Annotated in this window: 50 protein-coding genes and 1 pseudogene; 31 read left to right on the plus strand and 20 right to left on the minus strand. The window is 57.3% G+C overall.

The genetic code is table 11. The annotated features are described in order from the left end of the window. The first annotated feature begins 307 nt into the window (after window positions 1–307). Together BGN91_RS12265 and BGN91_RS12270 are read left to right on the plus strand one after the other, a co-directional pair. Entirely contained in the window at window positions 308–607 is a 300-nt protein-coding gene (locus BGN91_RS12265) for a helix-turn-helix domain-containing protein (protein ID WP_292613525.1), read from the plus strand. A 67-nt stretch (window positions 608–674) separates the two neighbouring features. Beyond that, the gene (locus BGN91_RS12270; RefSeq protein WP_292613527.1) at window positions 675–821 is read left to right on the plus strand and encodes a hypothetical protein; all 147 of its coding nucleotides are present in this window, start codon (window positions 675–677) and stop codon (window positions 819–821) included. A 332-nt stretch (window positions 822–1,153) separates the two neighbouring features. Here BGN91_RS12270 and BGN91_RS12275 read toward each other — a convergent pair whose 3' ends face one another. Beyond that, window positions 1,154–1,459 carry a hypothetical protein gene (locus BGN91_RS12275; RefSeq protein WP_292613529.1) on the minus strand — a complete coding sequence of 102 codons (306 nt, stop codon included), beginning with the start codon at window positions 1,457–1,459 and terminating at the stop codon, window positions 1,154–1,156. 133 nt (window positions 1,460–1,592) lie between these two features. Continuing rightward, the gene (locus BGN91_RS12280; protein ID WP_292613531.1) at window positions 1,593–1,838 is read right to left on the minus strand and encodes a hypothetical protein; all 246 of its coding nucleotides are present in this window, start codon (window positions 1,836–1,838) and stop codon (window positions 1,593–1,595) included. Window positions 1,839–2,210: 372 nt separating this feature from the next. Here BGN91_RS12280 and BGN91_RS12285 point away from each other — a divergent pair, with 372 nt between their 5' ends. After that, the gene (locus BGN91_RS12285) at window positions 2,211–3,836 is read left to right on the plus strand and encodes a peptidoglycan-binding protein (RefSeq protein ID WP_292613533.1); all 1,626 of its coding nucleotides are present in this window, start codon (window positions 2,211–2,213) and stop codon (window positions 3,834–3,836) included. Between the two features lie 273 nt (window positions 3,837–4,109). After that, a complete protein-coding gene (locus BGN91_RS12290) occupies window positions 4,110–4,358 on the plus strand; it encodes a hypothetical protein (protein ID WP_292613535.1) in 249 nt (82 codons plus the stop codon). Window positions 4,359–5,013: 655 nt separating this feature from the next. On the opposite strand, the gene BGN91_RS12295 is transcribed toward BGN91_RS12290, so the two are convergent. Next, window positions 5,014–5,148 (minus strand): DnaJ domain-containing protein, encoded by a 135-nt coding sequence (locus BGN91_RS12295; RefSeq protein WP_292613537.1) that lies wholly within the window; start codon window positions 5,146–5,148, stop codon window positions 5,014–5,016. A gap of 695 nt (window positions 5,149–5,843) precedes the next feature. On the opposite strand from BGN91_RS12295, the gene BGN91_RS12300 reads away from it, so the two are divergent. From BGN91_RS12300 to BGN91_RS12310, 3 genes are read left to right on the plus strand one after another with little or no spacing between them, the layout of a single operon-like run. Then, a complete protein-coding gene (locus BGN91_RS12300; protein ID WP_292613539.1) occupies window positions 5,844–7,196 on the plus strand; it encodes an HlyD family efflux transporter periplasmic adaptor subunit in 1,353 nt (450 codons plus the stop codon). Then, entirely contained in the window at window positions 7,151–8,419 is a 1,269-nt protein-coding gene (locus tag BGN91_RS12305; protein WP_292613541.1) for a hypothetical protein, read from the plus strand. Before BGN91_RS12300 ends, BGN91_RS12305 begins: the two co-directional genes overlap by 46 nt. Beyond that, window positions 8,419–10,398, plus strand: coding sequence for a glycosyltransferase (locus tag BGN91_RS12310; protein WP_292613661.1), 1,980 nt, complete (start codon window positions 8,419–8,421; stop codon window positions 10,396–10,398). Before BGN91_RS12305 ends, BGN91_RS12310 begins: the two co-directional genes overlap by 1 nt. Before the next feature lie 98 nt (window positions 10,399–10,496). On the opposite strand, the gene BGN91_RS12315 is transcribed toward BGN91_RS12310, so the two are convergent. Continuing rightward, on the minus strand, window positions 10,497–10,682 hold the full coding sequence (locus tag BGN91_RS12315; protein WP_292613543.1) for a hypothetical protein: 186 nt from the start codon (window positions 10,680–10,682) through the stop codon (window positions 10,497–10,499). A 656-nt stretch (window positions 10,683–11,338) separates the two neighbouring features. On the opposite strand from BGN91_RS12315, the gene BGN91_RS12320 reads away from it, so the two are divergent. The 3 genes from BGN91_RS12320 (at window position 11,339) to BGN91_RS12330 (ending at window position 13,460) form a co-directional block, all read left to right on the plus strand. Further along, a complete protein-coding gene (locus BGN91_RS12320; RefSeq protein WP_292613545.1) occupies window positions 11,339–11,833 on the plus strand; it encodes a hypothetical protein in 495 nt (164 codons plus the stop codon). 848 nt (window positions 11,834–12,681) lie between these two features. Continuing rightward, complete coding sequence (locus tag BGN91_RS12325; RefSeq protein WP_366408528.1) at window positions 12,682–12,897, plus strand: XRE family transcriptional regulator; 216 nt, start codon at window positions 12,682–12,684, stop codon at window positions 12,895–12,897. 206 nt (window positions 12,898–13,103) lie between these two features. Further along, entirely contained in the window at window positions 13,104–13,460 is a 357-nt protein-coding gene (locus tag BGN91_RS12330; protein ID WP_292613547.1) for a PRC-barrel domain-containing protein, read from the plus strand. Between the two features lie 396 nt (window positions 13,461–13,856). Here the strand turns inward: BGN91_RS12330 and BGN91_RS12335 are convergent, their stop codons facing one another. Both BGN91_RS12335 and BGN91_RS12340 read right to left on the minus strand, forming a co-directional pair. Continuing rightward, entirely contained in the window at window positions 13,857–14,681 is an 825-nt protein-coding gene (locus tag BGN91_RS12335) for a glycosyltransferase (RefSeq protein WP_366408529.1), read from the minus strand. Between the two features lie 767 nt (window positions 14,682–15,448). Continuing rightward, window positions 15,449–15,631, minus strand: a complete 183-nt coding sequence (locus tag BGN91_RS12340; protein ID WP_292613549.1) for a hypothetical protein — start codon at window positions 15,629–15,631, stop codon at window positions 15,449–15,451. A 161-nt stretch (window positions 15,632–15,792) separates the two neighbouring features. On the opposite strand from BGN91_RS12340, the gene BGN91_RS12345 reads away from it, so the two are divergent. Then, window positions 15,793–15,969: a hypothetical protein gene (locus tag BGN91_RS12345; protein WP_292613552.1), complete on the plus strand. Its 177-nt coding sequence runs from the start codon at window positions 15,793–15,795 to the stop codon at window positions 15,967–15,969. Between the two features lie 544 nt (window positions 15,970–16,513). On the opposite strand, the gene terL is transcribed toward BGN91_RS12345, so the two are convergent. The 5 genes from terL to BGN91_RS12370 all read right to left on the minus strand — a co-directional run bounded on the left by terL (window position 16,514) and on the right by BGN91_RS12370 (window position 22,406). Further along, window positions 16,514–17,947, minus strand: a complete 1,434-nt coding sequence (gene terL / locus BGN91_RS12350) for a phage terminase large subunit (RefSeq protein ID WP_292613554.1) — start codon at window positions 17,945–17,947, stop codon at window positions 16,514–16,516. 1 nt (window position 17,948) lies between these two features. Next, window positions 17,949–18,449, minus strand: coding sequence for a DUF5681 domain-containing protein (locus BGN91_RS12355; protein WP_292613556.1), 501 nt, complete (start codon window positions 18,447–18,449; stop codon window positions 17,949–17,951). After that, the gene (locus BGN91_RS12360) at window positions 18,442–19,782 is read right to left on the minus strand and encodes a DNA methyltransferase (protein ID WP_292613558.1); all 1,341 of its coding nucleotides are present in this window, start codon (window positions 19,780–19,782) and stop codon (window positions 18,442–18,444) included. The genes BGN91_RS12355 and BGN91_RS12360 overlap by 8 nt, the downstream gene beginning before the upstream one ends. 108 nt (window positions 19,783–19,890) lie before the next feature. Beyond that, the gene (locus BGN91_RS12365; RefSeq protein ID WP_292613560.1) at window positions 19,891–20,385 is read right to left on the minus strand and encodes a hypothetical protein; all 495 of its coding nucleotides are present in this window, start codon (window positions 20,383–20,385) and stop codon (window positions 19,891–19,893) included. A gap of 1,457 nt (window positions 20,386–21,842) precedes the next feature. Beyond that, window positions 21,843–22,406 carry a GNAT family N-acetyltransferase gene (locus BGN91_RS12370; RefSeq protein WP_366408531.1) on the minus strand — a complete coding sequence of 188 codons (564 nt, stop codon included), beginning with the start codon at window positions 22,404–22,406 and terminating at the stop codon, window positions 21,843–21,845. Between the two features lie 108 nt (window positions 22,407–22,514). On the opposite strand from BGN91_RS12370, the gene BGN91_RS12375 reads away from it, so the two are divergent. The 5 genes from BGN91_RS12375 to fabI all read left to right on the plus strand — a co-directional run bounded on the left by BGN91_RS12375 (window position 22,515) and on the right by fabI (window position 28,898). Continuing rightward, a complete protein-coding gene (locus tag BGN91_RS12375) occupies window positions 22,515–23,597 on the plus strand; it encodes an AI-2E family transporter (protein ID WP_292613562.1) in 1,083 nt (360 codons plus the stop codon). Window positions 23,598–23,704: 107 nt separating this feature from the next. Then, window positions 23,705–25,894 carry a DUF3141 domain-containing protein gene (locus BGN91_RS12380; protein ID WP_292613564.1) on the plus strand — a complete coding sequence of 730 codons (2,190 nt, stop codon included), beginning with the start codon at window positions 23,705–23,707 and terminating at the stop codon, window positions 25,892–25,894. Window positions 25,895–25,930: 36 nt separating this feature from the next. After that, on the plus strand, window positions 25,931–26,893 hold the full coding sequence (locus tag BGN91_RS12385) for a phosphate acetyltransferase (RefSeq protein ID WP_292613566.1): 963 nt from the start codon (window positions 25,931–25,933) through the stop codon (window positions 26,891–26,893). 5 nt (window positions 26,894–26,898) lie between these two features. After that, window positions 26,899–28,113 carry an acetate kinase gene (locus tag BGN91_RS12390; protein WP_292613568.1) on the plus strand — a complete coding sequence of 405 codons (1,215 nt, stop codon included), beginning with the start codon at window positions 26,899–26,901 and terminating at the stop codon, window positions 28,111–28,113. After that, a complete protein-coding gene (fabI, locus tag BGN91_RS12395; RefSeq protein WP_292613667.1) occupies window positions 28,110–28,898 on the plus strand; it encodes an enoyl-ACP reductase FabI in 789 nt (262 codons plus the stop codon). Before BGN91_RS12390 ends, fabI begins: the two co-directional genes overlap by 4 nt. Window positions 28,899–28,997: 99 nt before the next feature. Here the strand turns inward: fabI and BGN91_RS12400 are convergent, their stop codons facing one another. Further along, the gene (locus BGN91_RS12400) at window positions 28,998–29,681 is read right to left on the minus strand and encodes a helix-turn-helix domain-containing protein (RefSeq protein WP_292613570.1); all 684 of its coding nucleotides are present in this window, start codon (window positions 29,679–29,681) and stop codon (window positions 28,998–29,000) included. A gap of 304 nt (window positions 29,682–29,985) precedes the next feature. Between BGN91_RS12400 and BGN91_RS12405 the strand changes: the two genes are divergently transcribed. Next, window positions 29,986–30,618 carry a response regulator gene (locus tag BGN91_RS12405; RefSeq protein ID WP_292613572.1) on the plus strand — a complete coding sequence of 211 codons (633 nt, stop codon included), beginning with the start codon at window positions 29,986–29,988 and terminating at the stop codon, window positions 30,616–30,618. 334 nt (window positions 30,619–30,952) lie between these two features. On the opposite strand, the gene BGN91_RS12410 is transcribed toward BGN91_RS12405, so the two are convergent. After that, a complete protein-coding gene (locus BGN91_RS12410) occupies window positions 30,953–31,108 on the minus strand; it encodes a hypothetical protein (RefSeq protein WP_292613574.1) in 156 nt (51 codons plus the stop codon). Window positions 31,109–31,242: 134 nt separating this feature from the next. Here BGN91_RS12410 and BGN91_RS12415 point away from each other — a divergent pair, with 134 nt between their 5' ends. Next, the gene (locus BGN91_RS12415; protein ID WP_292613576.1) at window positions 31,243–32,973 is read left to right on the plus strand and encodes a SulP family inorganic anion transporter; all 1,731 of its coding nucleotides are present in this window, start codon (window positions 31,243–31,245) and stop codon (window positions 32,971–32,973) included. A gap of 271 nt (window positions 32,974–33,244) precedes the next feature. Continuing rightward, window positions 33,245–33,679 carry a hypothetical protein gene (locus BGN91_RS12420; protein WP_292613578.1) on the plus strand — a complete coding sequence of 145 codons (435 nt, stop codon included), beginning with the start codon at window positions 33,245–33,247 and terminating at the stop codon, window positions 33,677–33,679. Between the two features lie 40 nt (window positions 33,680–33,719). Here the strand turns inward: BGN91_RS12420 and ppk2 are convergent, their stop codons facing one another. Further along, the gene (gene ppk2, locus BGN91_RS12425) at window positions 33,720–34,520 is read right to left on the minus strand and encodes a polyphosphate kinase 2 (RefSeq protein WP_292613580.1); all 801 of its coding nucleotides are present in this window, start codon (window positions 34,518–34,520) and stop codon (window positions 33,720–33,722) included. A 42-nt stretch (window positions 34,521–34,562) separates the two neighbouring features. After that, a complete protein-coding gene (locus BGN91_RS12430) occupies window positions 34,563–35,018 on the minus strand; it encodes a hypothetical protein (protein ID WP_292613582.1) in 456 nt (151 codons plus the stop codon). A 115-nt stretch (window positions 35,019–35,133) separates the two neighbouring features. On the opposite strand from BGN91_RS12430, the pseudogene BGN91_RS12435 reads away from it, so the two are divergent. From BGN91_RS12435 to BGN91_RS12470, 8 genes and pseudogenes are all read left to right on the plus strand, one after another. Further along, window positions 35,134–35,721, plus strand: a pseudogene (locus BGN91_RS12435) (HlyD family secretion protein); the annotation flags it as partial. A 20-nt stretch (window positions 35,722–35,741) separates the two neighbouring features. Next, on the plus strand, window positions 35,742–36,161 hold the full coding sequence (locus BGN91_RS12440; RefSeq protein ID WP_292613584.1) for a hypothetical protein: 420 nt from the start codon (window positions 35,742–35,744) through the stop codon (window positions 36,159–36,161). 308 nt (window positions 36,162–36,469) lie between these two features. Then, entirely contained in the window at window positions 36,470–38,362 is a 1,893-nt protein-coding gene (locus BGN91_RS12445) for an ATP-binding protein (protein ID WP_292613586.1), read from the plus strand. A gap of 121 nt (window positions 38,363–38,483) precedes the next feature. Beyond that, window positions 38,484–40,124 (plus strand): DUF3300 domain-containing protein, encoded by a 1,641-nt coding sequence (locus BGN91_RS12450; RefSeq protein WP_292613669.1) that lies wholly within the window; start codon window positions 38,484–38,486, stop codon window positions 40,122–40,124. After that, entirely contained in the window at window positions 40,121–41,050 is a 930-nt protein-coding gene (locus BGN91_RS12455; RefSeq protein WP_292613588.1) for a DUF2950 domain-containing protein, read from the plus strand. Before BGN91_RS12450 ends, BGN91_RS12455 begins: the two co-directional genes overlap by 4 nt. A 269-nt stretch (window positions 41,051–41,319) precedes the next feature. After that, window positions 41,320–43,590 (plus strand): formate C-acetyltransferase, encoded by a 2,271-nt coding sequence (gene pflB / locus BGN91_RS12460; protein WP_292613590.1) that lies wholly within the window; start codon window positions 41,320–41,322, stop codon window positions 43,588–43,590. A 13-nt stretch (window positions 43,591–43,603) separates the two neighbouring features. Further along, complete coding sequence (gene pflA / locus BGN91_RS12465) at window positions 43,604–44,431, plus strand: pyruvate formate-lyase-activating protein (protein WP_292613592.1); 828 nt, start codon at window positions 43,604–43,606, stop codon at window positions 44,429–44,431. A 28-nt stretch (window positions 44,432–44,459) separates the two neighbouring features. Further along, window positions 44,460–46,061, plus strand: coding sequence for a TrkA C-terminal domain-containing protein (locus tag BGN91_RS12470; RefSeq protein WP_292613594.1), 1,602 nt, complete (start codon window positions 44,460–44,462; stop codon window positions 46,059–46,061). A gap of 968 nt (window positions 46,062–47,029) precedes the next feature. Here the strand turns inward: BGN91_RS12470 and BGN91_RS12475 are convergent. The 4 genes from BGN91_RS12475 to BGN91_RS12490 all read right to left on the minus strand — a co-directional run bounded on the left by BGN91_RS12475 (window position 47,030) and on the right by BGN91_RS12490 (window position 50,480). Further along, window positions 47,030–47,422, minus strand: coding sequence for a response regulator (locus tag BGN91_RS12475; RefSeq protein ID WP_292613596.1), 393 nt, complete (start codon window positions 47,420–47,422; stop codon window positions 47,030–47,032). A gap of 67 nt (window positions 47,423–47,489) precedes the next feature. Continuing rightward, window positions 47,490–48,104 carry a response regulator FixJ gene (gene fixJ / locus BGN91_RS12480; protein WP_292613598.1) on the minus strand — a complete coding sequence of 205 codons (615 nt, stop codon included), beginning with the start codon at window positions 48,102–48,104 and terminating at the stop codon, window positions 47,490–47,492. Then, window positions 48,094–49,596, minus strand: coding sequence for a sensor protein FixL (gene fixL, locus BGN91_RS12485; RefSeq protein WP_292613671.1), 1,503 nt, complete (start codon window positions 49,594–49,596; stop codon window positions 48,094–48,096). The genes fixJ and fixL overlap by 11 nt, the downstream gene beginning before the upstream one ends. Window positions 49,597–49,718: 122 nt before the next feature. Beyond that, entirely contained in the window at window positions 49,719–50,480 is a 762-nt protein-coding gene (locus BGN91_RS12490; protein ID WP_292613600.1) for a CBS domain-containing protein, read from the minus strand. A 252-nt stretch (window positions 50,481–50,732) separates the two neighbouring features. On the opposite strand from BGN91_RS12490, the gene BGN91_RS12495 reads away from it, so the two are divergent. The 4 genes from BGN91_RS12495 to BGN91_RS12510 all read left to right on the plus strand — a co-directional run bounded on the left by BGN91_RS12495 (window position 50,733) and on the right by BGN91_RS12510 (window position 55,592). After that, window positions 50,733–51,569: a universal stress protein gene (locus BGN91_RS12495; protein WP_292613673.1), complete on the plus strand. Its 837-nt coding sequence runs from the start codon at window positions 50,733–50,735 to the stop codon at window positions 51,567–51,569. 280 nt (window positions 51,570–51,849) lie between these two features. Further along, a complete protein-coding gene (locus BGN91_RS12500; protein ID WP_292613602.1) occupies window positions 51,850–52,320 on the plus strand; it encodes an Hsp20/alpha crystallin family protein in 471 nt (156 codons plus the stop codon). Window positions 52,321–52,398: 78 nt separating this feature from the next. Continuing rightward, window positions 52,399–52,839, plus strand: a complete 441-nt coding sequence (locus BGN91_RS12505) for a CBS domain-containing protein (RefSeq protein WP_292613675.1) — start codon at window positions 52,399–52,401, stop codon at window positions 52,837–52,839. A 59-nt stretch (window positions 52,840–52,898) separates the two neighbouring features. Beyond that, complete coding sequence (locus BGN91_RS12510) at window positions 52,899–55,592, plus strand: bifunctional acetate--CoA ligase family protein/GNAT family N-acetyltransferase (protein WP_292613603.1); 2,694 nt, start codon at window positions 52,899–52,901, stop codon at window positions 55,590–55,592. 25 nt (window positions 55,593–55,617) lie between these two features. Here the strand turns inward: BGN91_RS12510 and BGN91_RS12515 are convergent. Continuing rightward, the coding region (locus tag BGN91_RS12515) for a hypothetical protein (protein WP_292613604.1) at window positions 55,618–55,916 on the minus strand (299 nt) is incomplete at its 5' end.

Below are 55,916 nucleotides of genomic sequence, written 5' to 3' on the forward strand. Positions count from 1 at the left end.
CTCGTCTGCCTCCCGCGATTGCTGAAGCAAGCGGTCTGATCGAGCCGCAATCGAGCCGGCAGAACCGCAACGAACCCTGAAAAGGATCGCGACCTCAACCGATCAGCGATCCATCGTGCCGGAAACCAATGCCCTGCTCTTTGCAAACTGCGATCAGGCCTTCTTCAACAGCCTGTTAATCTAGACGTGCGAAAACGCCGCAATCAGAATTAATAACTTGTTAACCAGCTTGGCTTGAAATGGCTGTGGGCTGATCTCGAAGGTTCCCGCTCCTATCACTGAGTGGGACAGTAGTGGATTACGAATCATGCCTCCTGAGTCTGCATGTACACCACTTCAAACGCGTACGCCCTCAAAGCAACTGGTGTCTCAGTTGATTGGCGCGACCGTCAGCGAAGTTGAGCGAGAACTGGTGTTGCAGACGATCATTCATTGCAACGGCAATCGGACTCGCGCCGCACGCATGCTCGGGGTGTCTATCCGTACGATCAGGAACAAGCTCCGCGAATATTCGGCTGCGGCGGAAACCTATCCGCGCCAGTTGACAAGCAGAGCGCCCCGCACTTCGGGAGCGAAGAAGCCCTCTTCTGAAGCCGCATTTCAATGAAAGGGCCACACGAAAACCGTGCGGCCCTTATCATTCCGCAGCGCACATCCGACGCGAGGTCGACGCGATGGGCAAAAAACTCGGTCCGGAGTTCGGCCAGGGTGAGCGCCGCGAAATCGCCAGAACTATCGACGAGATTGCCAAACGCATTCGCCAGTATCTCGGAATTACGCTTCTGACCCGCCTGCTAACCGGCATTCCCACCGCTTTGTGAGCGTTCACGCACCAGCCCGCAAGCTGATCGTCGTCTTCGAACAGGTGGTTCACTCGTGCGATTGCCCGAAGCAACGATCTGGCGGCTGTACACCTCGGAATTAATGACTCGCTTCATCTGCGGACGCAAAATGCACGGACCAGGTCTTATCGACCTTTTCATTCCGGTCGTTGTCGTCCGGTGGGGAAACGACGATCTCCCTCGTGACGTGTCCGATTCCGTCGAGCACTTCCTTGTAGCGCACAACGGCTGCTTCCGATTGAGCAATGTGAGCTGGGCTTTGAAACCGGTTTCCCGCCAGTGCTGGCGCGTCGTCGGCGCTTCCGCGGCTGCTAGTATGCGGCTAGTGTAGCACCATCCGGACGCGCCAAGCTTCCGGGAGTGACAAAGCTATCGGCGGTGGTCAGCTGCACCGTACCGCAGGCTTTCATCGATTGCATGCCGGTCTCCGCTTCTGCCCTGGTCTTGAAGTCTATTTGCTCGTCGATGGTGTCGGCCTTGGTAGTGGGCCGTCTGTCCACGATCGCGCGTTTCTTCGTCGTAGGATCGCGGACCACGTAGAACTTGGCGGATGCCCCCGTCTGCGCAAACGATCCCGTGGCTAAACACGCAAGCGCGCACAGAGCCAACTTCTTCATGAGTATCCTCCCCCTGCCGTGCCGATCGTTCCTCCTGAGCGCTCATGCTGTGGACGCGGAGTGTGTTAGTAAACGAACGCATGAAAAACGCCCCGCCGAAGCGAACTGGCGGGGCGAAACGGACGCAACGGAATCAATCCTCGTGCTCGTCCGTCGTGCAGACTTTCATGGTCTTCATGCCGGCTTCGGCTTCGGACCGGGTGCCAAAGATGCCATGGTCCACGATGGTTGTCGTAACGGTCGGCTTCTGGTCCACGATGGTGCACCTCTTCGTCGCCGGATCGCGCACAATGTAATATTCTTCGTGAACCGTCGTCGTTTGCGCAAGCGCTGACGTGGCAATACATGCAATGACTGCGCTAAAGGCAAATGTCTTCATCAGGCAGTTCCTCCGTTGAACAACGAAGAACCAAAACGCCGCTTCGCGGCCGTTTGTTCCGTGAGGCATCCGCCTAGCCCGCCGAATCCGTTGAGTGCTCTCGCTATGGGCGGCGTTGCGCCGGTGCGAGTGCGTTACTGGCTAGACTGTTTCTCATTGAATCAGATCACTGCGTAGCACTGGAACTGCTGTTGCCAGTCGAGCGTTTGACGGGCACAGCTGCGGGAAGCAACCGACATTCAATAGCGATCGCAATGGTATCGGAACAATAGCACCCTCGCTCAGTTGCTCAGGGGGGCTCTCGTTTATCAGACCGGTCTATGTGCGCTTCAATGGAGGGAAAGCGCTCGAGCAAACAAGGAGTGACATCGAATGATGAATACAGCAAAGAGCAGGCTTCTGGTCACGACCGCAGCATTGCTTGCCGGTGTGAGCTTTGCGTCGGCGCAAAGCATGAGCGGCGGTGCTAGCGGTGCGGCGAGCGAAACGGGAACGTCGGCGGGCATTCACTCCAAAAGCGGAATGGGTAGCGGCCTTTCTGGTAGTGAGGGCGCTTCTCATCGCGAGGGAATGACACAGGGTCGCAAGTCCGAACCCAGTCAGAGTGGCCGGGCCGAAGGTTCCTCCGCACGCAGCGAACAGCGCGAGGACTCTGGCACCCACGAGCGTAGCCGCGCGGAAGGCCAGCGCGATAGCAGCAAGGGACAGACGGTCGGCCAGGGGCGGTCCGACCGTGACTCCGACCGCGACAATGCGCGCCGTTCGGAGGACTCGAGCAAGGAACAGCGTGGCGCCGGCAAAGAGCGCGCGCAGCACCAGGGCCGAAAGGACAAGGGTCAGACGGTTGGTCAGAGCAAGTCCGAGCGCGACAATGCGCAGCGATCCGAAGATCGCACGCAGGACAAGGGCAAATCCGACGCCAAGGCTGACAGCAAGGCTGATAACAAGTCCAATAGCCAGCAAAACGGATCCGGCATCAAGGGCCAGAGCGCCCAGGACCGGAATTCGAACTCCGGCGTCAATCAGAACGCGGCGCAGGGCGAAACAAACACGCAGGGACATACCCAGAGCCAGACCACTGCCGGCCTTAAGACCCAGAGCGGCAAGAACGTGACAGCACAGCAGCGGACGACGCTACAGACGTCGGTTTTGCACGCCAGCAACGCCCCGCATGTCGACGTGAACTCGATCAATTTTCAGGTTCGTTCCGGCATATCGGTTCCGTCGAGCGTGCACATTGCCTCTGTCTCCACCTATCCAGCGCTGATAGACGTGTTTCCCGCCTATCGTGACGACAGCTTCTTCGTCGTGGAAGACGAGGTCGTGATCGTCGATCGCGATCGCCGTATCGTCGACGTGGTACCGGTAGGTCCGCGAGCGCGCTTCGCCGGCGGCGGTAGCAGCAGTGGGCATGTCGCCGCGGTCGACCTGCCACCGGACGACATTCGCCTCATCCAGCGCGTGTTGATCGATCGTGGTCTCCTGGATGGAGATGCCGACGGTGTGTGGGGTCCGGAAACCCGCGAAGCCCTCACAACGTACCAGCGTCAGCAAGGTATTGCCGTGACCGGCGGCATCGACATGCGCACGGTTTCGTCGCTTGGCGTTTCCGGTCGGCTAAGCCAGCAGGCACGTGAGAGCATCCAGTCGCAGTCTTCGTCGAATGACGCTCAAACCTCAACCGGGGCCAAGACCACTAAGCGTCAGGGGCAGAGCGGTCAGATGAATCAGCCGTCGAACCAGCAGAACGCGACCGGTGAGACACCAAACCAGAATTCTGGCCAGGCGCAGAACCCCGAGGCGCAGAACCCCATGTCTTCGTCTTCGACAACGGGACAAAGCATGCCCAATCGGTCGAACACGACGGGTCAGGCTCACGAACCCTCGCAGAGCGGAAGCTCGTCGACGTCCAATCAGCCGAGTGCGAATCAGAGCACGCCGTCGGGATCATCGTCAGGCTCTCCAGGCCCGGCCCAGCGCAGTGGCCCGAATCACTGATCGATTAGACAAACGGGCCCCGCTTCGGCGGGGTCCCTTTTTTGTGTGCAGACATTTTTTGCTTGTTTGCTCAGTCGAGTTAGGATGCTCTTTCATCATGAAGTCTGCCGCAGCGAGAATGACATTTAACTCGGACCGTTTGATGTTACTCATTAATTCCCATTCGTGAGACGAGCCGTATATTTGCTGCGTCGCATGTGGAGCCCCGAGACACTTCACGCTCCGAAAGACCACCCGAATCGAAATGGCAGCTCTGCACGGTTGAGTGACTGAATGCCTCTTCAATTCCACCGCGTCTTCGACGAGATGCAAATTTGGAGCGCAAACAGCGGCGGCTACTCCTTCACAATTAGCTTCTTCGAAAGTCTTTCCGGTCCCGGTTTTCGCCGCACCTCGGGATACGTGGCATCGTGGTGTCCTCAAGGCCGTGGCCCGATCAAGATCACCGGCTCACCATTTCGGTCTTTCGAAGAGGCCGAAGCCATTTGCGATGCGATGCTGAAAAACCTGGTAAGCGAATAAAAAGGCCGCATCCAAAACGAGCGCTCCCATCTGGTCGTGTTCACGATGAAGCGGCTGCGGATTGATGGAGGCCGTAGGCGCCCAGAGTTCAACTCGAACGAAGCCTTTTCGGGAGTGTTACCGCCGATGGATCGCCGATGGTCGGGACCTAGATCCGCGCACCCAGCACCCCTTCCTTCAGGGTGGAGCGACCGGGGGCCTCGACATGAATATTGTCGTCGTTGCGGTTGAAGCAGCGATGTGGCTCGATTGAAGCTCGACATAGGCATTCCCTGGCGGTCCACCGCCGAGGCCTGCCATTCCCTGCCGGTCCTCGGCACCTTCAGATATTGCCATCTGCAGTGTTTTGCCCTGTGACAGCGCGATTGTTGGTACGGGGCCGTTAGCAAGGTCGACGAGGTCACCCGGGAGAGCACGTATTTGACATCCTGGCTGCGCGCGCGAAATGTGCCCTGCGACCGCCCCCACCGGTCGCAAACGCACACGAGAGAAACTTCCCTAGTTTCTCGTTGCTGGCAAAGCCATCCTGCGTCGCGTGGGAGGCAGCCGTCGGCGAAGTCCCGATAGAACTCCGTCGCTCCGCTCCGCTGGCAGATCTCAACCGGATCGAATCTCCGTCGCGTCTCTTTGTCGTCGAGGAAGTCCTTGGCCGCCGCTAATCTTTGAACTTTCCGCAGCCACCTTGTCGCCCGGATTGCATGATGGGATGGAATTTGCTTGCCAGTTTCTTGAATGCGTCCTTGATCTCTTTGTCGGTCGCAGATCGATTGACGCCGAGGGCTGATCCCATCACGTCACAACATGGGGGGATCGCCGCTCGCCAAAGTCAGTTTACAGCCAATCCAATGGTCGGTTCACCGATAGCTCAGACAGCGACCGTGGGTAGCCGATCGCGCACCGGCTGCACAATCCGAGTCGAAGACATTGCGCCGGATTGTAACGTGCAACCTCTCGGCCTTTCGTTGGGATCCTATGAATGCCGAGCTGAGAGGCAACCGACTGCTCAGGGCTGGAGAGATCTTCGACAGCAGCAAATCGCGCGCAAAAACATCCCGGTTTCCGTCGATGTTCCTTCGACCGATTGTAACATAGGCTTTCCTCGTCCCATCGCGTGGGTACGAAGGCGCGATCGATTTCGGTTGACTCCATCATTTTCAAGGCACCTAGAGGGAGCGTGGACTTTATCGCGTGCGATTGGAACGGTGCGCCAGCCCCATGTGTGTTGTGAAACAAAACTTGAAGATGAGCATTTGATCCAATAGCTGCACACATCGTTAGTTCGAAAATCCGGTGGCGGGCGTTACAGCCGCGACCACGGAACGTTCCACGAGGAAGCGCCCTTTCAAAGCTCCGCAACATTGAAGGGGAAATCAATAAATGTCCGATTCAACGACGAGCCGACCCGGTCGCCTGGCGGCCGGCGGGCGTCATTCCGTGATTCTGCGTGTATCATCTTTAATTGTCGCCGGGATTCTTTCTGCACTCATGGTAACGGCCGTCGTCCCGCCTATCGTTGCGGATCAATCGGACCGGGCTATCATCAACGCGCCGGTCAAACTTCTGACTGCTCCGATCAATGGAGACATTGTTTTATTGTCGGCGACGCCGGGGCGCGGAGTGAACGCCGGCGATGTGCTGGCGCAAATTTCCAATGCCAGGCTCGATCGAACCACCCTCATCATGCTAGAGCAGAAGGCATCCGACGCACGGCAGAAATTGGCGGCGACGCAAGAAAAGCGGGGTTCTGACCTGAATTATCTGACGTCGCTAAGTGCGGAAATCGGGGGCCAGCTGACACAACTGAAAACGCTATTCAAATCGCAGATCGAGGAGTTGCGGGCCCAGGTCGCCGAATCCGATTCACTTGGCGGAGCGAAGAAGGCGCTGGTCGATCGGCAGACCAAATTGGTCGAGCGGAATACCGCGAATATGGACATGTTAAATCCGACGCTGAAGCAGTATTCAGCGGCGCTTCACAAGACAGAGGCCGACAAGGCGAAACTCGGCCAAAAAATCAGCCAACTTGACGCTTTGGAAAGAGGAATCTACGTCGGCGACGAATTGATTCCTATTGCTACCCTTGTTCAGAAGCGGCGCGATATCGATCTCGACGCCAAGCGGCTCGCAATCGAAGAGGCTGAATTGTCCGCGCAGCTCGCCGACCAGCAGGGGCCGATGGATGCGGAACGCGCCCGGCTTGCCAAGTTGGCCGCGGCGGAGGTGCGCGTTCCGGGCAAAGGCATGGTCATGGCGGTTGAAGCCTCCAAGGGACGTCATGTCGGTGCTGGCGACGCGCTGGCCTCGCTGGTCGATTGTGAGCAGCAGTTTGTGGTCGCCATCTTCTCTTACCGTCAGGGCCAGAACCTGGCGGCCGGCACGCATGTCCGGGTTGATGGAGCACCTTTCAAATCCGGCATCATCACCTCGCTATTGCCAAAGACTAGCGACAAGCTCGACGAACGTTACGCGGTGCCGTTTCCGCAAACTGAACGGCGGGAAATGTACGCGATCGTGATGCCGGATCAAAAGGGCGGCGATGGTCTGCGCACGAACTCCACGGAGGCGGATGGGAAGTCCTCGCCTTGCGCGGTTGGTAAATGGGTGACAGTGACGCGGGACAATGGCGCCGTTGTCCCGTCAATGTCAGTCGCCTGGCGTCAGCTCACGGCCTTCGTGACATCGTGGGGATCCGCCAACGCTCAATCGCTCCCTGAGCGCAATCGCAAGGCGGGACACGCCCGTCTCGCGGAGAAATTCCGCGAAGCTTCGCAAGACAGCGTCGCATTGACGAAATGGGAAGACTGGCCGACTCGCACCGAAGCGGTCGTTTCAAAGTGATCCGCCCCGTCGTCATCGGTTTTTGTATTGCGATCGTGTCTGGTTCCGCAGCAAACGGCGATCCAGCCTCCCGCGATAATACCTATTGTGCGGGGCTGAGCCGTGCTGTGGCATCCCAGGCGCATGGTTCGGAGCCGGTCTTTATCCGAAGCTATGAACCCGGAAAGAATGAAGATCATTTGCCCCGTGGACTGGCCACGACTGCATTTGTCTACGATAACGCCTTGGCCACGATCGCCCTAGTGGCATGTGGAAATCTGCCTGCAGCGCGGATGATTGGCGACGCCCTGAGCAACGCGGTTCGCACCGACCGAACATTCCGTGACGGACGCATCCGCAATGCCTATCGTGCCGGCCCGCTCGGCAAAGGCCCGCCTGTGCTTCCGGGCTGGTGGGACAGCGACAAGAAATTATGGGCAGAAGATCCTGCGCAGGATGGCACCGCGACTGGTAACGTCGCCTGGGCTGCGTTGGCGTTGCTGACGCTACATCAGGCGACCGGGAACGCGGCCTATCTCGCCGGTGCCGAGCGGCTGCTCGCGTGGATCACAGACAACACGGCCGCGGAGGCCGAGGGCTTTCGCGGCGGGTTCCACGGCTACGATCCGAGCCAGGTGCGGCTCGACTGGGTATCGACCGAGCACAACGTGGATGTGTACGCGGTGGCCAACTGGCTTTTTCGCCTGACCGGCAATCCGAAATACGCCGAGGCGGCTTCGAAGGCGCGGCGGCTTCTCGACGCTTGCTTTCGCGGCGATCACTTTCTGCTCGGGCGCAACGCCGATGGAAAACCTGCTGACGCCGCGATGCTCGCACTCGACGTTCAGCTCTGGCCATGGATGGCGGCGCCCGATGCGCCAGGCGAGTGGCGGCAGGCTCTTCGATTCGCAGAGATGCATCTGGCTGTACCCGGAGGTTTCGACTTCAATGGAGACCGCGACGGTCTGTGGGTTGAAGGAACCGCGCAGGCGGCGCTGGCCTATCGTATGTCCGGGAATCATGCACGCAGCCGAGAGATTTTGGCCGGGCTACGTTCGGATCGGACGGAATCTGGCCTCCTCAATGCGACGCGCAGCAGCAGGGTGACCACCGGCCTGTCGGTCGACCCCACCGCCACCAACGCCAACTTCTTTTACTATCGAAGGCCCCATCTCGGTGCCACGGCATGGGCCGCGTTGGCGGCGACCGGCTGGAATCCATTCACAGGACGGGAGGCGAACTGATGCTGGAAAGCGTCGCCGACAACGCATCGATTCTGTCGATCGATGTCGGACTGTGGGTCGGGCTGCTGGTCTGTGCTCGCCTGCTCAACCCATCGCGGGCGCTCGATCGGATGATCTTCGGCGCGACAGCCGGATCATTGCTCGTGATCTATATCTTCTGGCGCTGGCACGATACCCTGCCGCGGCTTGCGATGTCCGCACAAAGCCTCTGGCCGCACCTATTCTTTACGCTCGAATTCATCGCGGTCGTCTACACGTTGATGTCGATCGTTATTCTGTTCCGCAGCATCGATCGGTCCGGACAGGCCGATCTAGCGGAGCGCGAGATGCGCGTCCGCAATGCCTATCCCGCGGTCGATGTCTTCATCTGCACCTATGATGAGCCGCTTGAGGTGGTCGAGCGCTCCATCCTGACGGCGCTCGAACTCGATTATCCGGATTTCACCGTCTGGGTGCTCGACGACACGCGCAGAAGCTGGCTTCGCGACTATTGCGGGAAAGCAGGCGCGCGATATATCACGCGGACGGACAACGAGGCGGCGAAGGCCGGCAATCTCAACAACGCCCTCACTTTGACATCCGCCTCGACGAATGCGCCGATCATTCTGGTTTTGGACGCGGACTTCGCGCCGCAGCGGAACTTATTGAAACGAACGGTCGGCTTACTGGGGGAACCGAACGTTGCGATCATTCAGACGCCGCAATTCTACTACAACGGCGATCCGATCCAGCACAATCTACTGGCCACGCAAAGCATGGTCGACGACCAGCGATTCTTCTTTGATGTCTTTCAGCCCGCCAAAGACGCTTGGGGATGCGCATTTTGCGTCGGCACCTCGTTCGTCGTGCGCCGCGATCGTCTGGTTGAGATCGGAGGATTTCCCACTCAAGCGATCTCGGAAGATATCAATCTGACCTACATGATGCTGGCGCATGGCTATCAGACCTGGTGGCTCAATGAGAAACTGAGTTGCGGATTGTCGGCCGAAGGCATTCCCGAGTACATCACCCAGCGCAGCCGCTGGTGTCTCGGCACGATCCAGGTTGCGCTGTTGCGCGAAGGTCCGTTATTCGGCCGGGGGTACTCCGCGATTCAACGGCTGCATTACGTCCATGGGATTCTGAACTGGCTCTGCAAACCGTTTCTGGTTCTGCTTCTGATTGCGCCGATGATGTATTGGTTTGCCGGTCTGCCGGCATTCGAGGCCGACTACCTGGCATTTCTGCGCTACGGCGCGCCCGCCATTCTGGGCCAGACCATCTACATGGCCTGGATTTCGCGGTCGCGCACCCTTCCGTTGTTCACGGAGGCGACACACGCGATCGCCTCATTTGCGATTTCCGCGACTCTAATCAGCGCCGTGTTCAAGCCGTTCGGCCGACCTTTCAAGATTACCGATAAAGGCGGCGACCGATCTTCGCCGAAACTACGGTGGAAGCTAGCACTGACATTCGGCCTGATTGCGTTTGGCTCGGCAGCGAGCATTGCGTTGGCTTTCCTTTCTCCCTATGCGGCTAGCGAAATTTCGTCTTTGGACTACTTCAATCTACTATGGGCCGGCATTTCGATGCTCATTGCATTCATCGCGTTCGTGACGTGTTTCGAATTGCCGCGAGAGGACACGTGTTTTCCGGTCAACGAGGCCGGCGCGCTAGCACTCGCCGGCGATGATCATGCCACTCCCTGCCGCATCACCGCGCTCTCCAGCTTTGCCGTGGAATTAATACGGATGACGGCCCTGCGCCCGCCGGTCGAAGGCGCTCAAGCGTGGCTCTATATGGGCCAACTGGGGTGGGTCGCGATCACCGTCGCGGCTGCGAACAGGAAAAGCGTCCTTGCAAATCTGCATCTGACCTTCGAGCAGCGAAGGCGGCTCGTGACATGGCAGTTCGGATCGCCGCCTGGCAATGTCGCCGAGACCGTGCGCATAACCGGCGCCATCATGGGCCTGGTAAGACGCGGTTTTCGCGGGCGCTAGAGCAAAAACCTGATTGATCAATCGCCGTCAATCACGCTGACGCAGCGCGGCGTCATTCCGTCCACGAGCGGCTGGTTTTTTTTTGGGTGGGATCTGAATCAGGCGGTGTGACCGTCGAAATCACCTACGCTTGGTGTGTTCTTTTTTTGCTGAGGCGTCATCTTCGTAGGGCTGTTCTTGCCAGGAACGCCACGCGGCCCGAGTTGCTCACGCTGAAGATCGTCTTCGGAAAGCGGCGGTTCAACGCCATTCGGCTGCCTATGGTTATCTCTGTTCTCGACCATGCACATGCTCCTGGGTTTTCCGGACTTCGCCTCTTCGTCGTCTTCCTTCCGGGATGGCTGCTGATTTTGCGACGGATCATCCTTCAGCCATTGATGGAAGGTGAACTATCACCGAGTGCATGAGTTCAAAGGTCTTCGGGAATTTCGGTAAGAGTTCGCAGGGCTGAAGTCATTGGCAGGAACGATCCCGATTAGGAGCGCCTGGTTGGGGGTCATTATTTCCGGTTCCTGCCGGGATGAAGGCCCCAGCTCTGGGGACTAGGGAGTTATGAGTGGCCAGTACGGGGTTCGCCTCTGGGCAGGGGCATTGGGAAAACTTGGTCAGAAGCCTTCGTTGCTGTACGCGGGGAGTTGGATGTGCGCGCATCGCCCCTTGTCAAGATCGGTGAAAGGTGCGGCCGCGGGTAGAATTCGGAGAGTGACCCTGCCAGTGCCAAGGAGATCAATAGATAGCGCGCGCCGATTGGCGCCGTGGTCGGCCGGACACACCGGCTGAGCGGGCAGGGGAGCCTTCCCGCAACCTTCCCCATGGCCGCTTAGGGCTCACGCCACCCAGCAGCCAGTGGAGGCCGTTGTGCACGCCTCCACGCCACCACGCGGCCGGGGACGCCCCGGCACCTCGCTGTCAGCGCGTGCTATCGTCGCCCCGCATCAGCATGCCACGACGACCACGCCAGCCGATTGCGCCCGCCGACGCCGCCAAGGGCGAAGCGGCCGAGCTGGCGTTCCGCCAGTGGCTCGACGCGGCGGTGCTGCCGCACATCTATGTCGAACAATCACCCCTGACCGTGCCGGTGCCGTTGCGCGGGCAAATCCAAACGCCCCGATTACATCGTGGGGATCCCAGCGTCGGCATGGTGGCTTTCGACGTGAAGGCGAAAACCATCTATCCGGAGGGGCTGATATTCGACCTCGACGAGGTGCGGAAGCTGCGCAACTTCGCCCGGCTGTTTGACTGCACCGTCTATTTTGCCTGCCTCAATCCCGAGGGCGGCGAGCGCCCCGGCTATTGGGTACGCCTCGACCAGCTCGACGACGTGCCAGCGGTACGGCGCGGCAAGGTGCTGACATTGTGCATCGAGCGAGCGTTGCCGGTGTCGATGGATGAGCCATTCTATGCGGCGTTCGTTCGAGCTGTTGCGTTGAACTGAGGGCGTGCCTTCACACGACGGGCTTTAAACTGCGTTCGGAGCTGCTGCGCTATCTCCGCCCTCCGGGTGACAATCCCTCACGCAATAGCCCGCGCAGGCCGCTAGCGTTCAAGCCCGGCCTGCGGCTCCAGGTGTTCGCCTCGGCACCACAAGGGCAGGGGGCTTGAGCGCGCGCCTTGCGCGGGCAAGAGGCTGGCCATGGCCCTAAGCCGGAATCCGGCCGGGCCGAGTCTTTACAACAACAGGGGGTGGCGTGGTGCTGGGCAGTCGCGTTGTCTGGCCTTGGCGGTCACATGCCAGTCAAGGTGACGCGCCCACAAAAACGGCGCAGAATAAGGAATGGCGCTTCCGTTCTACTCAATCGGCCATTCGGGCCGTCGTCAGCGGGTGTGAAGCCGCCAGTTCAGAGGCGTCTTTACCATCTGCACACTTTGTCGCATTCCGTTGAATTCGGCGGTGCTGTCCCCATATTGAAGTCATGCTCCAGCGATACGATTTCCAAGTTTGACGTGACCGCTCCTTCGCTTGCGAAGGCATAGAGCAGACCCTCCCGTATCCAGAAACGTAACCCGCTACGCTAGCACCAGTCGGTGCCAGCGCGGCGCAAGATTGCGCGAGGTGTGAAGATGATGCTGATAAGTATGGGCAGTGTGCTTCTGGCTTGGGCGGCTTTCATTTGGCTCTACGATCCAGATGGCCTTCGAGAACCTTTACGTCCGACGCTGCGCGAAAGCCGCAAATGAGATATTAGCAGGAGATTGATCGTGATTACGGGATCACAGTGCCGTGCTGCTCGCGCGCTCGTTGAGATTTCAAGGCCGATGCTGGCGAGACGCTCGGAAGTCAGCGTGGACGCCATCGAGCGGTTCGAGAATGTCTCCGGGTCGCTGAAGCGCACCGAAATCCAGGCAATACGAGAAACCCTGGAAAAACTCGGGGCGGTTTTCATCCCGGAAAACGGCTCGGGTTATGGCGTGCGCTTGAAATTCAACAACCTGGAGGCCGCAGAAATCGCGCGCTTCGAATGCGAAGGTGGATTGGTCGCTGATGATCGGGTTCCGTAAAGCGTAAATCACCTTTCACCAACCGGTGCGGCAGATCACGGATGTACTGACTGTCGCCCAGCCCCGCTTGAGATAGCGGGGCACCCATCGGCGGCGGGGTCATGCCATCGTCGCTCAAATCTTCCGAAGCCCTGACTCGCGTCGCGAACCGCAATTCAGCGGGACGCGTTCCGTGGGCGGGTCGTTTACCCAGGAAAGGAGAAGCTATGGCTGTGAAAAGAAAAACCTCGCATCTGCGCCCTAGTAGGAAACTATCTGGGAAGGCTGTCTATGGGGCCAAGGGGGGGAAGATCGGTTCGATCAAGCACGTGTTGGTGGACGAGAAGAAGCGAAAGATTGCCTACGCCGTACTGGGCACCGGCGGATTCTTTGGCGACGCTCACTACATGGTGCCTTGGAAGGTGCTGAGGTACGATGCCGATCGGGGAGCGTACAGCTCCGACATCAGTGAGAACCGGTTGAAAGGTCGCCCGAAGCACGGCGTGGAGACCATATTTGACCTGAACGCTCGATACGCCACGCTCCACCCTCGCAATAACGAGTTCGTGGTGCATCCGGGCTAAGCACTGATTATTGGTACCCGCCGGGACATCCCGGCGGGTTTTGCTGACCCACTGTGACTCTCACCTTCTAGAATATCGCGGGTGTCCTCTATGTCGAACGGTGGACATCAGGGCGCTCAACTCGATATCGTCGCGCAATAGCCCGCGCAGGCCGCTGGCGTTCAAGCCCTGCCTGCGGCTCCAGGTGTTCGCCTCGGCACCACAAGGGCAGGGGGCTTGAGCGCGCGCCTTGTGCGGGCAAGGGGCTGGCCATGACCCTTAGCCGGAATCCGGCCGGGCCGAGTCTTTACAAATGTGCACCAAAGTCCACCTACCGCGTTGCTGCGCATCAGTTCATTGTGGCGTGATGGCAGAGCGCACAAAGGCCCCGAAAAAAGGCGGCTATCTCCATGAAAGCTACGGGACCGAACGGCGATCAGGAAACTGAACCTGGAGAGCAGGCGAGCCTGATGTCAGAACGAGCTTCGCCGGCGTTCGGTCGCTCAACGCCTCGTAATGACGGAGATATTCCTGCGCCATTCGGCGTATGGTGAATCTTTTTTCGAAATGTCTGCGCACTTGACGTTGGTCGAGCTCGGAAAGCCGTGCAATCGCCTGTATAGCCTCTGCTTCCCCGGGCACGACGAAGCCAGTGATGCCTTCATCGAGGACCTCCGGCACCGAGCCGGAGTTGAAGGCAATGACCGGCGTACCGCAGGCCAATGACTCGATCATTACGAGACCAAACTGTTCAGGCCAATCGATCGGAAACTGCAATGCAGCCGCGCCCGCCAGAAACTGCCGTTTTGTTTGATCATTGACCTCGCCGATGAGCTGGATCTGATCGCCATCGATCTGCGGATCAATCTCTTCCTTGAAATATTTCCTTTCCTCTCGCGGCACCTTGGCGGCAATAAGAAGCGGCATTTTGGCGGCGCGCGCGATCCGAATGGCGGCATCCGGTCCTTTTTCCGTCGTCAGCCGACCCAGGAACGCGAGGTAGGAGCCAGCCTCGAAGGAAGGGCTGAACAGCTCGGCGGGCAAGCCATAGTAAATGGTGCCGATCCAGTTGGCCTCACGTAAGGGAGCGCGCTGATTATCTGATATCGAAACGAACGGGGCATTGGGAAAGCGGCAGCGGAAAAGGATACCGCGCGCGTCTACCGAGCGCGCGAGGCGCATCTGCTCAGGCTTAAGCACGATGCCTTTGAGGAGGTGCGTGAGGTAGTCGTGGTCGTTCATAGGCGCGATGAAGCACGTCTGAAGTGTACCACGCGCATATGAGCCGTGCGGAATCGAACCGCAGCCGCTCCGGATAAGTCGACCAGACTATGAAGCATGCCGAATTGCACGGCGCAGGGGGATCGAACTCCTGCTACCCGTTGCGCGCGTTCAAAGATTGGACGGGCGGCGAACCTTCCGGCTCATTATAGGGCCGAGGAAAGCCGTCTCATGCATATGCGGCAGACCGCGTGCCGCTAATTCTGCGCGAGGCGCGCCGTACATTCGGTGCAGTAGCGGAAGCCGACAGGCGCGGTGCCCGCCATCTGCCTGAGTTTGAAGCTTTGGCCCGGCTGGGTGCAGCGGGTCATGCGTCTCAGGATAGCACGTGGACCAAAGCCGTTACCCCTCGCGATGGCCCATCACGCGCCCGTGAGCGGCCGCGTTAGGAACGGTCACAGCGCGGTCAGGTTGTTTGCTCCTGAACAGGCATGGAGCGCGGCTATGGTAATGCCGGAAGACAATCCTCCCCCCAGGAGACCGACCAATTTTCAGCGCATGAACAGCACGACCGGCTGGGCCATCGTGGGCGCCGTAACCCTTATAGTGCTCGCACTCATATTCCTCTCCACCGGGCGCCACACGTCTACGAATACCGGCGAGCATCCGCCGAACACCACGACGCAGCCCGAGCGCAGCACCCGATAAGTTCGCGAGAAAGGCTGCAACCGACGAAAGCCGTCGGCGCCTGCAAGGGGCTGGCGGCTTCCTCGGCACTTAGCTCTGCTCTACGGAACGATGTCGCTTCTGCCCGGGGGCGCATACTTGATGTTCTCGTCGCCGCCCTTCTTGATCTTCTCGTCCATCTCTTTCCGCTTCTCTTCCGTGAGCTGCTCCAGGGTCTTGCCGTGGGTTTCCTTCGGGTCGACCTTCGGCTGTCCGGCCGGCGGGAATTCCGTCTTGCTACCCATGATCGTTGAGAGGCATCATGGGAAACAACCGGCGCCGCCGCGAGGCGTTCCTGCGGGTGCGTCAATTGGAGCCGGCTTCCTGAGGCAAAAAGTTTTGCCCGTTCGCCTGAACTTTGCATCCGCCCATGCATTAGCCCGGCCAAGCAAACAGGGAGAGTTCTATGTCGAACCCGAACGCGAAAGTGGACCACAGCGCGAAGGCGCCGCTGAAATCGGACATGAAAGCGGGCGTGCAGGAAAACCAGCAGCCCGGCGTGAAGATCCCGACGAAGCGCGATGAAGAAAAGCCCAAGGGCACCACTATGGGCGAGGGCAGGGACTCAGGCTCCCACACCTGATTCCCTGAAACATCCCTCATAGAGGCATGATGAGCAGCTCGACGCGCGGGTAGACATGCGCGTCGACCCGTGTCGGGCCATCGAGCACGGGCCCTGCGGGTGGGTATCGAAGGCATAAGGCTCGAAGAACGCTGCAGAATGATCGGATTGGCCAAGAAGTCCTGCCCAATGCATCCACTATTCTGGTTTATCTCGGCTTCGCATCGCGCAAGAGGTAGAACTTCGCTTTAACACTTGCGACCGAAGTCCGCTTGAGGACGCCGAACTGCCCCTCCTATCCGCAGTGAAGCGTGACGGGGATGACGAATCCTTTGGTAGCTAACACGATGAGTCGGCGTCCTGTCTGTGACATATCCAGATAAGCGCGAACCTGAGAGCGGTGTTCGATCGTCACTGGTGTAGGATTGAGCCGACAGGGTGACGAAGGCCGCACTTGAGGCTGGGCTATTTAGCTGGCTGGACGATCGGACGCGCTTAGCGAGCGCAATAGCAACATGAGTGCGCTCACTCACGCGCAGAAGGTTCGGCCGGGCTGCCGGTGCGATTAAATAATGCCGATCGTGCGGCCCGACCGTACAAAACCAAATCCCTCGCGTTGCCACGCCATTCCTTGGATGAGCGCATCGACCTGATCGTCGTGTCGGCCGGGAAAGGCAAGAAGTTCGTTTTCGAAGTCCTCGAGCCATGGAGCATTTTCTGGAAAGAACACGGACCCACCTTCAAATAGATCACTCTGTGAAATCACCCGAGCCCGTTTGTCTCTGTCGGGCCGGAAAGTGACTACATTGATGCGCGATTCTTGCAATGATTGGATGAGGCCATGGCTGATTGGAGAATCCTCAATAAGCAATGTTGAGCCAGGATAGATTTGCTTTTGTTCCATAATTTTGCGCTTGAGTTGATCGAAGGGAAATTTTCCCCGCACAACATCGAGGACATAAAACGTTTCCTCTCGGCAGAGCAGCACGACGCCCACCGAAAAATCTCCGGCTTCAGTTTCGCTAAGTGCGATGTCCCAGCTAATTAGAATACGATCGCGCGGTTCGCGACTCAACTGACCGTATCGCTTGAACCATCTTTTCTTGATGATCCGGCCACCGGGAGGAATAGGAGACTGCTGGTATTGCGCAGAAAATGCATAAGATCCCATGCTTTTCTTGAGATCGCGCAGCACCTCGGCCGGTTCGTGGGCGGGATGAAGCAACTCCCCCTTTCGGCGCGTGTAAATACCACCCGCGCCAAGTTCATAGGAGGCATCCGACTGCGCGATCGCCGGAAGATTTAAGACTTCAAATCCGCCCTGTTCCAAAAGATAACCAACTAGATCTTCTTCGTGAACTCGTTGCATGACAACGACAATGCGGGCGGCCATCTTATCGTCGGGTCGCGTCACCAACGTCGAGCGATACCATTCTATACTGCGAGTGCGGGCTGCTTCCGAATGGGCGTCGTTGGGTTTGAGTGGATCATCAATGATGACGAGGTTACCGCCGCGTCCTGTCAATGTTCCCTCGATCGAGGTCGCGTAGCGCCGTCCGCGTAGCGTGGTATGGATCTCACTATCGGTGTCACGAGAGACCCTCATTGCCGGAAATGTGGCCTGGTAGATCGGGTCACTCACGATCTTGCGAAAATCGTTCGCGTGGGTTTTCGCGAGCGAATCGGAATAGGAAACAGCGACGACCCTTTCTGAGGGATGATGACCAAGAAACCAGGCAGGCAGCGCAACGGAAGCGCAGATGGATTTAAGATTGCGTGGTGGGAGGGTGATAATGAGTCGCTTGATTTGGCCTGACTCTACCTGAGCTAATTTATGAGCCATCGCCTCGATATGCCAATTGGGTCGAAATGGCGTGCCCGGTCGAAGAACTCCAAAGGTAAATTCAATAAAAGCACAGAAATCACGCGCTAGCGTTGCGCGCAGCACAAGTTGGGGAGGGATTTCTGCGCCATTAAAGGCAGTTGATATGTGACTCATATTAGCGCTTTTCATCCACGTCGTTATCGAGCAAATCGACCGGCGCAATCACGCGCTCATCTTTATGTCGTTCGTCGGACGGTCGTTGACGAGCTAAATAGGCGTCCAGGATCTCCTGGTGGGTTGGTGTCAGCGCTTCTTTGAGAGCCTCTGCCTTACCGGTAAGGTCGATGCCCAGCAGCTCAGAAAACATAAAAACGTCACGCCGCGCGTGGCGATCACCCTTGGCGAACTGGTTTGCCAGTTGCTCGAAGCCCAGCGCAAGCTTCGCTAGGGTCACGGGTTGACCGTTACGCATCAGCGAAACCTTTTCGTTTAACGCACCTTCGAAAAGCCTCTTCACATCTGCGAATACGGAATCTTTTCGGGGACGTCCTTTTGGATTAGGCGAGGGACCTCCTTTTTTCCAGCGTGTTGCTTTCGGCGGGCGGCCAGGACCAACCGTGGAGTCATCAGAGGATGGGTCCGGGAGAACGGGCTGAGGCCGGAGATCGTCATCCATTGCCATTGTCCTCGGATGTCGAGGAGTTGACAGTGCCGCCGCGTTTCGTCTCGATGTCTTCGAAGGTGCTTGCGTCGCCCTCAAGCGTTGCAGCTTTACCGGTGTAAGCCTGCCAACGACGGACGATGACATCACAGAAGCGCGGATCATATTCGATTGCACACGCCGTGCGTCCGGTCTTTTCGGCTGCGATCAGGGTCGTGCCGCTGCCCGCGAAGGGATCGAGCACCACAGCTCCCCGTTTGGTCACGTCGCGAATGGCATCGGCAATCATCGCCGTCGGCTTAACCGTTGGATGCATCGCCAGATCGTCCGTACGACCCGCTCGAAACGTGTTTACGCCAGCGTATTCCCAAACATTCGTCCGATAGCGACCATGCTGCCCCAGCTCAAAAGTATTGACGTGAGAACCCTCGCCATTTTTGAAGACAAAACAGAGTTCATGCTTTGATCGATAGAAACTTCCCATGCCGGCATTGTCTTTGGCCCAGACGATAAGATTCTTCAGCTCCAGGTCATTCTCGCGTCCAGCGACGGACAGCTCGAACAAGTGGCGCCAATCCATAAAGACGAATAGAATTGCAGCGGCCTGGGAATGGGCTTTAGCGTGTGAAAGGAATGTCGATAGAAATACTTTAAATTCACTCTCCGACATTTCGCCGGATGCCATTGCAAATTCAGGATGCTGTATCTTGCCTAACCCGGAGACATGGCCCTTGATGGGAACATTATAGGGTGGATCTGTGAGAACGAGATCGGCAGGCCTTCCTGCCAATACGCGATCGTAGTCCGCCGCATTCTGAGCGTCGCCGCATATCAGACGATGTGCTCCGAGAAGCCACAAATCGCCTGAACGCGAGACGGCGGCCCCAAAATTTTCGGGAAGTGAGTCTTCGGGACCTGGCTCGAAAGAGCTTTTCTCTGCTGCGTCGCTAAGAATACCGTCGATTTCGCCGAGCGAAAATCCTGTCAGCTCTAAATCATCAAAGCCAAGGTCGAGAAGGCCCTGCAATTCGATCGCCAGAACATCAGGATCCCAGCCCGCATTTTGCGCGAGCCGGTTGTCCGCAATCACATAGGCCCGGAGATCGGCATCGGACAAATTTTCCACGACGATGATCGGAATGGATTTGAGGCCTAGCTGCAGCGCAGCCTGCAATCGCCCATTTCCGGCGAGCGCGACGCCGTCACAAACGATCAACGGATTGATGAAGCCGAAGCGCTCGATCGATCTCGCGATCTGTTTGATCTGCTTTTTTGAGTGCGTGCGTGCGTTTCCGGCAAACGGCCTCAAACTTTGGGGTGCGACGTATTGGATCTGCGGGTTATTCATATCGATGCCTGCGATTGCTGTATCTTCAGATGACGATCTATAGATATCTAATAGATATGACAATGGGGCGTCGCATACCGTGCGCGCAAATGCTTAACGCGACCGCGGTTATCCTTTGATGTGGATGTCTATGGCGTCCGTGCTCACGCCGAATTTGGCGGCCAGCCCCGCCTTGGCCTCGGCTATCGTTAAGGGCTTGACGCTAGAAGCGGCGTCCGGCGTCGGTATGCTCTGCGTGGGCGGCGGCGCAGGCTTGAATTTGAGCTTCTTTAACTCAATCCCGAGTTCTTCGAGGGTTGTATACCTGACCGGATTACGCCACTCCCATCGGCCGCGATGGCTGGGAATGGCGAATTCGCTGATCTCGAAAAACCAGCGCTGTTGACCTCGTCGGTCAAAGCCGTGCTTGCGGACAGCACTGATTTTTCCGACCAAAAAGGCCCCACCGTGGCTTTCCGCGCCAGGCCTCTCCTTTCGGACACAGACCAGAAATTCCTGCTGCTGCACGCGTTGTTCCGCACCTACCCAAGGGCCGGAACCGCCATGTGCGAGCAGCGTCTCAAGTGATTTGCTGGTGAAAACGGCAATTGCAGAATGAGGCAAGGAAATCTCTCCGATGTCTAACGATATCTATAGACAAAACGGAGTGAATTTAAAGGCCGGAGTGCTCCGAAAAGACTGTGTTTTTGTCTTTGTCGATCGTGTTTCTGGGGGGCGGCCTCCCTGTTATTCCCTGATATCCTCTTTCAATAAAATCACAGAACGTGCTGCGAGGCAGGCGTAAGTCACGATTGTCGGCATACGTTTCCCTGTTTTTTGCAGGAAATCACCCTGTTTTAGCCCAAATAACAGGGAGACCGGTTTGCATCTGACTGCGTCCGCCACCACGCATTCCCGCGATCGATCGCGGCCTGGACCAGGTTCATGGGCCAATCAGCTTCGGCAGCGGCGCGGGTTCAACCGCGCAACGGTTGCGGTTGCCAACAAGAACACACGGATCATCTGTGCCGTGCTTCGAACTGGCGAACCGTATCGCGCCCCTTCTGAGGACCCGCCCAGAGCTTGCGAGACGACGGAGAAATGAGCTGCGCAGGTCGGACCGGCGCGCCGGGAGCCTGAGTTTTATCGAGGCTTCAAGGCCTGCCAGCTATAGAGGCAGGCGCGAGCGGATTTCCCATTATCTCGCGTATGCATCCGGGCACGGGCGCCTCTTTAAACGATTGTGGCGAGTTAAACCGGCTGGCTGAATCATCCAGCCGGATTTTCTTTTCGAGAATTAGCTCCCGCTTTGCCGTTCGGCATGCGGCCATCAATACGGATATTGATTAGAACAAACTACATTACCGTAGGCGTCGCGGTAACAACCATTATTGTAATAGTTGTAGCCGTAGGCACCTACTGCAGCGGCACCGACGGCTGCCGCACCGTAGGCTGCACCTCTATAGGCACCGCGATAAGCCGCGCCTCGATAGACTCCCCGGGCAGCCGCTGTGCGGGCTAACGGCGCGCGGGCGATTGGACGGGATACATGAGCGTGTCTTCCAGCATGGACAGCCCCGCCCCGGAAGTGGGCCCTATGCATTCCTCCCCCATGGAAGCCACCGCCACGAAAGCCGCCGCCACGGCGAGCGAGGGCGGTATCGGGAAGCAGACTCGAGGCAACAAGAACAACTATGGCTAGACCAGCAAGAGCATAACGAAACATGGCGTCCTCCTCACGACTAGCTGTCGTAATTTCGTCCTAAGGAAGATTTCTGGCTCAAACGGGCTCGGTGCTTGACCTAGATCAATGGAACACCGAAAATTATCCGCAAGGAGTCCCGCTGCCGAATTGCCCCAAGCGTTCACCCAAACATTATCTATCAGGACAATCCATAGGTGCCGGCGGCTCGCGCTAGGAAAGCACGCGCGCGGTGGTTGACAGACGAACGAACTCCAACCAAGGGATGGTCGAGCGTTCGATGCGTGACCGGCTACAGAGTGCAGCAAGGAGATGCTTTCTGCCTTCAGTGTGCGAGGCTTTCTTTTCAATGCCGCGCTTCCCGTTCTGGAAACGCTTTCTAGGAGAGCTTCAGAACCAGATGAAGTGTCTGAGGGTCTTGGTGGGCGGTACTCGTGAAGCCGAATTTTTCGAATACTTTTCTCATTGCGGCGTTCCCGAGCAGAACGTCAGCCGTTAATTCTTGTAACCCGGCGTCGCGCGCGAGCTTAATGAGATGACGCATCAGAACTGAGCCGACGCCTCGTCCCTGCCAAGCGTCGACAACGACAAATGCCATCTCGGCCCGCCCATGCTCGAAAACAATATACCTGCCGCCTCCGGCGATCACCTTGCGGCCGGCGTCTTCTGTGACCGCGACGATCGCGACATGGTTCCTGAAGTCAACGTTCATGAAGAAGGTCCGCTCCTTCTCCGAGAAGTGGCGCTTCGTAACGAAGAAGCGACGCTGGAGCGATTGCGCACTGGTCCTTTCAATAGCGGCGAGCATGGCGGCTTCGTCTTCCTGCCAAAGGGCGCGGATTTCGACCGGGCTGCCGTCGCGCAGAAATTCGCGTGCAGTGTAGTTGATGGCTTTAGTCATTGGTGCCGGCAAACAAGGGCGGTATTCGATCGGAATCGCCAATTGGAGCCTTAAGCCAACCCGCGGCCGTTTGATTTGGATCAAGCCTATGATGTGAGAGCCGCGGGTAGTTTGGCGACGATATGCCCGCCCCAGATGAAAGGTGCTTCCTTGAAAACCTTTCGCCAGTACCTGCCCGGAGACGACGTCATTCAGCTCGTGATCCGCCTCGGGTTGCTCGCTTTCCTCATTTACTGGACGTTTATTCTGATCCGTCCCTTCGTGCCTATCCTGGCCTGGAGCATCGTACTCGCCGTCGCGCTTTATCCCGTTTTCAATTTCCTTTCCAGGCTTCTCGGCGGCCGTCCAAAGCTCGCAGCGACAATTCTCACTCTTATCAATCTCGCAATTGTCGTCGGACCAGCAGCATGGCTTGGCTTAAGTGCCTTGAACGGGGTGAAAGAGTTCGCTGGAAATCTGGGTGCTGGTAACCTGGTGATTCCATCCCCGCCGGAGATCGTTAACACCTGGCCGCTCATCGGCCCAAATCTTTACGAATTCTGGAACCAGGCGTCCGGCAATATTCGAGCCGCTGTGCGCGAAGTGGCTCCTTATCTGAAGCCATTGGCAGGGGTTTTGCTGGCTCTTGCCGGCAACGCCGGCGTGGGCATGCTGAAGTTCATTCTGTCCGTAGCGCTGGCCGGGTTTCTCTTCCCCTACGGCTCACAGCTTGTAGATGCTGGCAAGCATTTCCTCTATCGCATCGTGCCTGAGCAGAGTGAACATTTCCTCGAACTGGCGGGCGCGACCATCCGTGCGGTGTCTCAGGGTGTCATCGGCGTCGCAATCATCCAATCCCTATTGGCCGGCATCGGTTTCAAGCTGGCGGGTATTTCAAGCGCCGGCTTGTTGGCCTTCGCGGTTATGATCCTGTCGATCATTCAAGTCGGCGCCGCAATCGTCCTGGTTCCCGTGATCATTTGGATCTGGACGGACAAGGATTTCACCACGGCGCTACTGCTGACGGTTTTACTTGGTTTTGTCGGCGTACTTGACAACATCTTGAAGCCGCTCGTGATGAAGCGCGGCCTGACGACCCCCACACTTGTCATTTTAGTCGGGGTGATCGGAGGAACGCTCGCGCATGGAATTGTCGGCCTTTTCGTGGGACCGATCATTCTCTCTCTGGCCTGGGAATTGACGGTGGCCTGGATACATAGCGGACGCGCCGATACCGCGTCCTCGCCAGACTGATTGTCGAACGTTGACTTAGATCAATGCTCCTCGTCGCGGAGTTGGTTGACTGAATCCGCGAGGGTCAAAACATGCCGATGGATAGCGCAACGCCGCGGCGCGGTCCCATGTCTGGATTTGTCGCCTCGGCGATAGAGTACATGATGGACGCGGGTCAACGCAGCGTTCTGTTCCTGGACGTCTTGCGGCGACGCGGAGATCAGTATCGAGAACACGCCGCGCAAGCCGCGCCGCATGTTCTGCAATATGCCGCCGAACTGATCATCGATGGCCGTGAACTGGATGAGCCGGTAAATTATGTGCTCGTGCGCATTATTCCGCCCAAAGACATTGAAATTGATTCCGATCGGCGACCATTCATCGTGGTCGATCCCCGTGCCGGACATGGTCCCGGAATCGGAGGATTCAAGGCAGACAGCGAAATCGGCGTTGCGATGAAAGCGGGGCATCCGTGCTATTTCATCGGCTTCCTGCCTCAGCCGATGCCCGCACAAACAATCGAGAAAATCGCGCGCGCCGAAGCCCTGTTTATCGAGAAAGTCATCAGCCTTCATCCGAAAGCCGACGGCAAACCGTGTGTTATCGGGAATTGCCAGGCCGGCTGGGCCGTCGTGATCCTGGCGTCGCTGCGACCCGAACTGTTCGGTCCCGTCATCATCGCTGGCGCGCCGCTTGCCTATTGGGCGGGCGTGCATGGCAAATACCCGATGCGCTACCTGGGTGGTCTGCTGGGAGGAAGCTGGCTGACTGCGCTGACGAGCGATCTCGGGGCCGGAAAATTCGACGGCGCGTGGCTCGTACAAAACTTCGAAAGCCAGAACCCATCGAATACACTGTGGACCAAACAATACAACGTCTACTCAAAGGTCGATACTGAGGCCGAGCGATATCTCGACTTCGAACGCTGGTGGGGCGGGCACGTCAATCTGAACGCTGAGGAAATCCAATTCATCGTCGACGAACTGTTCGTTGGCAACAACCTCGCTGCCGGTCGTATCAGGATGTCTGATGGTCAAGCGGTCGACCTGCGTAATATCAGATCACCGATCGTGGTGTTCTGCTCCAAGGGAGATAATATTACCCCGCCGCAGCAGGCGTTGGACTGGATTCTCGATCTCTATGCGGACGTGGACGAAATCAGGGCCTACGGTCAAACGATCGTCTACACGATTCACGAGAGCGTCGGCCATCTCGGCATTTTCGTTTCCGGCGGCATTGCCAAGAAAGAACACGCGGAATTTTCCAGCAATATCGATTTGATCGATATTTTGCCACCCGGTCTCTACGAAGCGGTTTTCGAAGCCAAAGACGCCGACACGACGAATGCCGACCTTGCTGTCGGTCAGTGGGTCATGCGTTGCGAGGCGCGGACGCTTGATGACATCCGTGCCATGGGCGGCAATTCGTTCGAGGATGAACGTCGGTTTGCCACTGCCAAACGCGTATCGGAAATCAATCTGGCCGCTTACCGGAGATTTATGCAGCCTTGGATTAAAGGCGCGGTGACTCCGCAGGTGGCGGAATTGATGCGCAATCTGCACCCATTGCGGCTTCAATATGAAGCGTTCGGCAGCCACAATCCGTTCATGTCTGCGATAAAGGCGGTGGCGGAGCAGACAAAAGAGGATCGGAAACAGGTCTCGACGGACAATCCCTTCGTTGCCTTTCAGGAGCAGGTCTCCAAGCAAATCGTGCACGCTTTGGACATTTGGCGGGATTCGCAGGAGGCCCTGAGCGAGGCGACTTTTCTTGCAGTCTATGGCTCGCCGGCATTGCAAGCGGCAGTCGGAATCGATCTGCAATCCGTTCCGTCACGCCGGCAGGAGATGTCTGCTGCACACCGAGAAATGCTCAATAGGCGTATCGTCGAGCTGAAATCCAAAATCGGTGAAGGTGGACTTCGCGAAGCGGCCATTCGCAGTCTGCTATATGTCGGGTCGGCGAGAGGAATGGTGGATGAGCGTAGCCTGGAAGCGATGCGTAACGTCCGCCGGAGCAACGCCGGTGCGCGGCTGACGTTGACCGAGTTCAAAATGCTGGTCCGGGAGCAGTTCTTTATGCTTCTGCTCGATCAGGAAGGGGCGTTGACCGCGATACCGAAACTGTTGCCCGACGATGCAAGCATGCGTCAAGCGACTTTCCTGACAATCGGCGAAGTGCTGTCCGCCAGTGCGGCAGTTTCGGGTGAAGCCGCAAAGCGCCTGAAGCGTGTTGCGGAACTTTTCGGCGTCAACGCAGACGAGGTCTCGGACAAGGTGTCGAACCTCGCTCGCTTCGATCAGGCGAAGGCATCGTAGCGTCAATCGGAAAGATCCGGAGGGAACATGAACGCCATGCCAGTTGATACAGTAAAAGCGCGTTCTCCCAGCAAGTATGACCGTCTGATCGCCGCGGCCAAGGCGGCGCCGCCAACACCGACCATCGTCGTGTATCCCTGCGATGAAACCTCGCTGCGTGGTGTCATCGACAGTGCGTCGGCAGGCATCATCCGGCCGACGCTGGTCGGGCCTGAAGCAAAAATCAGGGATACGGCCGGCAAGTGTGGCCTAGACATCTCCGGCTTCAAGATTGTGGATGCGGCGCACAGCGAGGCTGCGGCTGCAAAGGGCGTTGAACTCATCCATGCTGCCGCGGGCGAGATGTTGATGAAGGGCAGCCTGCATACCGACGAACTCATGCGCAGCATTACGGCGAAGGTGGGCGGGCTGCGAACGAACCGGCGGATCAGCCACGTGTTCGTAATGGACGTGCCGGCCTATGCCGAAACGCTATTTGTGACGGACGCGGCCATCAACATTTTTCCCGATCTCGATGCCAAGCGCGACATCATTCAGAACGCCATTGATCTCTATACGCAAACCGGCTTTGGAAAATCGCCTCGCGTGGCGATCCTGTCGGCGGTTGAAACCGTTACTTCCAGTATTCCGTCTACGATCGAAGCTGCGGCGCTCTGTAAAATGGCCGATCGTGGGCAGATCACTGGCGGCGTGCTCGATGGACCTCTCGCCTTCGATAACGCTATCGATGCGGAAGCGGCACGGATCAAGGGAATCAGGTCCGAGGTTGCCGGACGAGCGCAGATCCTGCTCGTGCCCGACCTCGAGGCCGGCAATATGCTGGCGAAAAATCTCGCCTATTTCGCCAAGGCGGATAGCGCCGGCATCGTGCTCGGTGCCCGGGTACCTGTCGTTCTGACGTCACGTGCAGACTCGGCGCGCGCTCGGATGGCTTCCTGCGCAGTCGGGGCTCTCTATGCGAATGCAAGGCGCCAGCAGGCTCCAACAGTTGCTGCGTGATCGCCATGGATACCATCTTCGTCGTCAATGCAGGCTCCTCGAGCGTCAAGTTCCAGATCTTTTCGATCGAAGGGGAAGGGAGATTGCGGCGGCAGATCAAGGGCCAGATGGATGGCATTGGCCGTCGTCCTCGTCTGCGGGCGAGCGGCGTGGAAGGCGAACCACTGGCCGACCGCGCCTATCCGATCGAATCGGTTTCGGACGTCCCAGCCGCAATGAGCGTCGTCGGCGGATGGCTGCGCAATGAAATCCGCGTTAGCCCGATCGCAGTCGGTCATCGCGTCGTTCACGGTGGACCGGATTTCAGCGAGCCAGTGCTGATCGACCACGGTGTCGTAGCCCGACTGGAGCGGTTCGTGGCGCTTGCCCCGCTTCATCAGCCGCATAACCTGGCTCCGATCCGGTCGCTTCTCGCCAATTTTCCAAAACTCCCACAGGTGGCTTGTTTTGATACTGCGTTTCACCGCACGCATGACGCTGTCTCTGACTACTATGCAATTCCATACCAATTATATGCCGAGGGCGTCCGGCGTTACGGCTTTCATGGTCTTTCATATGAATATGTCGCGAAAACGTTAGCGCATATCGCCCCTGAAATTGCCAAGGGGCTGGTGATTGTCGCTCATCTCGGGAGCGGAGCCTCCATGTGCGCATTGAAGGGAGGACGCAGCGTCGAGAGTACCATGGGGTTCACGGCACTCGACGGGCTACCCATGGGAACGCGTCCGGGACAACTCGACCCCGGTGTCGTGCTCTATCTCATATCGGAACTAAAAATGTCGGCCTCGGACGTACAGAAATTCCTCTACGGCGATTGCGGATTGAAGGGACTCTCAGGCGTCAGCAATGATATGCGCGAACTAGAGGCAAGTGAGGATAAAAGGGCAAAACTGGCCGTCGAGTATTTCGTCCATCGGATTTGCCTCAACGCCGGCATGCTTGCGGCCGCGTTGCAGGGGCTGGACGCTTTTGTCTTTACAGCCGGCATCGGGGAAAACTCGACAGGCATTCGGGCGCGCGTCGCCGATCAACTGGGTTGGCTTGGCGTGACGCTGGATCCGACCGCGAATTCTCGCCACGCGCGCCTGATATCCGGCTCCGACAGCCTCGTTCCGGTCTACGTCATACCAACCGACGAGGAATTGATGATCGCGCAGCACACATTGGCGTTGCTGATGGGTGCACCAACCTCGAGTGCCAGGCAGGAGAGAGTGCCATAATTCCCGAATTTCCGGATACCAAGGTCGCTCTGAAAGGCAAGAAGGGCCTGATCGTAGGTATCGCCAACGATCAATCGATCGCTTGGGGGTGCGCCAAGGCATTTCGTGCGCTCGGTGCCGAACTTGCCGTGACCTATCTGAACGAGCGTGCGAAAAAGCACGTCGAGCCGCTTGCACAAGCATTGCAGGCGTCGATCTTCATGCCGCTCGACGTCATGGTCGAGGGGCAGACGGAGCGGGTATTTGAACGGATCGCAGCGGACTGGGGGCAGCTGGATTTTCTGCTGCATTCGATCGCCTTCTCTCCAAAGGATGCCCTCCACGGACGAGTGACAGACGTAGATCGCGACGGCTTCCTTAAAACGATGGATGTCTCGTGCTGGTCATTTATGCGAATGGCTCATTTGGCCGAACCATTGATGAAACGGGGCGGATCCATTTTCACCATGACCTACTACGGCAGCCAGATGGTGGTGGAGAACTATAATGTGATGGGCGTGGCAAAGGCGGCGCTTGAAGCCGCCGTTCGCTACATCGCTGCGGAACTGGGCCCGAAAGGCATCCGCGTTCACGCAATCTCGCCAGGACCACTCGCTACGCGCGCGGCTTCCGGCATTCCGGACTTCGACGAACTCATGGACAAGGCACAGTCAAAGGCTCCATCGCGCAGTCTCGTCAGTATCGACGACGTCGGCAACGCAACTGCGTTTCTGGCTCTCGATGGCGCCAAGCTCATCACCGGGGGCGTCCTCTATATTGATGGCGGCTATCATATTATCGATTAGCACGTTGGTGCTGCTTATATCAGTCGTCAGCGAACGTTGCGCTCGCGCTCATACATAGGCGAGTAGATGCTCGGCCACCTCGCCCCGACGCGTCCGGGTTCAGGTCTGCTGATCAAGATTAGCGAGCTGCCCTCGGTTCAAGAGAACGATCTGGCGCTGATTGCTGCCGACAAAGCCGATGATATCCAATTCATGCAGCCGCGATAATGCGCGAGACACCGTTTCCAGAGTCAGCCCCAGATAGTCGGCAATATCGCGCCGCGACATCGGCAGTGGTATGACGCCGGCCGCCGTGAGCCGTCGGTCCATCTCAATCAGGAAGGCGACGACCCGTTCCAGAGACGTCTTGCGACCGAGCAGCAACATGTGATTTTCCGCATGCTGCAGATTGTCCGTGGTCATGCTGAGCAGATTTCGCGTGACCATGGCATCGCTCTCGGCCACCATCTCAAGGCTCTGCCGTTTGATCAAGCGAACCGTGGTGTTCTGGATCGCTTCTGCCGTAAACCGATGCTCGCTTCCGTTTTCCAGGCCAAAAATGTCGCCCACGAGGTGGAATGCGCCGATCTGGCGACGACCGTCTGAAAGCAACTTGTAGCTTCGCACCGCGCCCGCCTTGACTTGATAAACATAGTCAGCAGGCTCATTTTCTCCGTATATTTCAGTACCCTTCTTATAGGTGAATTCGTTTAATCGAATTTTTCGATTTGAATTATTAGTTATTCCGAGTTCGCCGAGAGAGGTGGCGCGATATGCCAAATCGGTGGTAACGCGGACAAACATGGCCAACTCCTGTACAGTATCGATTGTTGGATATGGTCTGCCTCAATGAAGTATGTCCGTGGAAGGAAGCCTTTGAAGCTTCCGCTAAGACACGTTTTTTGACCATTGTCTTTAGGGTCATTGTACCAAGGGACAGGTTTGTATTAGAGTGTCAGAAAGTACAGGGTCCAGCTTCGGATGCCTTTGTTTGAACGGTATCGGTCGCCGCGTGAGGATCAGCCCGTGGGGAGGCCAGGGATTTGGCCAGTGCCCCTCGGTGACCCTGGGACGAGATATAAGCTAGAGTGACGGCTGGGAGGCGGACTTGCCTGGCCTTGTCTATATTGTCGACGACGATGCTTCGTTTCGGACAGCGGTCGAACGTCGTCTGAAGCTGGCTGGTTATGAAGTCGAGAAGCATTCGTCGGCCCAGGCATTGCTGGACAGTCTGCGGGGCCCCGAAAGGCCGGGATGCGTTCTGCTCGACATACGAATGCCCGGACTGACGGGGCTGGAATTACAAAGCCGTCTCATCGAGCTCCAGTCGATCCTACCGATCATCTTCGTTACTGGCCATGCTGACACCCCGACGATCGTGCGAGCTATCAGGGCAGGTGCCGAAGATTTTCTGATCAAGCCAGTATTATCAGAGCAACTGATCGACGCGATCGAACGCGCCCTGGCACGCCACGAGTTAATCAGCATCCAACGAAGCAAGCTCCATACCAAACTTGCGCTTCTTGAGACATTGACGCCTCGCGAGCGACAGGTCTTCGATTTGATCGTGCGCGGCAAGATTAACAAGCAAGTTGGCAGGGAGCTAGGAACAACGGAGCGGACCGTGAAAGCACATCGCCACGAGGTTATGGAGAAGATGCGGGTGCATTCGCTTGCAGAACTGGTTTCGATCGCGGAGCGACTTGGCCTGATCAATTCCAACGAAAATTCAGGCAGCTAGTCTTTGTGTTCCCCGCAATTTTCTCCGCGGTATCATGGACGAAGGACAATATGGATATTGATAGGCTAGGCGTCTAAATGGATGCGCAGTAGGCGATGGTGACGTGCTCCCCAATTTCCTGCCGGTCAATAAGGTAGGCCCGGCTTCAATTTGGCCCTTTTGCAGGGGCCGGTTTGCGAACACCGACGGTGGCAGGCCGCCGAGGCTCGAATGGGGTTTGACGATGTTGTAGTCGATCCGCCAGTAATGCGGCAACGATAGTGACGCGAAACGCTCGGCCGCAATCGAGTCGGGATGTTCCGCATATCTAACAAAGCCGTTTCCAGCAAGATCGCTAATTGAGCCGGTCGAGAAGTTCATCGAGCGTCACTCCAGCGCGACCGGTCGGTCCGTTTGTGAAGTCCTGTTCGAACGTCTGCGTTGCGCTCTCGTGGAGAGAGCGAACCCGATCGCGTGCAGCGAAATCGCAGAGCCCATTTTTCTTGATCATCTTCGGTCCTTAGAAATTCGTCGATGGTTTGATCTAGATCAATCCGCGTCCGGCGCGACGCGCCGCCTATGCTATCAGGATCTGTGAATCTTGCCGGTCGTCTTGCTTCTCTGCGACATACGTTAGGAACGTCTATGAAGCTGTACGCGCTTCAGGGAGTGAGTTGGACAGGGATTTTTCCGCCGCTGACGTGGCTTGCCGGATATAAACCGTCTTGGTTTCATCGTGATGCGATCGCGGGGGTGACGCTCGCCGCCTACGCCATCCCGGTGTCGCTGGCCTATGCGGGCCTTGCCGGATTGCCGCCGCAAGTCGGCATCTATGGTTATCTTCTTGGCGGCTTGGGCTATGCTCTTATCGGATCGTCTCGCCAGCTTGCTGTCGGTCCTACCTCCGCAATATCGCTCATGATCGCTGGCAACCTCGGGGCATTGGCAGGAGGAGACGCCGTACGATTCGCACAGATTGCGAGTCTTTCGGCATTCGCTGTGGCGCTGCTTTGCCTGGTCGCCTGGGTCTTCAGGCTGAGCATTATTGTGCGCTTGGTTAGCGACAGCATTCTCGTCGGCTTCAAGGCGGGCGCTGGACTTACAATCATCATGAGTCAGTTGCCGAGCCTGTTCGGCGTGGCTAGTGGCGGCCATAACTTCCTTGACCGCGCAATTCGACTCGCGGGTCAGATCGGCAACATCAATCCACTTGTATTGGGCATAGGAATTGTGGCGATCGCGCTCCTTTCCCTCGGCGAACGCTTCCTGACAGGCAGACCTGTCGGACTCATGGTGCTGGCATTGTCGATTCTCGTGGCAACGTTGTTCGGATTTTCAGCGCTGGGTGTGCCCGTCACCGGAAAGATACCAGAAGGATTGCCTGCCTTCGAGGTGCCGACTTTCGGAATGCTGGATTTCGAAGAGCTATTTCCAATAGCAGCCGGATGTCTGTTGCTGGCGTATATAGAAGGCGTTTCTGCGGCGCGGAGTTTTGCAGCAAAACATGGATATAGCATCGATGTCCGTCAAGAATTCTTGGCGCTGGGGGTTGCCAACCTCGCAGTTGCATTCGGCCATGGCTATCCCGTCGCGGGCGGGTTGTCGCAGTCCGCCGTCAATGACACGGCGGGGGCGCGCACGCCCCTGGCATTGGTGTTTTGCTCACTTACCCTCGCGCTCTGCCTGCTGTTCTTTACTGAGTTGCTAACCAACCTGCCGCGGGCCGTGTTGGCTGGAGTTGTCATTGCCGCAGTTTACAAACTTGTTGATATTCGCGCGCTAGTCCGTATGTGGAAAGTAAGCCGCATCGACTTCCATGCCGCGGCTATCGCCCTCGTATCGGTGTTGTTGCTTGGGATTCTCCAGGGTATTTTGCTTGCTGCCCTTGCATCCATCCTCCTGCTTCTTATCCGAGCGTCGCGGCCCAATATAGCGTTTCTTGGACGGCTTCCTGGCTCGGGTCGCTATTCCGACAGCCTCCGGCATGAGGGCGTGAAACCGTTGGTTGGCGTTATTGCGTTCCGTCCTGAAGCCTCGTTGCTCTACATCAACGCCGAGACGATTCTTGAGACAGTTTTGGCAACGCTGCGAAAATCGTCTGACGTGAAGCTAGTTGCCTGCGATCTTTCGGCGTCGCCCTACATCGATTTGGCGGGGGCCCGGATGCTGATCGATCTCCATGATGAACTCATGTCGCGTAATATAGCGTTCTGCATCGTCGGCGCTCACGCGCAGTTGCGTGAATTGCTAAAGGCGGAAGGGCTGGCGGAGAAGACGGACAGCAGGGAATGGCTCCGCACGCTTGACGCTGTGCTGGCCGATGACAATGCCGGCGAACGACCCGACCTCCAGAGCGAACGGACGCCTCAACAGTGAACTATTCCCGAGATGCCCTGCAGATCAGGGGATTCCGACCGGACGTGTCTGACATCAGCTTACATGTGCAGTGCGACCTTCGCTGCAGCTCGGGGCGTTATGTCGGGGAGAGCGACGTTGACTTGGATCAAGGTGGCCGAAAAGCAAAAGGAAAATGTCCACCAATACTCTAGTACGCACAACAAGCGCCTATCAGTTTTCTTTCCGTTCAGTCGAAGCTGCTGGTTTATCGAAGCGTTGAGTCATCAGAGGAAAATAGGAAAAGGACATCATGAAAAGGTTTAGCATAAGCGTCGCCCTGGTAGCCCTGCTCGTGGGCGCAGTCGTCAACAGTACGCCAGCACGAGCTGAGATAGGTCGCGTCGCAGTGATCTTCACTAAAGGCGGGTTCGTCGTAGGAGTCGGTGGCGGCGAGGGCGTGTTGACGCTCCGGGGCCACCATTATCCATTCACTGTATCGGGGATGAGCGTCGGCTTCACGATCGGAGCCTCGACCTCCAAACTAGTTGGACGAGCTATCAATCTGAAGGGACCGACCTCTATTGAAGGCAGGTACACCGCTGTCGGAGCCGGAGGAGCCTTTGCGGCCGGGGCAGGTGGAGTTCAATTGCAGAATGCCAATGGCGTGATCCTGCAATTGAGTGGTCCGAAGGTAGGCGCCGAAATGTCGGTCGCTGTCAGCGGGGTCTCGATACGCCTGAAATAGATACGAACCAGATCGACCGCGCAGTGCGCGGCCGATCCACTTAATAACGTTCAGCCACGAACGCCATCCCGCGCAGGCTGGTCTGGTCGTCAAAGTCTCCCTTGGCGGAACGTTTTGGCAGCTTGACCTTATTCTTATGGATACGTTTGTACGGAATCGACTGCAGCAGATGGGCGATGCAGTTCAGTCGTGCCCGGCGCTTGTCGTCGGATCGAATGATGTACCATGGCGATTGTTGCGTGCTGGTCGCCTTGAACATCAGATCCCGCGCTTCCGAATAGTCGTGCCATCGTCGATAGGATTCGGTATCCATTGGACTTAATTTCCATTGCCGCAACGGATCATCAATTCTAGCCTTAAAGCGACGCTCCTGCTCGTCCATTCCGACCTCAAGCCAGAGTTTGATGAGGATGATGCCGCCTTCGATGATATATTTCTCGATTTCCGGACAGAGCGAAAGGAATCGCTTGTGCTCGGCGGGTGTGCAGAAGCCCATCACATATTCCACGCCGGCGCGGTTATACCAACTCCGGTCGAATATCACGATTTCACCGGCAGCCGGGAAATATTGCATGTAACGTTGAAGGAATAACTGCGTTTTCTCGCGATCCGACGGAGCTGGCAAGGCGGCAACGCGAAACACGCGCGGACTGACCTTCTCCGTAATCGCCTTGATCGTGCCGCCCTTGCCAGCGGCGTCTCTGCCCTCGAACAGGATAATAACTCGAATCTTGTTCGCCTTCACCCATTCCTGGAGATAGCAAAGCTCGACCTGGAGTTTTTCCAACTCTTTCTCATAGGCCTTGCGTTTCATCCGTGGCGCGTCTGCGTCGGCTGCCATTCGTAATTTCCGCTGCTTCAGATTAAACTCTACGGACTGTCCTCAGTCTCCCCAGGAAATAGTGATGCCGATATCGCCCGGAATGCCTCCGGGGTAGTCGATAATCTGGTAGCCGATGCGATAACCCCGCGGTTTCAGGTATTCGCGCCAAAGCTCGAAGATTTCCTTCGGAATCCCCATCAATGTATTTTCCCAACCGGCTTCCTGCTGATTGATGGCACGGCCATTATCTGTGCACAGCGAGTTGGGAAACCGATATACTTGCACTTCGGTTAATCCGTTTCGTACTGCTCGCTGAATAATCGTCGAGGCGAGTTGGATTTTCTCTTCCTCGGATTTGCCTGACGGACGACTGAGCCGTTCGATCAGCGCTTGTTTCTCGGCTTCTGCGGCCGCTGCCAGGCGGGCATACTGATCCGCCTTTTCGGTCTCCTTAAGGGCCGCTTCTTTCCGAATCTGCTTCGCACTGGGAATGAGGTCATCGATGCTGCCTGGCATGACGAGGAACTCCTAATCTAATGGTCTTGGTCTGCTCCACATCTCCACAAAACTATGTCGGGTCGACCTCGTTGCCTTGATCTAAGTCAAACGATTCGCATCGGCCGGACGTAACGTGCACGCCAAAGGTCTCACTGCGCCGGTCTCCAAGGGAGACGTGATGCTCAGGCTGGATAGATCGAAACAGGAGGCAGCGCTCGAAACGGCCAAGCGAAAGATTGCTGAAGTCGATGCTGCAATCGCACAGCGGTCGGGTTGAGCAGTTTGCTCTGCGCACAGGTGATATCGTCAATCCGCTGATGCGATCCGCTGGGATACTCATCCCGGAAGGCGCCGGCCAGCGATCACTGCAGGCGGGGTTTGGGCAGATCGAAGCTCAAGTCTTGAAAGAAAGGATGGTAGCGGAGGCGACCAGCATCTCCAAGCCGTGGGTGATAATCCCAATGGTCGTCACCACGGTTCAGGACTACATCGCCGCCGGTCAATTTCGCGGCGGAGAGCAATTGGTTGAAGCGCAGAGTGTCGCGAGGCCCGGCACGATCCTCGTTCATCTCAAGCCCCCTTATAAGGGTGGTCTCGCAGGGGTGACGGCCGGAAAATTGTCCAGCATGTTAATGACGGGGTAGGATTGGTGCATGCGCTGCTGCTTCGGATTCAGGCGCTGCTTTTGCCAATCAAGACATTGGCACTTAGCGATCACTGACTGCTTCAAGGAGGAAAGCCATGAGTGCGCTTCGAAAGCTCGTCTTTGCAGCGGCAATTACCGCGAGCGCCGTGCTGCTGTCGCCGCAGAAGGTCAATGCGTTCGAGTTTTCCGGGGCGTGGGCTACGAGTGCGGAACAATGCAATAAAATATTTACTCGCAAAGGACGTGCACGCCAAATCGGTTTTACGAATTTTTCAGGTGCTTACGGCGGTGGGTTCATAGTTGAAGCCAATCGCCTAAGAGGGAAATCCGCGAGCTGCCTGATCAAGTCGAAGAAGGAGAGCGATCAAAGCGTCAATCTCGTTGTCGCTTGCGACTCAGGGATCATGCTTTCAAAAGTTCAGTTCTTCCTGAAGGTGATCGATGCCGACACCATCACCCGAGAATTCCCGGGTATGGAAGGAATAGATGCTCAATATCACCGATGTCGAATCTAGCTAATCATACCTTAGATCGGTGGAGTTTGAATTTAAGAATGGAGCGTTCTCCGAGGCAAGGATTGGCCGGACCCTGATGCCAATAAGCTATGGCGGAGTCGCCTGGAGGGCGATGTGCTCGGCGGTTACCGCGGCCGTGAGTGCTCTCGGCGCGCGGACGCATATCATGGTTTCTCATGCGTTCGGATCGTGGATGCCTCCGGCCGGGTCGCGACGCGTTGTTGACAGTTGCGGCTTCGTTCGCTCAGGCTGTATGCCTGTACGAAAAAGTGCTACGATGCAGCCGTTCGGAGAGCCGGCGTACGAAGATGAACGGACGCGTTCCGATGGTAGCGATGGATCTCGTCATTCGTCTGTTCGTCTGCCTGCTGGTCTGGGCGATCATTCCGTCCGAGCTTGCGCGAGGCGCTCAAAGTCGCGAAATCAAGCGAGTATTAATCCTGAATTCCTTCGGGCAGGATTTCAGACCCTGGGGGGCATACGCCAAAGCCATTCGCGAGAATCTGGAACGGTTGTCGCCATGGCAGATTGATCTTCGGGACCACTCGTTAGTTTCCGCACGTTCTGGCGGTGAAAAACCCGAACTTCCTTTTATTGATTACCTGACGGCGCTTTATTCCGAACACCCGCCGGATATCGTCATTGCCATCGGCGCCCCTGCCTCGAATTTCGTTCAGCATAACCGCCAACGTCTGTTCATTGGAATTCCCCTCATACTGTCGGCTGTCGAGCAGCGGCGTGTCCAGTTATCGAATTTGCCGGATAACGAAACCATTATTGCGGTTTCTCACGATTTTCACCTTTCTTTCGAGACGATCCTTCGTGTTCTTCCCGAAACGAAGCGAATTGTCGTTGTGAACGGAACATCGCCAAATGAGAAATTCTGGCTCGGGGAGCTCCGCAAGGATGCGGCCGCTTTCAACAAGAAGGTCGAATTCATTTGGACCGACGATATTCCGTTTCAGCAGTTTTTGGAAAAAAGTGAAACGTTGCCGGCGAACACAGCCATCTTCTGGCATCTTATGAACGTCGATGCGGCAGGGATTTCTTACGAGGGGAATAATGCGCTTCGGCAACTCCACGAAGTGTCCAATGCTCCGATTTTTTCTTACGACGATGGCTTTTTTGGCAACGATATCGTTGGCGGGCCAATGTATTCCGTTCTCGAAATTAGCAGGCTTACGGCTGCCGTGGCGGTTCGAATCCTGAACGGAGAAAGGCCTCGCGATATAAGGCCTGCTGCAATCAAATATGCCGGTCCAAAGTTCGATTGGCGGGAGATGCAGCGCTGGGGTATCAGGGAGAGCAACTTGCCTCCGGGAAGCAAGATCCTGTTTCGTGAGCCAGGTATCTGGGAAAAGTACAGTGTATCGCTTTCGCTGATTACGATCGTAATCCTGATTCAAGGGGGGTTAATCAGCGGACTGCTCCGCGAACGGCATCGTCGCCGTCTTGCTGAAGTTGAATCGCGGAAGCGTCTGGTCGAGCTTGCACATCTTAACCGACATTCGACCGTCGGTGAACTGACCGCTTCGATCACGCACGAATTAAACCAGCCGCTAGGCTCAATTCTTACCAACGCGGAAACGGCAGAGCTCATGCTGACTAGCTCTTCACCGGATCTGGGTCAATTGAGGGAAATTATCGCCGACATCAGGCGCGACGATCAGCGCGCCAGCGAAGTTATACGTCGGCTACGCAGCGTCTTGAGGAAAACACCCTTTGAGATGAAGTGTATCGATCTGAACGAAACGGTACGGCAGGTGATCGGATTTATCACAGCCATGTCTCGGGCACGGAACATTATATTGAGATGCGTCACGACATCGGTCGATCTGACGGTCAAGGGCGATGCCGTTCAATTGCAACAAGTTGTTCTGAATTTGATTGTCAATGCGGTGGAAGCAATATCGGAAGCGGACTCAAGTGAGCGTGAAGTTAGCGTAACCACGAACCTTTCGGACGACATCGCAGAAATTAGCATCAGCGACACCGGCCCTGGCATAGCCGCCGGTGATCTCAAGAGCGTCTTCAATCCATTTTTCACGACAAAACCACAGGGCGTGGGTATGGGACTCGCGATTGTCCGAACTATTGTGGAGGCGCATCAGGGGCATGTTTCCGCGGCGAACTTATCGTCCGGCGGCGCACTTTTCGTAATCAGGCTTCCGTCTGCGCGCGGTCGATCAATTTTGACCTGATGACTCCGGTCACGCTGGCACTGCAGTGCAGCAACACGACGCCGTTCGTTTCATTGATCTTTATCAAAGCACGAGCCCGGCCTGGATCCATCGTGTAACGATGCACTTGAGGAGAGCCGAGATGTTCCGCTGCGGCAAGACGTTGATCGCTCTTACATTGCTAATGACGAATCCTGTCGCGGTCTCCGCCCAAACGGCCGACAATCCGCCCGGCTCCGGCAGCACGCAGCAGCTGACGACCAAACCTTTGCCCGGTGCAGAGTTATTGAAATCCGAGCAGCTCGAAGCGCTGGTCGCCCCGATTGCGCTCTATCCCGATGAGTTGCTCGCAAATGTGCTGGCTGCGTCGACTTATCCACTTGAAGTCGTACAGGCCGACCGGTGGCTCAAGGAACGCAAAGCGCTCAAAGGCGATGCGTTGAAGAGCGAAGTTGAAAAGCAATCATGGGACAACAGCGTCAAGGCGCTTTCGAGCACTCCAGATGTCATTTCAATGATGAGCGACAAGATCGACTGGACCAAGAGTCTCGGCGATGCCGTTCTCGCGCAGCAAGCGGACGTCATGGATGCAATCCAACGCCTTCGTTCTAAGGCCTACGACAACAAAAAGCTTGTCACCACCAAACAGCAGAAGATCAGCGTTCAAACGCAAGAAAACAGGCGGACGATCGTCATCGAAGCTGCCAGCCCTGATACGATGTACGTGCCGTATTATGATCCGGCAACGGTTTACGGGAGCTGGCCCTATACAGAATATCCACCCTACTACTTCGGGTATCCGTCCTATATCGGCGCGGGAGTGATCGCGACGGGGCTCGCGTTCGGTGCGGCCTGGGCTATCGGGCGCTGGGGTAATTATTGGGGCGGCGGGTTCAATTGGGGTAACCGCAATCTCTACGTCAATCACTACAACAGGACGAACAACATTGGAAACAGCTGGCAGCACAATCCGGCGCATCGCCAGGGCGTGCGATACAATAACGCGAACGTTCAGCAGCGCTTCGGCAATAACAATCTGAAGGCGGGCGTCTCGAACCGCATGGATTTTCGTGGCCGCGATGGGCAGCAGGTGCTTCGTCCCGGGCAGGATCGAGCTGGCGGCGGAGATCGGGCAGCAGGAGATCGTGCAGGCGACCGTGCGGCCTCGCGCAACCAGCCGGGCGGCGATCGTGGCAATCGGTCGGGCGCAGCCGATCGCGCCCGGGGTGGCGGCGACCGGGCCAAGGCAGGGAACAGGGCTGCCAACCGTAGCGGCGCGGCGCGTGGCGGCGGCAATCGTGGCGGCGCCATGAACATATCGTCGGGCAGGGCGGCTTCCGCGGCCTCGGTTCGCGGTCACGCGAGTCTGGGCAGTCGAGGAGGCAGCTTCGCTGGACGCGGCGGCGCGGCATCCGCCGGCAGAGGAGACTTCCATGGCGGCGGATTTCGCGGCGGCGGTGGCGGGGGCTTCCGTGGTGGCGGTGGCGGTTTCCGCGGCGGCGGAGGGCGGCGATCCGATATCCAGTTGAAACACGACATCGTGCTGCTGGGGTATCTCGCCAATGGTCTCGGCTACTACCGCTTCAGCTATCTCGGCAGCAGGAAGTCATATGTCGGCGTGATTGCGCAGGAAGTGCAGAACCTGATGCCGCAAGCCGTGATCCGTGGTCGCGACGGCTACCTCAGAGTTTACTACGAGAAGCTGGGATTAAAGCTGAGAACCTACAACGACTGGTTCGCTGCGGGCGCAAAAATTCCTGTGTTGCGGGAGGTGTCGCCATGATCGCATCGATACGGATTTCTCGCGCCGCTTCGACCGGTGCGGTAGCAATCCTTGCGATCGCTCTGTCAATCGGCGCGAGCCGGGCTCAACAGGCCTTTTCTTCGCCGGAAGATGCGGCAGCGGGACTGGTAGCGGCGGTCAAGACCGGCATGACACGAGCCATTCTGAAAGTCCTCGGCAGAAATGCCGAAGACCTGGTCGAATCCGGCGATAGCGTTGCTGACGAAGAGACGCGGAAGCGTTTTCTTTCTGCGTATGATGCCAAGCACGCCATCAAGGCTGAAGGAAACAAGAAGGCGACGCTTATTTTAGGCGCCGATGAATTTCCGTTTCCAATTCCACTTGTCAGCGGCAAGAGCGGCTGGGAATTCAACGCAAGCGCCGGGCGTCTCGAGATTCTTTATCGCCGCATCGGACGCAATGAATTGGATGCAATTCAGACCTGTCTCGCCTTCGTAGATGCCCAGAACGAATATGCCGAGAAGGATCGAACAGGCGAAGGCGTCAGTATTTACGCTCAACGCATTGTCAGCAATCCTGGCAAGAAGGATGGACTATTCTGGCGCGACGACCGCGACCCCAGCCCACTTGGCGAGTTGGCGGCGGAAGCATCATCAGAGGGCTATAAGGTCGATGGGCATGGCGCCCCGTATCACGGATATTTCTTTCGAATATTGAGGGGACAAGGCCCCAACGCGCCCGGTGGCGCACTGAACTACATCGTCAAAAGCAAAATGATCGGCGGTTTCGCGCTGATCGCTTATCCTGCCGAATACGGCAACTCTGGAGTCATGACCTTCATGGTCAGCCATACCGGAACCGTCTATCAAAAGGACCTCGGCAAGAGAACGGACTTTCTCGCCAAACGTATCGTCTTGTTCGATCCGGATCAGACGTGGAAGAAGGTCGACACGACGGAGCATTGAACGCGACGGTTGAGCGAGGATGCTCACGCGTCTGGCCCGGTGTTTGTGTTGATTGTTTTCGGTGACGCGGCTGACGGCTCAGCTGCGACCATTCTGTGTCGCCATCCACCGTTGCGAAACGGAAAGTATCGAAGCCGACGATCGTTCATTTGTTGATCTAAATCAAAGCCAGAAATGCTGTCGACACGATGGTCATGGTGCATGCCGAGTTGTCGCCCTCGGTATCGATGTGTCCGACTTGATCGGTCCAAGCCGGTGGGAGATGCACCATGAAAACCAGCGCAGCCCTGAGGACGGAAGCCAAGGCCGGAGATTGCTGGAGCGATTTCCAGCCCGGAGATTGGCTCAACTCCATCAACGTTCGCGATTTCATCATCCGAAATGCTACGCCTTACGCGGGTGACGAAGCTTTTCTCGCCGGACCGTCTCAGCGTACCAAGGCCGTCTGGGCGAAATTGCAGCCGTACTTCGCCGAGGAACGAAAAAAGGGGGTGCTTGCAGTCGATGCTCAAACTCCCTCGACGCTGCTTGCTCACAAGGCTGGCTATATCGATCGCGATAATGAAGTTATTGTAGGTCTTCAGACCGACCAACCTTTCAAGCGAGCGATTTTTCCGTTCGGCGGATTGCGGATGGTCGAAGCGGGTCTCAAGGCCGCGGGCTTCGAACCCGACCCGGTCGTCCACGAGGTTTTCACGAAATACCGAAAGTCGCATAACGACGGCGTCTTCGACGCCTATACGCCCGAAATCATGAAATGCCGGAAATCCGGGATTATCACTGGCCTGCCCGATGCTTACGGTCGTGGCCGTATTATTGGAGATTACCGGCGGGTTGCTCTTTATGGGATCGACCGCCTTCTCGCAGCCAAGCGAGCCGAGCGGGAACAGATCGACGACATGTGGCCGAGCGATGACATCATTCGGTTGCGCGAAGAACTTTCCGACCAGATACGCGCACTTGAAGACCTATCCTCGATGGTCAAGCTATACGGCCTCGATATATCGAAGCCTGCCCGCAATGCTCAGGAGGCGTTCCAATGGACCTACTTCGCCTATCTGGGGGCGATCAAGGAGGCCAACGGGGCCGCCATGTCCATTGGCCGTATATCGACTTTCCTCGACATCTACATCGAGCGTGATCTGAAGCAGGGCGCTTTGGACGAAAACGAAGCTCAGGAACTCTGGGATCAGCTGGTTCAGAAGCTTCGCATAGTCCGCTTTTTGCGCACACCCGAATATGACGCGTTGTTCAGCGGAGACCCTTATTGGGCGACCGAGTGCATCGGGGGTATGGATCTGGACGGGCGCACGCTGGTGACCAAGAGCAGCTATCGCATGCTGCACACGCTTACGAATCTCGGTCCGGCGCCTGAGCCGAACATCACGGTGCTGTGGTCCAACCATATGCCCGCGGCGTTCAAACGCTATTGTGCCAAGGTCAGCCGCGATACGTCCTCGCTTCAATACGAAAACGACGATCTGATGCGCCCGTTCTGGGGCGACGATTACGGTATCGCGTGCTGCGTTTCGGCGATGCGCCTCGGCAAGCAGATGCAGTTCTTTGGCGCCCGTGTGAACCTGGCGAAGGCGCTGCTGTATGCGATCAATGGAGGCCGCGACGAAGTCTCAGGCGAGCAGGTAGCACCCCAGACGAGGCCGGTCGCAGGCGACTTCCTCGACTACGACGATGTGATGGCCAAGTTCGACACCACGATGGAGTGGCTGGCGCGCACATATGTCCACGCGATGAACTGCATCCACTACATGCACGACAAGTATTTCTACGAACGCCTGGAGATGGCGTTGCATGATCGCGACGTCCTCCGAACAATGGCGTTCGGCATCGCCGGCCTATCGGTGGTGGCCGATAGCCTCAGCGCGATCAAGTACGGCAAGATTCGTGTGGTCCGCGATGCGACAGGGTTGGTGGTCGATTATCAGAATGAGGGGAATAAGGCTGTTCCCCAATTTGGTAACAATGATGACCGCGTTGATCAAATCGCCTCAAGCATCGTCACCAGCTTCATGGAGAAGATACGAAAACATCCTACCTATCGCAACGCGACGCATACGCAGAGCGTGCTCACCATTACCTCCAACGTAGTTTACGGAAAGGCCACCGGTAACACCCCCGATGGGCGCCGCAAGGGCGAACCGTTCGGGCCGGGCGCAAACCCGATGCACGGTCGGGACAGCCACGGCTGGCTTGCTTCCTGTCTGTCTGTTGCAAAGCTCCCCTACAAGGACGCGCAGGATGGCATCAGCTATACGGTTTCCGTCGCTCCACAGAAGGCGCATCTCTCGGAAAGCCAGATGATCGAAGAAGCCGTCAAGGCTTTTGACGTTTATTTTGATCGAGGCGGATTCCACATGAATCTGAACGTGATCGATAAAGACACGCTCGAGGATGCGATGAAAAATCCGGACAAGTACCCTCAGCTCACCATTCGAGTCTCCGGTTATGCCGTCAACTTCGTTCGTCTCACGCCGGAACAGCAGAGAGATGTGATCAGCCGCACTTTCCACGGCCAGATCTGAACCGAGGTGAACCATGTCGACGGTGCAGATGCTTGAATCCGGAAGTCGTTATGACCTCCGGGTTGGAATTTCACCCGACGCGCCGGACGAAGGCCAGCTCAAGGATGAAGAGGGCGCGTTCGGGTATTGTCACTCCTACGAAACCTCATCTCGATATGATGGGCCAGGTCTACGCATCGTGATCTTCGTCTCCGGCTGTCTTTTGCGATGCACCTACTGCCACAATCCGGATACGTGGCATCTTAAGGATGGGACTTACGTTTCGGCCGACCATGTGCTTCGTCGCGTAAGTGATTTCGTGCCCGCACTTCTTCCGCTTGGCGGAGGACTTACAATTTCCGGCGGAGAGCCGATGGTTCAACTTGCATTCACACGGCGGATATTCGCCGGAGCAAAGGCGTTGGGCCTGCACACAGCCATTCAGACCTCGGGGTTTATGGGGGATCGTGTCGATGAAAATTATCTGTCGAACATCGACCTTGTCATGCTCGACATCAAGAGTTCGGATCCCGACACCTACCGACGGGTGACGGGTCGCGATCTCGCGCCGACGCTGCGCTTCGCTGAGCGGCTTGCTGCGCTTTCCAAGCCGGTGTGGGTTCGTTTCACACTCGTCCCCGGCGAGACCGACGAACCCGCCAACGTCGACGGCATCGCTCAATTTGTCGCGCCGATGAAAAATGTCGAGTGGGTCGAGGTGCAGCCGTTCCATCAGATGGGCGCATTCAAGTGGAAGGCGATGGGACTCGATTACAAGCTGCTCGACACGCCGCCTGCCGGCAAGGACCTGGTAGACCGCGTCGTCGGGCAGTTTCGATCGGCAGGCTGTCAGGTTCGCTAGCTGCATCAGGGGTTCGGGAGAAACCAAAATGCTGGACCTTGCTCGTGACATTATCGGAAGCCAACCGATACTGACTGCCTTCCTGGCGATCGGGTTGGGTTATCTGGTCGGTCAGGTCAGTATCGCAGGATTTTCTCTCGGCGTCGGCGCCGTTCTTTTCGTCGGCCTTGCCATCGGTGCGTTCGCCCCCAAAGCGCAGATCATCGGCCCGATCGGACTGACAGGACTGATCATGTTCCTGTACGGCATCGGTATCCTGTACGGCAGGCAGTTCTTCGAAGGCATGGTCGGCGTCGGGCAGAAGTACAATATACTTGCTCTTGTCGCATGTCTGGCCGGCTTATTGGTCGCGCTCGGGCTTGGACATATCTTCGGCATCGGGGTCGGACATACGCTCGGTATCTATGCCGGATCGATGACAAGCACGGCCACGCTCCAGGCCGCGCTCGACGTCATGAAGAACAAGGATCCGTCGATCGGCTATTCGATTGCTTATCCATTCGGGGTCATCGGTCCGATCCTGTGCATCTACTTCATGAACCGAATCGTAAAGCCGAAATTTCCGGCTAAAGCGCAGCGATTCCAAATGGGCGAGATATCGATCGGCAAAAGCCACGCCGGAAAGAGACTTGACGAATTGATGACGAAGGTGCTGAGCAGCGTGCAGGTCACGATGGTTCGCAAAGACGGACGCAACTTGGTCCCTGAGGCCGATACTGTCTTGTCCGCCGGCGATGCGATTCTCGTGATCGCGGAGCAGAACGAAGAAATTGCCAAAGCGGCCGCCGCGCTCGGAAAGCTGGAGCCCGGACGCCTGGCCGGCGACCGCACCGACCTTGATTACATCAGAGTCTTTGTCGGAAAAGCCAGTGTGGTCGGAATACCGCTCGCCAAGCTTCCTATGCCGGCCGGCTTTCCGACGCACATCTTGCATGTCCGTCGCTATGACGCGGATCTCGTGCCGACGCCGGACCTCATGCTCGAATTCGGCGACCGGGTCGGCGTGCTGATGCCGCCTGATCGAAAGGACGATATCCGACGTCACTTTGGCGACACGGTCAAGGCGGCGGCTGAATTCAGCTATGTCTCACTTGGAGTTGGAATGGTCCTGGGCGTCCTGCTCGGGCTCGTTCCGATTCCTGTTCCTGGCGTAGGCGTGGTGACGCTCGGTATTGGTGGGGGACCGCTGATCGTCGCTCTCATCCTGGGCAAAATGCGCCGCACGGGTCCCATGCTCTGGACCATGCCGTTACCGGCGAATATTGTCTTGCGAAATTTTGGGCTAGCGATGTTTCTTGCCACCGTCGGCGTCAACGCCGGGCAGCCCTTTGTTCGTACCGTCACGGAATCGGGCTTCACTATGCTCTTTATTGGAGGTGCGGTTCTGCTCACGACGGTATTCATCGTCTTGCTGGTCGGCCATTACGTTCTGAAGATCCCGTATGACGATCTCGCGGGGGTGGCGTCCGGCGCCACAGGAAATCCGGCGATTCTCGTCTATTCGACCAAGATGGCGCCGACCGAACGGCCCGACATCGGTTACGCTATGATCTTTCCGTCCATGACGCTGGTGAAGGTGATAGCGGCGCAGATCGTAGGTCTCCTGATGGCCGGTAGTAGCGCCGGCTAGCTCGCGCTCGCAAACCCATTCCTTGCCCGCAGGACACTTGCGTCCGCTCGACAAAGTCGCCGGACAGCATTGAATATTCTCGCGGATACAGCATCAGCCGTCGATACCTCGATCTTGCCGGACTAAAGGTGAAAATCGACAAGCTGCAGGCGGACATCGCAAAGCAATCCGTCGGCGACGAGTTCGATCGAGATGTTGTCAGGCTCGATCGCTTCAAGGCGATACACACCGCTCTCGCTCCGGCGACCGCTTCTTAGAGCGTTTTGGTCGGATCTTTGGAGAACTTGCGCAAGATGTCGTCTTCGCTTTGATCTTTAGGAGCGTAGGGTTCATCAGCGCCTTTGATAAAACCAAGCTCTGTAGCCACTCAGGGGAGATCCTCTTCGGCAATTCCCGTCGTGAGAGCTTCGCGATGCTATACTCGCCGCGCGGGTCGTTAAAAGCGATTGGCTTTTTGGCCCAACATTGCTTGTGATCCGCCGATGTCCGTTACGATCGGCTCGGTCCTTGGCGCCCGTCCAGGCGAAGTCTTTGCGCTTTCAAGCGCCTTATCTCATCGTCGAGTACGTCCATTTCCGCGGCGCGTCGTTCGTTCTTGGATTTCAACGCATCGTCGGATCGCAGTTTTTCTAGCGCTTTCTGGACCGAGAGCTTTGGTGTATCCGCCATGACAAACCTCCAAGCGACAAGCATCCGAACGATAGCAGCCGCTCAATCGAGATCAGAGTGCGGTTCCCGACCTGATGGCCCTCAACTTTCTCGCCAGGCAGGCTCGCAATTAAGATTTATTATCCCCGATCCTTGGCGGTCGCTGGTTGATCCAGATCAACGTGTGTTGTGGTGTACCTTGATCAGCTGAGAGGGGGCGACTGCTCCATAAAAGAAGGGATCGAAGCTGCGGCCAAAATGGTTTCATTACCTGCTTTTATGGTTTCATTACCTGTGCCAGTAACAAAAAGGGCCGCACCCTAAGCCGGATACTGGCGAGAGATGGCCTCTCGAACCCGCATCACGAGGCTGTCCTCTAAATGGGGTTTGAACAAAATATAGTCGATACCGGCTGCCGCAGCCTTCTCCGTCATATGCCGATTGGGATAGCCGGTAATAAGGACAATCGGCGCCGCGACATTTTGTTGACGGAGGCGCGCGGCCACATCCAGTCCGTCCATGTGCGGCAATTTGTAATCGATCACCAGGCAATCGACATCCGCCGGATCGACGGAAGCCAGTAACGTCACGGCGGCGCTGAACGTACGAACCTTGAATCCGTGGGTTTCGAGAAGAAATCGCATTGACTGAAGCACAGCAGGATCGTCGTCGAGAATGCAGATTTTATACTTTGCGATTGTGAATTCTGTCATCTGATGCCGCAAATCCCAATGATCGACCGTACAATACGGTCGCTGGAACGGGGCCCCTTGATTTGCCTCAATCGTTCAAGATGCCGGCGCGCAGGGCGAGCCGGATCAACTCGGACAGGTTATGGGCCTGCATCTTGGTCATGACATTTGCCCGGTAGACCTCGATCGTCCGGGGACTGATATTGTGTTCACGGGCTATCAGCTTATTGGACAGTCCTGCGACGAGGCCGTCCATGACCTGACGTTCCCGCTTACTGAGACTCGCTATCCTTGATGCGATCTCAGCCGAGACGGCGTCACACTTCGCATGATCGGCGCTCTGGATAGCAGCCTCGATCATTCCGATCAGCCGTTCATCCTCGAACGGCTTTTCGATAAAGTCGATCGCTCCCAATTTTATCGCTTCAACTGCGAGGGGAATATCCCCGTGCCCGGTCATGATGATGACGGGAAGGGGCGAAGCATCGGCTTTGAGGCGGCGAAGCAGATCCATTCCATCGATGCCGGGCATGCGAACGTCGGACACGACACAGCCAAAACCCAGACCGGCGTGGGCGCTGAGGAAGGCGGCGGCGGTGTCGAACAGCGTGACGTTGAAACCTGCCGAGCCAAGCAAAAAATCGAGCGAGTCCCGCATCGTAGGATCGTCATCGATGACATAGACATTTCCCTTAGACGACATCTGGCAAATCCTCGGTCGACGCTATGGGCAAGGTCAGTCGGAAGGTGGCGCCGCCGGAATCGTTCGTTTCGGCCCACATTCGGCCGCCATGGGCCTCCACTATCGACCGGCTGATGGAGAGCCCGACACCCATCCCGGTTTCCTTGGTCGTGAAGAAAGTCTCGAAAAGGTTTGCAGCGGTGGCTTCGCTGAAGCCATGGCCGGTATCCGATATGGACAATTCGACCATGTCGTCCGAGGCCTTTTTGCTGGAAGCGGCAAGTTCTCGTTTTGGTGAGTCCGCCATCGCCTCCAGGGCATTTCGAAACAGATTGACCAGGACCTGCTGAATCTGCACGCGATCGACCAGGACGCGGTCGCATTCCACGTCCAGTTCAAGCCGCAGTATGACGTTTTGTTCGCGGACGCCTGCGAGGCCGAGAGCCCCGGCTTCTTCCATCAGCTTTGCCAGGCTTTCGACGCGCTTCTCTGATTCCCGCCGGGAAACGAAATCACGCAACCGCCGAATAATCTGGCCGGCGCGAATGGCCTGATCTGCGGCTCGATCCAGCGCTGTTTCGATCTTCGCGATATTGGGGTCGGCACTCGCCGCCAGAAGACGGCGTGATCCCTTCATGTAGTTGCTGATCGCGGTCAACGGTTGATTCAATTCATGCGCAAGAGTCGAGGCCATCTCGCCCATCGCACTCAAGCGAGACATGTGAATCAGCTCGGATTGCAATTCCTGAAGTTTTGCCTGGGTTTGCTGATGCTCCGTGAGATCGCGAACAAATCCGGTAAAATGTCGCTTCCCACCCGAATGCATCTCGCCGACGGACAGATGCATTGGAAAAGTAACTCCGTTTCGGCGTTTGCCGGTAACAATCCGTCCGATGCCGATAATGTGTCGTTCGCCGGTGGATTGATAGCGGGCCAAATAGCCGTCGTGTCGGCTGCTGTCCGGCTCCGGCATCAAGATGCTGACGTTCTGGCCGATGACTTCGTGTTCGGCATGACCGAACAGACGTTCCGCCGCAGTGCTGAAGTGCTGCATGATGCCGTGGTCGTTAATAACGATCATCGCATCGGGAATCGTATCGAGGATCGAACGCAGATGATCCTCGCGCGCGAGCAGGGCTTCTTCGATCAGCTTCTGATCGTCGATATCGAGCACGATGCCGCTGAGGCGCCGCGGCACTCCATCGTCGTCGATGACGAGACCCCCTCGTGCTCGAACCCAGCGACTCCCTTCTGACGTCCCACGGAGCCGGTATTGAATATCGAATCTGCACCCGGTCTTGATCGAACGCTGGATCGCCGATTCGGTGCGCGCGCGATCTTCCGGCTGAAGCAGCGAGAGAAAAAAATCGTAACTGGCCGGGCAGCTTTCCGAAACGCCAAAAAGCCTGCATGTTGCACTGGACCAGAACAGTTTCCAGGTCGAGAGATCGAGATCCCAGATGCCGACTCCGGATTTGTCGATCCCGCGTTGCAACTCTTCGTCACGGAACAGGCTATTCGGGGGTGGCGGATCATCACTCGTCACGGTTCACTTCCCGCACGGCCAGGAAAACTTCATTGGAAGTCTACTGTACCTCGCAATGAGCCGGCGTGAAGGGATTTCTTGATGCAACGCTACGGGGGCGCTTGCATCTTGTGCTCGTGCAGCTGATCCGCCGCCACTCGTTTGTCGTCTTCGGGAGAATTCAGGTACAATCCGGACATAGGATCGACCCAGCAAAGGTGGTCGTGAACTTCCCTCACGCCGGCGATATTTTCCGCCGCGACAATGGCAGCCTGCCGCGCCCGTTCGTCGGTAACGACACCGCTGAGATGAACGATGCCGTCGCGCGCAATGACGCTCAGTCCAAAAGGACGCCAGGCGCTCCTCTCGATCGAGGTCATGAGGCGGTCGCGAATATGATCGTCATCTGCGGTCGGGTCAGGGATCTCGCGTGCAAGTCCTGCGACCGCCTGAAGCAGGTTGGAGCGGGTCACGATTCCGACGATCCGGTCGCCCCGCATCACCGGCAACCGCTTGATGTCGTGCTTTTCCATCGTTGCGACAACGTCTTCCAGCAACGCGTCTTCCGACACGGTGAATGGATCCGTCGTCATGATTTCACCGACCTTGCGGCCCCGCTCGTGAACGAAGTCGGAGGCTTCCCTGCCGGTTCCAAGCAGGAATTTCAGCCATCGCGCCCTCCTGCGTTGCGTACCGATTTCGGCGCGGCGAATGAAATCGCCTTCCGAAATGATGCCGACCAGCTTCCCGGCTGCGTCAATCACCGGAAGGCCGCTGATGTGTTGTGTGAGCATCGTGTTCGCGGCATCGACGATGGTCGTATCAGGGCTGACCGTGACGACCCGCCTGGTCATGATCTGGTGAGCGCGCATGTCGAAGCTCCGAGCGTTCGAATGAACGCTTCAATGCTACCGCCAGCCCGTCGAAGATGGCTTGACCTGGGTCAAGCGCGATCGTCGACAGGAATATGAGCTCCTCCAATCTGACTGCGGCGTCTTTAATCGCTCGCAGCGGCAGGTCGTATCATTTGCAGGTTCTTGATCTGGATCATTTTCGCCTCACTGTCTTGGATACATGCATGCAATATGATTGCGATGGTCAATTTAGCCGTGTCGGAGAGAAGAATGACTTACGCGACGATCATGGTTTGCCTCGCTTCCGATCAGCCGAACGAGCACTGTCTTGCCATTGCCAGCAAAATGGTCGAACGATTTGATGCGCGGATTATCGGAATCGCGGCTGCGGAATTCAGCCCGCCGCTCTATTTCACTGCGGGCGAGCAAGCCGACGAGATGATCGAGCAAGGTCGGAATGCCATCAGAACGCGATTATCGGAGCTTGAATCCGAGTTTCGAAAGGTCATGAACCGAGGTGCAAGACACGTCGAATGGCGCTCCAACATGGAGACGCCTATTCGATTTGTTGCGCGCGAAGCGCGAGCCGCTGATATCATCGTGATCGGGCAAAGCCGGGACGGCGCGTTTACAGACCCGTTTGCAAGAGCCAATCCGAGCGATCTGGTCATGCAGGCGGGCAGGCCGCTGCTCGTTGTTCCGGAGACGGTTGACTGGCTTGATTTGCGAAGCGTGCTGGTCGCCTGGAAGGATACCCAGGAAGCGCGGCGGGCAATCGCCGATTCGCTTCCGCTACTTCGCAAGGCCAAAGACATCACGATCGTCGAGATTGTCGAAGATGATGGCGGCCGCGAGGCCGCATCGAATCGCGTTCACGATGTCGTTGCGTGGCTTTCGCATCATGACGTTGTGGCAAACGCGCTTGTTCCGGAGCAGAGTTCGAAACGGGATGCTGCGGCTGCACTGGATAGAATTGCGGCAAACGTTGGCGCGGGTGTTATTGTCGCCGGAGCTTATGGCCATTCGCGATTACGCGAATGGGTACTCGGCGGTGTGACGCGTCACCTCGTGACTGAGTCAACGCGTTGCGTGTTGCTGTCACGCTGATCCACGTCAGATTTCATAGCTGGATTCCGGCTGGGCGGTCGGCTTGTCAGACCGGGATCGTGGCGCTCCCGAGTCCGGAGCGGCGTGGCGGAAGCCGAGCGCGCGATAGCGCGCATTGAATGGCTCCCGACAAGGCCCGCGGCGCAATACGTTAGCATGGAACGTAATGCGGCTATTCCTCGCAGTGCAACGGCCATGCCTGTTTGACCTCGATCAAAATATCCGGGCCGACGTGTGGTGAGATGAGGCCACTCAGGACTCATTGTTGGAGGATCAAGTCATGATGAAGTCGCTCATTCCGATAGGACGGGATAGTTTCCTGGCGCGTACCGACGCAAATCCGTTGGCGATGCTACAGCAAGAGATGGACCGGCTATTCGATGGGTTCAGCAAAAGCTTCACCGGTCTGTCGTCGCGGGCGCTGATGCCCAGCATGGATCTTGCCGAGACCGAGAAGGAGATTGAATTAACCGCTGAACTTCCCGGCATGGAGGAAAAGGACGTTCAGTTGAACGTCGTGGACAATCAATTGACGATTCGCGGCGAAAAGAAAAACCAGCGGGAGGAAAAAGAAAAGGACTACCATCTCGTCGAACGGAACTACGGTTCCTTCGTGCGGACGGTCGACCTGCCGCCCGGCGTGGATCTGGACAGCATCAAGGCCGTGATGTCGAAAGGTGTCCTGAAGGTTACGGTGCCGAAGCCGGCGCCCGCGCAAGCCAAAAAAATCGAGGTTAAAGGGGCGGCCTGATTTGAGAATCGGGGCGCGCGGGGCCTGCCGCGCGTCCAAGCCGTAACTTGCCTCGGATGCAGAGGATTGGGTGATATCTTGTATCAATTTCTCGAACAGATCGTCGACCGCTACATGACACGCAAGGTCAAGACGGTATCGTACGAGGTCAAGATGGACCAACTCAACGATCTGTTCGCCCGCGATGATTTCAATGCCTATCCTGTCGTCGACCAGCAGGATGTCGTCGGCCTGGTGACAAAGTTCGATTTCCTCAAATGTTTTGCCCTTACGCTGAACTCGATGGTTCCGCGCTATGACGAACTCATGAAACGAACCGCTGCTGATGTGATGATCCACGAATTTATCTATGTGGGCGCAACCACGAAGTTGGTGCGTGTGTTGCAGTTGATGGTCGAGCACCGGCTTCGCAGCATCCCCGTTATGGATGCCGGCCAGCGATTGGTCGGCATCATCTCGCGTGAGGACATCATGCGAGCTTTGCGCGACTGCACCCGTGACGAGAAGCGTATTCTCTAAAATCCCGCCGATTGTTCGTTGCGCTGAATGGCAGCGAAAGCGTTTTCTGATAGGGGGTCATGTCAGTCTATCGATTGAATAGTCTGCTTGCTCCGAACTCGTTGGCGTTGGTCGGGGCGAGCCCGCGGAGCGGATCGGTCGGGCGGGCGATTATAAGAAACCTGCGCGCAGCCCGGTTTCTAGGTCCGTTCGGCGTCGTCAATTCGCATTATCGGGAGGTCGACGGCATATCGACGGTCAAATGTTTAGCTGAGCTGCCGTTTGTTCCGGAACTCGTCATTATCACCACGCCGGCGCCGACGATTCCCGAGATCGTTGCCGAATCAGGACGGCTCGGCTGCGCCGGAGCCATCATTGTCAGCGCCGGCCTCGGCCATGGAGCGGGCTCGTTGGCGGAAGCCGCCGATCGGGCGGCACGTGCCTATCATATGAGGTTGATCGGTCCTAATTGCCTCGGCGTCTTGATGCCGACGACAAATTTGAACGCGAGTTTCGCGGCTCATATGCCGCGCGCGGGAAATCTGGCTCTGATCTCCCAATCCGGTGCGATAGCGACCGGGATGGTGGACTGGGCGGCGCATCGCAACGTCGGATTTTCCGGAATCGTATCCGTCGGCGATCAGCTTGATGTCGATATCGCCGATCTCTTGGACTTCTTTGCGCTCGATGCCGATACCAAGGCGATCCTGATGTACATCGAGGCGATCAAGGACGCCCGGAAATTTATGTCCGCTGCGCGGGCGGCGGCGCGAGTCAAGCCGGTCGTCGTCGTCAAATCCGGACGGATGACGCAAGGAGCGAGGGCGGCAGCGACCCATACCGGCGCGCTCGCCGGTTCGGATGCCGTCTATGACGCAGCGTTTCGTCGCGCGGGCATCTTGCGGGTGTTTGATCTCCGGGAATTGTTCGATTGTGCGGAGACGCTGAGCCGGGTCAAGTTTGCGTTTGGAAAGCGGCTGGCCATGCTCACAAATGGGGGCGGCATCGGCGTTCTTGCGGTGGATCGGCTTGTCGAGTTGGGTGGGGTTCCAGCGGCGCTCAATCCTGTCGTCAAACAACGACTCGACGCCGTTCTGCCGGCGACATGGTCGGGCTCCAATCCGGTCGACATCATCGGTGATGCCGATCCGGCGCGTTATGCCGCGGCGCTCGAGATTCTGCTGGAGGATGACAATAGCGATGCCGTCCTTGTGATGAATGTGCAAACGGCGATTGCCGATTCAGGCGCCATTGCCGCGGCGGTTACCCGCGTCATCGAGGCAGACCGGCGCGAGCGCGCTGCTTCCGCCAAACCCGTCTTGGCGGTTTGGGTCGGCGCCGACGAGAAGATCTCGGGAGCGTTTACCGATGCCGGCATTCCCACCTATCCAACAGAAGACGACGCCGTGCGCGGATTCATGCATCTCGTTCATCACCGCGAGGCGGTTGAGTCGCTTGCCGCGGTGCCGCCGAGCCTGACACATGAATTCGAGCCGGATACTGCGGCGGCGCGACGGATTGTCGAGGCGGCGGTGGTGCAAGGCAGGTCATGGCTCGATCCGGTCGAAGTTGTGGGCGTCCTGGATGCTTACGGGATTGCCAGCGTGGCGACGCGGGCGGCTGCCAATGCCGAAGAGGCCGCCGCTCATGCGGCATCCTTGTTTGGGCAAGGCGCAACCGTCGTTCTTAAGGTGCTTTCGCGGGACATTTTGCATAAATCCGATGTCGGCGGCGTGGTGCTCAACCTTACCAGCGTTGATTTGGTTCGCGGCGCGGCGCTCAACATTCTGGCGAATGCCGGAGCCAAGCGGCCCGATGCCAAGATTGATGGCTTCATAGTGCAACCGATGGTCTTGCGGCCGAAGGCTCGTGAACTCATCCTGGGAATCGCCAGCGATCCGACCTTCGGCTCCGTCATCGTTTTTGGTCATGGCGGCACGGCCGTGGAGGTTATCAATGACAAGGCGCTGGCCCTGCCGCCGCTCGACCTCAATCTCGCCCGTGATCTCGTCGAGCGCACTCGCGTTTCCAGGCTATTGCGGGCCTATCGCAATGTGCCTCCCGTCAAGCAGGACGAAGTACCTCTGACGTTGATGAAGCTGGCACAGCTCGCGGCCGATATTCCCGAGATCAGTGAACTGGACCTCAATCCGCTGCTTGCCGATGAAACCGGCGTTCTTACGATCGACGCCCGTATTGCGGTGGGACCTCCGGTGCGAAAATTCGCCGGTCTGGGCAATGCCAACTTTGCTGTTCGGCCCTATCCGTCGCAATGGCTGCGGCATCTTGAGCTGAAGGATAGGTGGCGGATCATGGTTCGCCCGATCCGGCCAGAGGACGAGTCGTTGATCTCTGAATTTCTGCGCCGTGTCACCAGGCAGGACCTGAGGCTCCGGTTCTTTGCTGCCATGAAGCCGTTGGATCATGATTTCATCGCGCGGTTGACGCAACTCGATTACGCGCGGGCAATGGCTTTCGTGGCTTTCGACGAGGCTACCGACGAGATAGTTGGCGTCGTTCGAATCCATTCGGATTCAATTTATGAGACCGGCGAGTATGCGATACTGGTTCGCTCGGACTTGAAGGGCAGGGGGCTGGGCTGGAGACTGATGCAATTGATCATCGAGTACGCCCGGTCGGAGGGATTGAAGTTCATCGCCGGCGATGTGCTGGCGGAGAACACTGTGATGCTGGCGATGTGCCGGGATCTCGGCTTCGAAATCACGGACGATCCCATCGAGCGCGACGTCTGCCATGTCAGGCTTGCGCTATAGCCGAGGTGTTCAATCGTTCGACATGTCACAGATGGGCGACCGATATGACGCGATAAGTGTGCATGGCGCCGCCTTCGCTGATTGAAACGTATTCACCAGGCACGAAACGCTCGTCCGCGAAGTGATAGCCGGATTCGTCAGGCAGGTTGGTCGCATCGTCATAGTGGAAAGCCCAGCTTCCGCCGGGGCGGCGAACGAGATGGCCGACATCGTCGTTCCCGTCCGGCCGTAAACGCGTCACGCGACATGCTTCGCGATGATCTTTCCATGACTCATGGTCGATGCGGCCATCAAGGGCGAGCGGGGCGATAACGATGTAGCCGA

This window comes from Nitrobacter sp. 62-13, assembly GCF_001896955.1.
Lineage (GTDB): Bacteria > Pseudomonadota > Alphaproteobacteria > Rhizobiales > Xanthobacteraceae > Nitrobacter.

Coding starts and splice junctions, on each gene's coding strand:
- BGN91_RS12360 (WP_292613558.1), bottom strand. CDS start 19,782: ATGAATAACCCGCAGATCCAATACGTCGCACCCCAAAGTTTGAGGCCG.
- BGN91_RS12330 (WP_292613547.1), top strand. CDS start 13,104: ATGGCTGTGAAAAGAAAAACCTCGCATCTGCGCCCTAGTAGGAAACTA.
- BGN91_RS12430 (WP_292613582.1), bottom strand. CDS start 35,018: ATGCCAGGCAGCATCGATGACCTCATTCCCAGTGCGAAGCAGATTCGG.
- BGN91_RS12335 (WP_366408529.1), bottom strand. CDS start 14,681: ATGAACGACCACGACTACCTCACGCACCTCCTCAAAGGCATCGTGCTT.
- BGN91_RS12355 (WP_292613556.1), bottom strand. CDS start 18,449: ATGGATGACGATCTCCGGCCTCAGCCCGTTCTCCCGGACCCATCCTCT.
- BGN91_RS12280 (WP_292613531.1), bottom strand. CDS start 1,838: ATGAAGACATTTGCCTTTAGCGCAGTCATTGCATGTATTGCCACGTCA.
- BGN91_RS12415 (WP_292613576.1), top strand. CDS start 31,243: ATGAAGCTGTACGCGCTTCAGGGAGTGAGTTGGACAGGGATTTTTCCG.
- BGN91_RS12445 (WP_292613586.1), top strand. CDS start 36,470: ATGAACGGACGCGTTCCGATGGTAGCGATGGATCTCGTCATTCGTCTG.
- BGN91_RS12320 (WP_292613545.1), top strand. CDS start 11,339: ATGCCACGACGACCACGCCAGCCGATTGCGCCCGCCGACGCCGCCAAG.
- BGN91_RS12385 (WP_292613566.1), top strand. CDS start 25,931: ATGCCAGTTGATACAGTAAAAGCGCGTTCTCCCAGCAAGTATGACCGT.
- BGN91_RS12410 (WP_292613574.1), bottom strand. CDS start 31,108: ATGATCAAGAAAAATGGGCTCTGCGATTTCGCTGCACGCGATCGGGTT.
- BGN91_RS12440 (WP_292613584.1), top strand. CDS start 35,742: ATGAGTGCGCTTCGAAAGCTCGTCTTTGCAGCGGCAATTACCGCGAGC.
- BGN91_RS12265 (WP_292613525.1), top strand. CDS start 308: ATGCCTCCTGAGTCTGCATGTACACCACTTCAAACGCGTACGCCCTCA.
- BGN91_RS12475 (WP_292613596.1), bottom strand. CDS start 47,422: ATGACAGAATTCACAATCGCAAAGTATAAAATCTGCATTCTCGACGAC.
- pflB (WP_292613590.1), top strand. CDS start 41,320: ATGAAAACCAGCGCAGCCCTGAGGACGGAAGCCAAGGCCGGAGATTGC.
- fixJ (WP_292613598.1), bottom strand. CDS start 48,104: ATGTCGTCTAAGGGAAATGTCTATGTCATCGATGACGATCCTACGATG.
- BGN91_RS12300 (WP_292613539.1), top strand. CDS start 5,844: ATGGTAACGGCCGTCGTCCCGCCTATCGTTGCGGATCAATCGGACCGG.
- ppk2 (WP_292613580.1), bottom strand. CDS start 34,520: ATGGCAGCCGACGCAGACGCGCCACGGATGAAACGCAAGGCCTATGAG.
- BGN91_RS12495 (WP_292613673.1), top strand. CDS start 50,733: ATGACTTACGCGACGATCATGGTTTGCCTCGCTTCCGATCAGCCGAAC.
- BGN91_RS12380 (WP_292613564.1), top strand. CDS start 23,705: ATGTCTGGATTTGTCGCCTCGGCGATAGAGTACATGATGGACGCGGGT.
- BGN91_RS12275 (WP_292613529.1), bottom strand. CDS start 1,459: ATGAAGAAGTTGGCTCTGTGCGCGCTTGCGTGTTTAGCCACGGGATCG.
- BGN91_RS12285 (WP_292613533.1), top strand. CDS start 2,211: ATGATGAATACAGCAAAGAGCAGGCTTCTGGTCACGACCGCAGCATTG.
- BGN91_RS12310 (WP_292613661.1), top strand. CDS start 8,419: ATGCTGGAAAGCGTCGCCGACAACGCATCGATTCTGTCGATCGATGTC.
- BGN91_RS12450 (WP_292613669.1), top strand. CDS start 38,484: ATGTTCCGCTGCGGCAAGACGTTGATCGCTCTTACATTGCTAATGACG.
- BGN91_RS12490 (WP_292613600.1), bottom strand. CDS start 50,480: ATGCGCGCTCACCAGATCATGACCAGGCGGGTCGTCACGGTCAGCCCT.
- BGN91_RS12510 (WP_292613603.1), top strand. CDS start 52,899: ATGTCAGTCTATCGATTGAATAGTCTGCTTGCTCCGAACTCGTTGGCG.
- BGN91_RS12500 (WP_292613602.1), top strand. CDS start 51,850: ATGATGAAGTCGCTCATTCCGATAGGACGGGATAGTTTCCTGGCGCGT.
- BGN91_RS12470 (WP_292613594.1), top strand. CDS start 44,460: ATGCTGGACCTTGCTCGTGACATTATCGGAAGCCAACCGATACTGACT.
- BGN91_RS12340 (WP_292613549.1), bottom strand. CDS start 15,631: ATGGGTAGCAAGACGGAATTCCCGCCGGCCGGACAGCCGAAGGTCGAC.
- BGN91_RS12270 (WP_292613527.1), top strand. CDS start 675: ATGGGCAAAAAACTCGGTCCGGAGTTCGGCCAGGGTGAGCGCCGCGAA.
- BGN91_RS12295 (WP_292613537.1), bottom strand. CDS start 5,148: ATGGGATCAGCCCTCGGCGTCAATCGATCTGCGACCGACAAAGAGATC.
- BGN91_RS12455 (WP_292613588.1), top strand. CDS start 40,121: ATGATCGCATCGATACGGATTTCTCGCGCCGCTTCGACCGGTGCGGTA.
- pflA (WP_292613592.1), top strand. CDS start 43,604: ATGTCGACGGTGCAGATGCTTGAATCCGGAAGTCGTTATGACCTCCGG.
- BGN91_RS12305 (WP_292613541.1), top strand. CDS start 7,151: ATGGGAAGACTGGCCGACTCGCACCGAAGCGGTCGTTTCAAAGTGATC.
- BGN91_RS12315 (WP_292613543.1), bottom strand. CDS start 10,682: ATGGTCGAGAACAGAGATAACCATAGGCAGCCGAATGGCGTTGAACCG.
- BGN91_RS12290 (WP_292613535.1), top strand. CDS start 4,110: ATGCCTCTTCAATTCCACCGCGTCTTCGACGAGATGCAAATTTGGAGC.
- BGN91_RS12400 (WP_292613570.1), bottom strand. CDS start 29,681: ATGTTTGTCCGCGTTACCACCGATTTGGCATATCGCGCCACCTCTCTC.
- BGN91_RS12345 (WP_292613552.1), top strand. CDS start 15,793: ATGTCGAACCCGAACGCGAAAGTGGACCACAGCGCGAAGGCGCCGCTG.
- BGN91_RS12390 (WP_292613568.1), top strand. CDS start 26,899: ATGGATACCATCTTCGTCGTCAATGCAGGCTCCTCGAGCGTCAAGTTC.
- BGN91_RS12420 (WP_292613578.1), top strand. CDS start 33,245: ATGAAAAGGTTTAGCATAAGCGTCGCCCTGGTAGCCCTGCTCGTGGGC.
- terL (WP_292613554.1), bottom strand. CDS start 17,947: ATGAGTCACATATCAACTGCCTTTAATGGCGCAGAAATCCCTCCCCAA.